Genomic DNA, 55,815 nt, shown 5'->3' with positions numbered 1-55,815 from the left:
AAGGACGGGCGCAACGTGGTGGTGCGCGCCGATGGCCCGACCATTCCGGACAACCCGTCCATGTCCGCCGGCGGCATCCGCTGCAGCGTGCGCGATCTGACCACCTGGATCGCGATGTGGCTGGCGCCCGATGCGGCCCATCCCTGGCTCTCGGCCCAGCAGCGCACCGCGCTGTGGACGCTGCATACGCCGATGCCGATTGGGACGCAGCTGCGCGACTGGGACGGCACCCATCTGTACGGCTATGGCTACGGCTGGCGGCTCTCGGATGTGGACGGTCAGTGGCGCGTGGCGCATACCGGCACGCTGATGGGCATGTATTCCTCGGTGACGCTGCTGCCGGACCGCAAGGTCGGCTTCGTGGTGCTGATCAACGGCGACGGCGAGGCCGCGCGCACCACGCTGACCGAGGCGCTGACCAAGCACTACACCCGCCCCGGCGCGGGGCTGGATGTCGATCACTACGCGGGCCTGCTGGAACAGGCGCGCGCCAAGGCGGTCGCCACCGCCACGCACCCGCAGGTGCCGGACACCTCGGACCGCAAGCCCGCCACGGCGGCGCAGTTCGCGCGCTGGCAGGGCGTGTATCGCGATCCGTGGTTCGGCCAGGTGAGCCTGTGCCCACAGGGCCAGGGCGTCGTGTTCCGCGCCGCGCGCTCGCCGCTGATGCGCGGGCCGGTGCTGGTCTCGCACGGGCGCTGGCTGGTGGACTGGGACGATGCCAGCGTCGATGCCGAGCCGTGGCTGGACTTCGCCCAGGCCGACGGCAAGGCCACGCTGACGCTGAAGTCAATCGACCCGGACGCCGATTTCAGCTACGACTATCAGGACCTGCACTTCCAGCGCGTGGCCGCGTGCCCGGCGCAGCGGGGCGCAGCCGATCCATGAACCAGGGCCCGTCGATGCATTCCACACCGAACCTGCCATTGCGCGCGGCCATGCTGCTGCTGGCCGCGCTGCTGCTGTCGGCCTGCGCCGGCCTGCCGCCGAAGAATCCGCTGGCGCAGTGGGACCCCTCGCCGAATCAGAATGCGCGCGGGCCTATCCTGATCGTCATCCATTTCACCAGCGAGGACTCGGTCGCCGAGAGCCTGAAGACCCTTAAGACCGCCAACAGCGCAGGCCCGGTCAGCGCGCACTATCTGATCGGCGCCGACGGCAAGCGTTACCAGCTGGTCAGCGACGATCGCCGCGCCTGGCACGCCGGCGCGGGCCACTGGGGCACGATCAACGACGTCAACTCCGCCTCGATCGGCATTGAGCTGGACAACGATGGCCACTCGCCCTTCGCCGATGCGCAGATCGATAGTCTGCTGCTGTTGCTGGACGACCTGTGCCGGCGCCACCACATTCCGCGCACGGCGATCATCGGCCACGAGGACATGGCGCCGGGGCGCAAGGTCGATCCGGGTCCGCTGTTCCCGTGGAAGCGGCTGGCGCAGGCGGGCTTCGGCGTGTGGCCGCGCGCCGATGCGCCGCCGGCGCCGGCCGGTTTCGACCCGTGGCTGGCGATGGCCACGCTTGGCTATCCGCTGGACAACCGCGGGGACGCGGTCCAGTCCTTCCGCCATCATTTCCGCGGCCTGGAGGGGCGCACTTTCGATGAGGAAGACCTGCGCATCCTGCATGACCTGACCCTGCCGCCTCCGGCGAAGGACGCGCAGGAGGATGCGCCGTGAGGCGTGTTCTCGCCCTTCTGCTGGTGCTGGCCGCCTCCAACGCGCATGCCGCCGAGCCGGTGCGCACCTCGCCGGCCACCACCGCCGCGCAGGCCGGGCTGGTTGATGTGACCACGCTGGCGCCGGACGTGCGGCGCGACATCCGCTACGCCGGCGCGCACAACTTCACCGGCAAGCCGGTGGATGGCTACGAGGCGCCGAAGTGCCTGCTGCTGGCGCCGGTGGCGCAGGCGCTGGCGCAGGTGCAGGCCGACCTGCGCGCGCAGGGCCTGGGCCTGAAGCTGTTCGACTGCTATCGCCCTATGCGTGCGGTGCAGGCCTTCATGCGCTGGGCCGCCGATCTGCCCGACCAGACGATGAAGGCCGAGTTCTACCCGGCGCTGGACAAGACCCGGATCATCCCCGATGGCTACGTGGCCGAGGTCTCCGGCCACAGCCGCGGCGCGACGGTGGACCTGACCCTGGTGCGCTGCCAGGCCGGTGCCTGCACCGAGCTGGACATGGGCACGCCGTTCGACTTCTTCGATCCGCGCGCGCATACCGATGCGCCGGGCCTGAGCGAGGCGCAGCGCGCCAACCGCACACGTCTGGTCGAGGCGATGGCGCGGCGCGGCTTCGCCAACTATCCCGGCGAGTGGTGGCATTACACCTTCAAGCCGGAGCCCTCGCCCGACGTGCAGTTCGACGTGCCGGTGCGCTGACTTGTCCGAGCAGCTGTCTGTCGGATGTAGAGCGGAGCTTGCTCCGCTGCTCTTCGGCCGGATCAATCGGGGAAGCCCCAGCGGAGCAAGCTCCGCTCTACAGGTGGGGGCCGCCCTTGTGGCCTTTTCGGCCAATGGCGGCGATGGGCTCTTCGGGAAGGCCTCATCGCCGCCATGGTGGCTCCCACGTTACTTCGACCGGCCTGCGCGGCCGCTGGAATCGCTTCATGTCTGAGACCCACACCGCCCTGATCCAGTCCGACATCGTGCTGTTCGGCCTGATCGCCGCCACGCTGGCGTTCGTGTTCTGGACCGCCTCGCTCAAGGGCGTCTGGCAGAAGTTCTACGGCATCGTGCCGCCGCTGCTGCTGTGCTATTTCATCCCTGGCATCTTCAACTCGCTCGGCGTGATCGACGGTGCCGGCAGCCAGCTCTACAACCCGGTCGCCAGCCGCGTGCTGCTGCCGGCCGCGCTGGTGCTGCTGACCCTGACCATCGACCTCAAGGCGGTCATGGGGCTGGGCTGGAAGCTGCTGGCGATGTACTTCGGTTCGTCCTTCAGCATCATGCTCGGCGCGTTCTTCGCCTTCTGGGTGATGCAGCACGCGCATCCGGCGACCACCGCCGGCGACACCTGGGGCGGCATGGCGGCGCTGGCCGGCAGCTGGATCGGCGGCGGCGCCAACATGGTCGCGATGAAGGAGATCTTCCAGGTCGACGAGACCACCTTCGGCCAGTTCGTGGTGCTCGATGTCGGCGTGGGCTATGTGTGGATGGCGGTGCTGATCTTCCTGGCCGGGCGCGCCAAGGCCATCGATGCGCGCTCGGGCGCCGACACCGCGGCCATCGACGCGCTCAAGGCGCGCCTGGCCGACTACAGCGCCCAGCACGCGCGCATCCCCACGCTGACCGACTACATGCTGATCATCGGCCTGGCCTTCGGCGTGGTCGGCCTGGCGCACGCGGTGTCGCCGCCGCTGGCGGGCCTGTTCGCGCCGTATCCATGGGCGCATGCGGCCAGCCTGGATTCGCCGTATGTGTGGGTGGTGCTGCTGGCCACCTTCGCCGGGCTGGCGCTGAGCTTCACCGGCGCGCGCCAGCTCGACGGCGCCGGCGCCTCGAAGATCGGCACGCTGCTGCTGTACGTGTTGATCGCCTGCATCGGCATGCAGATGGACATCGCCGCGCTGCTCGGCCGGCCCTGGCTGTTCGTGCTGGGCGTGCTGTGGATCGCCGTGCACATCGTGCTGCTGTGGCTGCTGGGCCGGCTGCTGAAGGTGCCGTTCTTCTATTTCGCCATCGGCTCGCAGAGCAATATCGGCGGGCCGGCCTCGGCGCCGGTGGTGGCGGCGGTGTTCCATCCGGCGCTGGCCCCGGTCGGCGCGCTGCTGGGCACGCTGGGCTATGCCACCGGCACGGTGCTGGCCTATCTGGTCGGCATCGGCCTGCGCGCGATGGCCGGCGCGGGCTGAGCCTGGGCGACCGCGCGCGTCCACCGTCATTCCGCGAAGGCGGGAATCCTGCGCCTTTGGCCTGGTGCGTGTTCCCGCGCCTGCGTCCTGTTTCCCGGCGGCCTACACGCGAATCGATGGCAGGCCCTAGAATCCCCTCACTCATCCAAGCGGGGCGGTGCGATGGTCGAGGGCTGGGGTTTGTTCGTGCTGGGCCTGGTGCTGCTGGCGCTGGGCGGCGACACGCTGGTCAAGGGCGTGTCGGGCATCGCGCAGCGGGCCGGGCTGTCGCCGTTCACCGCCGGACTGTTGCTGCTGGCCTTCGGCACCTCGCTGCCGGAGCTGTTCGTCAACGGCGCGGCGCTGCTGCGCGGCACGCCGTCGCTGGCGCTAGGCAATGCGGTCGGCAGCAATCTGGTCAATCTGGGCCTGACCCTGCCGCTGGCGGCGCTGTTCGCCAGCGTGCAGGTGCGCCTGCGCCTGCTTACCCCGCTGCTGTGGGTGCTGGTGATCGCCTCGCTGCTGGTGATGGTGTTCGGCCTGGACGGGCGCCTGAACCGGCTCGAGGGCGGCCTGCTGCTGCTCGGCTTCGTCCTGGTCGTGGTGAAGGTGATCGTGCGCGGGCGCGCCGAGGCGCCCGAGGTGCGCGCGCCGGTGGAGGCCTACGCCGCCACCCGCACCGTCACCTGGCTCAACCTGCTGCGGCTGCTGATCGGCGTGGTGCTGCTGGGCTACGGCGCGCGCGATGTGGTGGTCTCGATGGCCACCCTGGCCCCGGCGCTGGGCCTGACCCCGCTGATGGCCGGCCTGCTGCCGGTGGCCATCGGCACGGCGCTGCCGGAGATCGCCGCGGCCATCGCCGCCGCGCGCCGCGGGCAGGGCGACATGGTGCTGGGCCACGTGATCGGCTCCAGCGTGTGCAATCTGCTGCTGGTGGTGGGCGGCATGGCGCTGATCGCGCCGCTGGCGCTGCCGGCCTCGTTCGTGAAGCTGGAACTGCCCGCGGCCATCGTCCTGGCCATCGTGCTGGTGCCGATGCTGCGCGGCGATGCCCGCGTCAGCCGCGGCGAGGCGGCCGTGCTGCTGCTGGCCTTCTGCGCCTGGGTGGCGCTGGAACTGGCCTGGCTGCGCTGATCAGCGCGCTGCGTCTTCGTCCTCGTCCTGCGGCGCCTGGGGCCGGGTGACCTGCGGCGAGATCCGCGTGTCCTTCGGCGGCACCGGCCGGGCATGGGTCATCAGCGACAGCGCCGCCTTGCTCATCAGGTGCGCGCTGATCGGCGCGGTGATGAACAGGAACGCGGTGATCAGCAGTTCGCGCGGCTGCGGGTCCTGGCCCAGCACCAGGTGATAGCCGACCGAGGCGATCAGCACGCAGCCCACGCCCAGCGTGCTGCCCAGCGTGGGCGCATGCACGCGCCGGAAGAAGTCCGACAGCCGCACCAGGCCCAGCGCGCCGATCAGGATGAAGGCCGTGCCGGCGATCAGCACCAGCGCCAGCAGCACGCGGAAGAGGTCGATCATTCGAACACGTCCCGGCGCAGCACGAACTTGCACAGCACCACCGTGCTGCTGAAGCCCAGCATCGCCACCACCAGCGCCGCCTCGAAGTACACCGGGCTGTCCAGGTGCATGCCCAGCAGCATCAGCGCCGCGATGAAGGTCACCGACAGCGTGTCCAGCGCCAGGATGCGGTCGGCCACCGTGGGCCCGCGCAGCAGGCGCCACAGGCACAGCAGCGCGGACACGCCGATGGCCACCAGGCAGGCCACGATGGTGTGCTCGAAGAACAGATGTGCGGTCATGGAAAGATCTCCATCAGCGGCTTTTCGTAGCGGGTCTTGATGTTGTCGATCGCTTCCTGCGCGCTGCGCATGTCCAGCATGTGGACGAGCAGGTAGCGGCGGTCGTCGGTCAGCGCGGCCGAGACCGTGCCGGGGGTCAGGGTGATCATGCTGGTCAGCGCGGCGATGCCGTGCAGGTTCTGGATGTCCAGCGGGATCCAGATGAAGCCCGGATGCAGCCGGCGCTCGGGGCCGAGCACCTGCATGGCGACGATCACGTTGGAGCGCAGGATGTCCCAGGCCACCACGCACAGCATGCGCGGCACCGGCCGCAGCGAGCCGATGCGCGCGTACTCGCGGTCCAGGCGCGCGGCGAAGCGCGGGATCAGCCAGCCCAGCAGCAGGGCCAGCGCGAACTGGGCCGCGCTGTAGCTGTCGGTCATCAGCAGCCAGAACGCGATCACGCACAGGCTCAGCGGCCAGGACGGGGTCAGCCAGCGCAGCAGGCGTGCAGCCATCATGGCGCCCTCAGCACGGACGGCGCCGCGCGCAGCTGGTCGGTATAGCCGGCCGCGTCCAGCAGCTGTTGCCCGGCCGCGTCGGTGTAGCGCATCAGCGGCGCGGCGAAGGCCGTCATCGCCACGCCGAAGGCCAGCAGCAGCACCGTGGCCCAGGTCTCCTGCGGCCGGGCGCGGGCAGGCACGGGCTGTTCGCATTCGGCCTGCTCCACCTGCGCGGGCAGGCGCCAGAACAGGCGCACGCCGGCGCGGCTGAGGCCGATGATCACCAGCAGGCTGGAGAGCAGCACCACGCTCCACACCAGCGGCGTCTGCGCCGTCGGCACCGCCGAGAGCAGCGCGGCCTTGGCCAGAAAGCCAGACAGCGGCGGCAGGCCCGCGGCCGAGACCGCGGCGATCAGGAACAGCGTGCCTGGCACCGCGCGCCCAGGCAGGGCAGCGATGATCGACTTGTCGTCGCCGGCCGTGCCGCGGCGGCGGCGGATCAGGTCGGCGATCAGGAACAGCGCGGCCGCCACGAAGGTGCTGTGCGCCAGGTAGTACAGGCCCGCGCCGATGGTCTGCGCCTGGCCCAGGGCGAAGGCCACGAACAGCGTGGCCGCCGACCAGATCACCAGATAGCCGATCATCAGCCGCAGCCGTGCCGAGCCCAGCACGCCCAGCGCGGCCACCAGCAGCGTGCCGGCGCCCAGCCACAGCAGCGCGGGGCGGGCGAAGCCGGCCAGCAGCCCGGCCTGCGCGCCCAGCAGCAGGGTGCTGACCCGCAGCACCGCGTACAGGCCGACCTTGGTCATCACCGCGAACAGCGCCGCCACCGCCGCCGGCGCGCGCGCATAGGTCTCCGGCAGCCACAGGTACAGCGGCAGCAGCGCGGCCTTGGCGCAGAACACCACCAGCAGCAGGCCGAAGGCGGCCTTGACCAGCCCGGCCTGCGCCGGCGGCACCTGGCCGATGCGCGCGGAGAGCTCGGCCATGTTGAGCGAACCCAGCAGCCCGTAGATCAGCCCCAGCGCGATCAGGAACACCGCCGAGGCGGCGACGTTGAAGGCCACGTAGTGGAACGCGCCGCGCAGGCGCAGCCCGCGCCCGCCGCTGGCCAGCAGGCCGTAGCTGGCGCTCAGCATCACCTCGAAGAATACGAACAGGTTGAACACATCGCCGGTCAGGAAGGCGCCGTTGAGCCCCATCAGCTGCAGCTGGAAGAAGGCATGGAAATGCGGCGCGCGCCGGTCCCAGCCGCCGCAGACGTGCAGCAGGCAGGCGGCGCCCAGCAGCCAGGTCACCGCCAGCATCCAGCCCGACAGCCGGTCTGCCATCAGCGCGATGCCCAGCTGCGCCGGCCAGTCGCCGAGCAGGTAGGCGACCACCTCGCCGTCGCTTACGCGCGCGACCACGGCCGCCACCGCCACGCCCTGCAGTGCCAGCATCCCCCACGCCGCCCAACGCCGCGCCGCCCAGCCGAAGCGCCGGTGTTCGAGGAACAGCGCCAGCGCCGCGCCCAGCAGCGGCAGCACGATCGGCCACAGCAACAGATGGCTCATGCGCCGGGCTCCCGCGGCGGCGCGGCCGGCGGCTCGGGCGCGGCGTCGTGCGCATCGACATGGTCGCTGTGGTTGTCGGCGCGGCTGCGCATGGCCAGCACCAGGCTGACCGCGGTCATGGCGAAGGCGATCACGATCGCGGTCAGCACCAGCGCCTGCGGCAGCGGATCGGTGTAGTGCGCCAGGTCGGCCGGCTGGCCGTCCACCAGCACCGGCGGCTGGCCCGGCCGCAGCCGCCCGCCGGCGAAGATCAGCAGGTTGGTGGCATAGGACAGCAGGGTCAGGCCCAGGATCACATCGAAGGTGCGCGCGCGCAGCATCAGCCAGATGCCGGCGGCGGCGAGGATGCCGATGGCGCTGGCCAGGGCGAGTTCCATCAGGCGCGGCCTCCGGTGCTGGGCGAGCGGCGGTCCGGGTCCAGCGGCTTGCGCTGGGCGCGGCGGCGGCTCGAACCGCGGATGGTGCCCAGCATCGAGAGCATCAGCATCGCCCCGCCGAACACCACCAGATACACGCCGGTGTCGAAGCCCAGCGCACTGGCCAGCGGCACATGCCCGATCAGCGGCAGCTGCAGGTCCAGGTGGCCGCTGGTGAGGAAGGGCACGCCGAACAGCAGCGACGCCAGCCCGCTCAGCACCGCCAGCACCAGGCCGAGCCCGATCAGGCGGATGTAGTCGAAGCCGAAGCGCGACTCGACCGAGGCCGCGCCCTGGATGACGTACTGCATCAGCAGCGGCACGGCCAGCACCAGCCCGGCGATGAAGCCGCCGCCGGGCGCGTTGTGGCCGCGCAGGAACAGGAAGATCGACACGGTCAGGATCAGCGGGAACAGGATCTGGGTCAGGTCGGCCGGCACCGGCAGCTGCACCGGGTCGCCGGCGATCAGGCGCTCGGGCGCCATGCGCGCGCGGCGCAGGCAGGCATGCACCACCAGCGCGGCGATGGCGAACACGGTGATCTCGCCGAAGGTGTCGAAGCCGCGGAAATCCACCAGCGTCACGTTGACCACGTTGCGGCCATAGGCCTCCGGCAGGGCGCGCGTCAGCAGCTCGCCGGCGACGGTGTCCGCGGGCCGGGTCATCATCGCGTAGGCCAGCACCCCCAGGCCCGCGCCGGCCACACAGGCGATCAGAGCATCGCGCCACTTGCGCCAGCGGGAAGCTTCGGGCGGGCTGGTCTCGGGCAGGTAGTTCAGCGCCAGCATCATCAGCACCAGGGTCACCATCTCCACCAGCAGCTGGGTCAGGGCCAGGTCCGGCGCCGACAGCAGCACGAAGGTCAGGCTGATCATCAGCCCCGCCGCGCTCAGCACGATCGCCGCCAGCAGGCGCTGGCGATGCAGGCGCACCGCGCCGAGCGCGGCGGCGATCATCACCACCCACACCAGCGCGCCCAGCAGCGGCAGCGGCTGCACGCCGGCCAGCGAGAGCGCCAGGCCGTCATGCCACAGCGGCACCGCCGCCGCGGCGACGGCCACCAGCACCAGCATCAGCAGGCTGCGCTGCAGGCTGTTGTTAGCCAGGCGCGTGCTGATGCGGTTGCCGGCGACGAACAGCAGCTCCAGGTGCCGCTTGAACAGGTCGCGCCCGATCGCCCGGGTCACCACCGCGTGCAGGTCCAGCAACCGCGCCAGGCCCAGGTACAGCGCCACGCCGCCGACCACGCCGGCCAGGCTCATCGCCAGCGGCCAGTTCAGGCCGTGCCAGACCGCCAGGCTGTAGTCGGGCGTGGCCGGGCCCAGGATGGCGTAGACGCCGGCGTGCAGCAGCCGCGCCACGGTCAGCGCCGGGAAGATGCCCACCGCCACGCACAGCACCACCAGCACCTCGACGGGGATCTTCATCCAGCGCGGCGGCTCGTGCGGAGTGACCTCCAGGTCGCGCGGACCGTCGCCGAAGAAGGTCTCGTAGACGAAGCGCAGGCTGTAGGCCACGCCCAGCACGCCGGCCAGCAGCGCGGCCACGCCGGTGAACACGCGCATCGGCGCCGGCGCCGGGGTCTCCAGCGCCGCGGCGAAGAACATTTCCTTGGACAGAAAGCCGTTGAGCAGCGGGATGCCGGCCATCGACAGCGAGGCCACGATCGCCAGCGTACTGGTGAAGGGCATCAGCCGGCGCAGCCCGCCCAGCCGGCGGATGTCGCGCGTGCCGGTCTCGTGGTCGATGATGCCGGCGGCCATGAACAGCGAGGCCTTGAACACCGCGTGGTTGAGGATGTGGAACACGCCGGCCACCACCGCCAGCGGCGTGGACAGGCCGAACAGCATCGTGATCAGGCCCAGGTGCGAGATGGTCGAATACGCCAGCAGGCCCTTCAGATCGTGCTGGAAGATCGCATACCACGCGCCCAGCAGCAGGGTGACCGCGCCGATGGTGCTGACCGTGTAGAAGAACAGGTCCGTCCCCGCCAGCGCCGGATGCAGGCGCGCCAGCAGGAACACGCCGGCCTTCACCATCGTGGCCGAATGCAGATAGGCCGAGACCGGCGTCGGCGCGGCCATGGCCTGCGGCAGCCAGAAGTGGAACGGGAACTGCGCGCTCTTGGTCAGGATGCCGCCCAGCACCAGGAACAGCGCCCACGGATACAGCGCACTGGCGCGCAGCGTGTCGCCGGCACCCAGCACCGTGTCCAGGTCGAAGCTGCCGACGATGCGGCCGATCAGCAGCACGCCGCCCAGCAGCGCCAGGCCGCCACCGCCGGTCACCACCAGCGCCATGCGCGCGCCTTCGCGCGCGTCCTTGCGATGCGTCCAGAAGCCGATCAGCAGGAACGAGGTCAGGCTGGTCAGTTCCCAGAACACGCACAGCAGCAACAGGTTGCCGGACACCACCACGCCCAGCATCGCGCCCATGAACAGCAGCAGGAAGGCCAGGAAACGCGGCACCGAGTCGCGCTCGCTGAGGTAATAGCGCGCATACATCACCACCAGTGCGCCGATGGCCAGCACCAGCAGCGCGAACATCCAGGCGAAGCCGTCCACGCGCAGCGTGAACTCCAGGCCGATGCGCGGCAGCCAGGCGTGCCGGTCGTGCAGCACCTGCCCATCAAGGATGGCCGGCGTCATCGCCGCCAGCAGCGCCAGGCCGCCCAGCGGCGCCAGCGCGGCCAGCCACGCCAGCGCCGTGCGCGGCAGGCGATGGGCCGCGGCCACGATCGCCGCCATGACGAAGGGCAGGGCGAGCAGGGGAAGGAGGAGGTGGGGCATGCAGGGAATGCAGCCATTCGCGAGCAGGCCATCACGATAACAGCGGCGGCGTGAGCGGGCCGCTGACTGTCGGGTCATCGTGGTCAGCCAGAGCCTGCAGTCAATTCCCGGGCAGGCGGCGTTGGTGTTGCAGGGCCGTCAGGTTTGCGTCGCGTGGCGTAGGCCTGACTGAGCGTCGGAGTTCCGCCCTCGCGAAGGCGGGGACGAGCCGCGCGGGGAGAAGAAGGGGCTTGCAGCGCCAACCCGAAGAGCCGCCCTCGCGGCGCGATCTGCAGGGGATCGACAGGACCTCGCGTCGCCGGAGTGTACGCAGCGACGCGAATGCGCAGTGCTGGCCTATCCTGTGCGGATGACTGCGTCTGTCGCTGCCGCCGTGTCGTCTTCCCCCGCCCGCGTCGCCCTGGTGCTGGGCGGCAGCGGCCAGATCGGCCAGGCGCTGCTGGACCGGCTGGTCGCGCGCGGCTGGTCGGTGCTGGCGGTCTCGCGCCACGGGCAGCCGGCGCGCGAGCGTGTGCAATGGCTGGCCGGCGACCTGGCGACGATGCCCGCACTGCCCGATCGTGTCGATGCGATCTTCAGCGCCGGGCCGCTGGACCACTTCGCGCGCTGGTATGTGGGCAGCGCGCTGATCGCGCCGCGCGTGGTGGCCTTCGGCTCGACCAGCCTGGGCACCAAGCAGGCCTCCGTCGACGCGCACGAGCGCGACCTGGCCGCGCGCCTGCGCGATGCCGAGGCCGCGGTGTTCGCCGCGGCCGCCGCGCGCGGCGCGCAGGCCACCCTGCTGCGGCCCACGCTGGTCTACGGGGCCGGCCGCGATGCCTCGCTGACCCGGATCGCGGCGCTGGCGCGGCAGCTGCGCTGCTTCCCGCTGCCGCGCGGCGCCACCGGCGGCCTGCGCCAGCCGGTGCACGTGGACGATCTGGCCGATGCGGCGCTGGCCGCCTGCGACGCGGCGGCCAGCGCCGGCCAGGCCTACGCGCTGCCCGGCGGCGAGACGCTGACCTATCGCGAGATGGTGGCGCGCACGCTGGCGGCGATGTCGCCGCCGGCGCGGCTGCTGGAACTGCCGCCGCCGCTGTTCGCCCTGGCGGTGCGCACGGCGCAGGCGCTGGGCGTGGCGCGTTCGCTCAACCCCGCCGCGGTGGCGCGCATGCGCCAGGACCTGGTGTTCGACGCCGCGCCCGCGCGGCGGGACTTCGGCTATGCGCCGCGCGGCTTCGCGCCGACCGCGGCGATGCTGGGTCAGTAGCGCCAGCCCATCTTCCGGTAGAACTTGGCCAGCACCCAGATCGGGCCGATCAGCAGGTAGGACAGGTCGGTGAGGAAGCTGGGCTTGCGGCCCTCGATCTTGTGGCCGACGAACTGCGCGATCCACGCCACCACGAACACGCTCGCCGCGCTCCACAGCAGCACCTCAGTGCCCGCGCGCTGGCTGATCAGCCGGCACACGCAGCCCATGGTGAAGAACACCACGAACATCCCGTAGCCGATCGACCGCGAGAGCCGGTTGTAATACATCCACGCGCAGAACATCGCCAGGCCCGCCCACACCCCGCCGCGGAACCAGGTGGCCTGCACCGGGATGCACCACAGCAGCGCGACCACCGACCACAGGATCGCCGGCACCGCGACGACGTGGATCGCCTGGTTGGTGAGGTTGCGGTGGTCTTGCGAGTAGTTCGCGAACCACCGATCGATCGGGCGTTGCGCGTCGACGTGCTGCATCGGGTCCCTCCCAGGAAGACCGACAGCATAGCCCGCCGCCCGCCGCCGCACCCAGCGGGCGGCATGCTGCGCCGCGAAATCGACGCGAACGCAAACAGAAGCGCCGCGCCTCCTCACGAAAGCGCGACGCTTTGGCCCCTCCCCTTGCGCAGCAGGGGGAGGCCGGGAGGGGGGTGCCTCAGCTACGCGCGGCCCCATCCGAAGGCCGCCTCACAAACCCCCTCCCACACCCTCAATCCATCACCGCTGCATCGCCACCACCGGCGCCGGCTCGACGACCGGAGCCGCCCGCTGCTGCGCCAGCAACTGCTGACTGCTGTGCTCGAAGCTCGGCGGCTGCGCCAGATCGACCGTGGCGCGGAAGCCCGGCGTGGTGCCGACCACGAACGCCTTGCCGTCCTGCACCGCCACCCCGCCGACCTTCTCCGGCGTATCGATACCGTGCTGCTTGGCCTGCACGGTGATATGCGCGGCCAGCTCGTTCGAATAAGGCGCCGGCACCTGGGCACGGATGGCCGTATACAGCCGATGGTCCGGATGCGACGCCTGGTCCAGCCCGGGTGTCGCGATCGCCGGTCGTGCCGCCAACGCCCGGCGCGTGTCCGGCCCGACCTCGCCATCCACCGCGATCCCATGCGTGCGCTGCAGCCGCTCCACCGCCGCCTGCGTATGCGTGCCGAACTTGCCGTCTTCGGCCAAGCGCCGCCCGTGCTCGTCCCGCACGCCCAACGTGTTGAGCTGCTGCTGCAGGGCGCGCACGTTCGGGCCGTGATCTCCACGCTGGAGCAGCGGCGCGTGATCGTCGTGTCGCGTGCTCTGCTGGTTCTGCTTGGTCGGCTCGGTCGGATGCGAAGATGCGGCCACACCGTGCGTGGGTGCCGCGACCCGAAACTCAGGCTTGGCGCGCAAAGCGCCGACGATATGGGTGCTGCCTCCGTCCCAGTAACCGCCGGGGCGAATCGTCACCTCTGCCGGTCCGGTGCTGCCCTGCGAACCAACGAACTGGATCTGCCCCTTGGCGTCGTAACCCTTGAAGACAGCGATGTGCTGGCCGCCACTCGCCGAGAACATCAGCAAGTCGCCCGGCTTCAGGTCGCCGCCTGGCTTGCGCGCGTCCGCGGCGGAGATCACGTCGAAGTGTTCCCGCGCGTATTCCGTCGTCTTGTTACCGTTGAAGAGGGTGGCGGTGGTGAAATTGGCGGCGTTCTGGCCCTGCACGCCGTAGCCGGCTTCCTTGAGGCTGCGCCAGACGAAGGAAGAGCAATCCACGCCCAGTTTTCCGTCGCCATCGCCGTCGCGTTCCAGCCTGCTCGGATCGCGGCCGGGACGCGGATGGTCGGAGCGGCCGTATTCGTAGCGCCGACCCTCGTTGAAGAAGTGCCGCTGCGCGGCCTCGAGGATCGCGGCGTTGCCGGCATCGCTGCGAGTCTCGACCCGTGCCGAGGGTGCGGTGGTGGCCGCCTGAGTGTCGTGGTGAGGGGGATTAGGCGTGCCCGTCGGCTGACGAATGACCTGTACTTCGCCGGCGCGCCAGCCTTCGAATCGGCGGATGCCATCGGCCAGCGCCTCGCGCTCGGCGGTATTCATCTGGCCGACCGTCTTGCCTTCCAGGTGCAGGCCATGGCGGCGCGCCTCGTCGAAAATCGTGGCGGCCTGCTCTCTTGTAGTGCGTGGTGCCGCTGTAGTCGGGGCGCGAGTAGCTGGGCAACAGCTCTTCCACCGTATGGTTGACGTGGCTCCTGGTCAGCAGCTGGATCTTGGCTGCACGGCCGGCTTCGTAACTCTCGAAGACGGCATTGCCCCACTGATCCAGATCCACCACGCCCCGGTAGCGCCCCTGCGCGGCTTCCAATGCCTGCGCGCGCGTTCGCGGGTTTTTGACCGTGGTATCGGCGCTTCCCGAGAACTCGAACTTTAGGTTGCCGGGATTATTGTTGCGCCACGAGACGGTGCCACCGTGACGCTCGACGATGCTGCCGTCGTCCAGTTCTAGGGTGCGGGTGGTGCCCTGGCTGCTGACCAGGCGGGTGATCTTGTGATCGGGCATGGCTGGCGTTCCTTGTCAGTGCTTCGCGCGAGTGGTCAAAGTCCGTTGGAGAACACGTCCAACGCATCGGCCGAAACCCAGCCGCGTGCGCAGTCGCCCTGCCATTGGCCGGACGCTGCGGCACAGGCCGCGCCGGTGCGCGGCTGGGCCTGCAGTTGCACGGGCCGTTGCCCGTACTGCTGGCAGATCGGTTTTCCGCGACAGGCGGCGACGTCATCCGGTGCGATGGCGACGACGTAGTAGTAGGCCGGTTGCTGGCCACTGCGCGCGGTCGCCTGGACGCAAACGAACTGATCGCGGGCCAGGGTCGCGTTGTCCTGGACCTTGCTGCCTGTGACGGGCAGCGTGTCCAGTAGCGTCGCCTTGTCGGTCGAGACGCCAGCGAAGAAGCCATCGTCGCCGCAGCTGGGCGACAGGTCGATGTCATAGAAATCGCCGGCCTGCACATTGCCGATGATGCAGTCGCGTCCACTAGTGGCATCGCCGCATTGCGCGCCGAGGGCTTTCGCCAGCGCCGGCAGGCTGTTCGATGAGCCAGCGGGCGTGGGTGCGGCGGCCTTGTCCGGCGCCGGTGGAGTAGAGGCCACCGCAGCATCGGTGGGAGCGGCGGTGTTCCGGGTGTGGGCGTCGGGGGCCTGCGCCGTGCAGGCAGCCACCGTCAGGCCGAGGGCCAGGGCCAGCAGGGCGCGGGCGGATGGACGTTCCGGCATGGATCCTCCTGATCGCAAACAAGGCGCCCCCGGGCGGGGCGCGTCATCGGGCCGGAGGATACCCGGCGTCTGCGGCCAGGTTTGTGAAGCGCACCCCGCGTTGCGCGCGGGGTGCTTGGCGCCGTTCAGTCCAGGCGGATGTCGGCCAGCTTGAGCAGGGCCTCGGCGTAGCGGGCGCGGGTGCGCTCGATCACTTCCGGCGGCAGCGCCGGGCCCGGCGCGGTCTTGCCCCAGTCCAGCGTCTCCAGGTAGTCGCGCACGATCTGCTTGTCGTAGCTGGGCGGGCTGAGGCCGACCTGGTACTCGTCGGCCGGCCAGTAGCGCGAGGAATCCGGCGTCAGCATCTCGTCCATGATGTACAGGCGGCCGTCGGCATCGGTGCCGAACTCGAACTTGGTGTCTGCCAGCAGGATGCCGCGCGAGGCGGCGTACTCGGCCGCGAAGCTGTAGATGCGCAGGGTCGCATCGCGCACGCGCTCGGCCAGGTCGCCGCCGACGGTCTTGACCATGGCGTCGAAGTCGATGTTCTCGTCGTGGTCGCCGACCGCGGCCTTGGTCGAGGGGGTGAAGATCGGCTCGCGCAGCTTCTGCGCTTGCTGCAGGCCGTCGGGCAACTCGATGCCGCTGATCTTGCCGGTGCGCTGGTAGTCCTTCCAGCCGCTGCCGATCAAATAGCCGCGGGCGATGGCCTCCACCGGCACCGGCTTGAGCTTGCGCGTGACCACCGCGCGACGGGCGTACAGCGCCGGGTCCACGCCCTCGGGCAGGACGTCGGCGACCTCGATGCCGGTCAGGTGGTTGGGCATCAGGTGGGCGGTCTTGTCGAACCAGAAATTGGAGATCTGGCACAGCATCTCGCCCTTGCCGGGGATCGGGTCGGGCAGGACCACGTCGAAGGCGGAGAGGCGGTCGGTGGCGACGATCAGCAGATAGTCGCCGGGCGCGGCGTTGGCCGGCAGGCGTTCGCGTGGGATGTCGAAGACGTCGCGGACCTTGCCGCGATGGCGCAGGGTCAGACCGGGCAGATCGGCTTGCAACAGCGTGGTGGGCACACAGCACTCCTGGCGTGAGGCGAAAGGCGCTCGAAACCCCGCTCGCTGCGTGTGCCGGCGCGCCGGTTAAGGCGGCGGCGGGCCGCGTAGTGTACGCGCCTGCGCGCAAAGCGACAGGTGCCAAGGGCCCATCATCGATCCCCGGGCAGGCCGCGTTGGCGCCGCCCTGCGGCGCCCACCCGAAGGGCCGCCCTTGCGCGCACCCGGAGACTGCGTCATCGCTCGGTCGTGGACGGACGTCCACTCCCTCCCGCTTGCTTGCCCCGGGCACGCGCAAGGACGGCGCGACCCACCCGGGATCGATGACGGGCCTTGGGCCGCCTACCGTAAAATGTCGCTTCCCTCCCCACCGCAGGCCCGACCTCCCGATGAATCGCTGGTACGGAAAACTGCTGGGCGGCATCGCCGGCGCGCTGCTGTTCCGCCCCAATCCGGTGTTCGGCGCGCTGGTGGGACTGCTGCTGGGCCATGCCTTCGACCGGGACTGGTTCCAGCTGTCGCGGGACAACCCGTACCGCGCCTTCGACCTGACCCGCGACGCCAGCGATGCGGAAGTCGACCAGGCCTATCGCCGCCTGATCTCCCAGTACCACCCCGACCGCCTGGCCGGCGCCGCGCCCGAGCTGCGCGCCCGCGCCGAGGCCCGCGCACGCGAGCTCAACGCCGCCTACGACCGCATCAAGACGCTGCGCCGCAAGCGCGCCGCCTGACCTCCTTCCTCTTCCGGCAGACCGCCATGTCCAACTGCATCATTTCCCCGTCCATCCTGTCGGCCGACTTCGCCCGGCTTGGCGCCGAGGTCGACGCCGTGCTCGCCGCCGGCGCCGACTGGATCCATTTCGACGTGATGGACAACCACTACGTGCCCAACCTGACCATCGGCCCGATGGTGTGCGAGGCGCTGCGCAAGTACGGGGTGACCGCGCCGATCGACGTGCACCTGATGGTCGAGCCGGTGGACCGCGTCGTGCCGGACTTCGCCAAGGCCGGCGCCAGCCACATCAGCTTCCACCCCGAGGCCAGCCGCCACGTGCACCGCACGATCCAGCTGATCAAGTCGCACGGCTGCACCGCCGGCGTGGTGCTCAACCCGGCCACCTCGCTGGACGTGCTGGACTGGGTGCTGGACGAGGTGGACCTGGTGCTGCTGATGTCGGTCAACCCGGGCTTCGGCGGGCAGGCCTTCATTCCCTCGGCGCTGGACAAGCTGCGCGCGGTGCGCGAGCGCATCGACGCCAGCGGCCGCAGGATCCATCTGGAGATCGACGGCGGGGTGAAGGTGGACAACATCGGCCAGATCGCCGCCGCCGGCGCCGATACCTTCGTCGCCGGCTCGGCGATCTTCAACGCCCCGGACTATGCGCAGGTGATCTCGCAGATGCGCGCGGCCGTGGCGGGGGCGAAGTGAGCCTGTCCATCCGCAGCGCCACGCGCGAGGACATCCCGCTGATCCTGGAGCTGATCCGCGCGCTGGCCGAGTACGAGCGCGAGCCGCACGCGGTCCAGGCCACCGAGGCCGACCTGGGGCGCACGCTGTTCGACGAGGGCGCCACCGCCTATTGCGTGCTCTGCGAGCAGGACGGCGTGGCGCTGGGCTTTGCGGTGTACTTCTTCAACTACTCCACCTGGAAGGGGCGCAACGGCCTCTATCTGGAGGACCTGTTCGTGCGGCCGCAGGCGCGCGGCCAGGGCGCCGGTCTGGCCCTGCTGCGCCACCTGGCGCGGCTGGCGGTGGAGAAGGACTGCGGGCGCTTCGAGTGGTCGGTGCTGGACTGGAACCAGCCGGCGATCGACTTCTACCGCGCCGTCGGCGCGCGGCCGATGGACGAATGGACCATCTATCGCCTGGATGGCCAGGCGCTGACCGACTTCGCACAGGGCTAAAGGGGCGCACATGTTCAATCTGCTCAAGGCCACGATGCTGGCGATCGCCGCGCTGCCGCTGGCCGCGGTGGCGGCGCCCGCGTCGGTGGACCTGCTGGTCGGCTCCTATACCGACAGCGGCTCGCCGGGGCTGTATGCCTATCGCTTCGATACCGCCAGCGGCCGGCTGGACGCGCAGCCCTGGCAGACGCTGCGCGTGGACAACCCGTCCTGGCTGGTGCTCTCGCCCGACCAGACGCGCGTGTACGCCGTCAGCGAGAACGGCCCGGGCGCGCGCGACACGGTCGGCCGCGCCGGGATGCTGACGCTGGACGCGCAGCATCGGCTGAACCTGCAGGGCCAGGTCTCCACGCTCGGCGACCATCCCACCCACGCCAGCCTGACGCCGGACGGACGCTATCTGCTGGTGGCCAATTACTCGGTCGACACGCACCCGGGCGGGTCGCTGGCGGTCCTGCCGATCGATGCGCAGGGCCGGCTGCAGCCGGTCACGCAGCTGCTGACCTACCAGGCCAGCCACGTGGACCCCGAGCGCCAGCGTTCGTCGCATGTGCACTGGGTCGGCTTCTCGCCCGACGGCGCGACCGCCTATGCCTCCGACCTGGGCGGCGATCGCGTCTACGCCTACCGCTATGCGCCGCAGGCCAACGCCGAACGGCCGCTGCAGCCCGCGCCCACCCCGTTCCTGGCGCTGCCGCCGGGCAGCGGGCCGCGGCACCTGACCTTCGACGCCAGCGGCCGGCACGCCTACCTGACCCTGGAGATGGCCGGGCAGGTGGCGGTGCTGGACGTCGACGCGCAGGGTGCGCTGCGGCTGCGCGAGGTGGTGAACCTGTTCGCGCCCGGCTTCAGCGGCGGCAATGGTGGCGGCGCGCTGCACCTGTCGGCGGACGGACGCTTCCTGTACGCGATCAATCGCGGTGGCGACGACCACCTGGCCGTGTTCGCGGTCGGCGCCGATGGCGGGCTGACGCTGATCCAGCGCCGCGCCACCGAGGGCCGGCAGGCACGCGAGTTCGCCATCGATCCGTCCGGGCGCTTCCTGCTGATCGCCGTGCAGGGCGCCAACCGGATCGTGGTGCTGGCGCGCGACCCGCACACCGGCAAGCTCGGCAAGACGCTGCAGACCGTGGAGGTGGCGGCGCCGTCGGACCTGAAGTTCCTGCGGCCTTGAGTCGAGCGCCGGGCGGGCTTGGGGTGGGCTTTGCTTGGTAGGAGTCGCCATGGCGGCTCCCACGAAAGCAAAAAAAGAACCGCGTCGAGTCGCCCCGGCGCGGTTCCCGCGAAGACTGGAGGCTGATCCTGCCTCCCTCCGTCGTCCCTGCTATGGCCTTCCACGCTACGTGCCGTATCTGACGGGAACATGACAGCCGGGCGCCGCGGCGACTGCTAGCCTGCGCCACCCCACGTCCGTTGCCCTCCCCATGTCCCAGCCGCGCTGGTGTCTGATCCTCAACGGCAAGGCCGCCGGCAACGATGCGGTGCGCGCCGCGGTGACGCAGGCGCGCGAGCGCGGCACGCGGCTGGACGTGCGCGTGACCTGGGAGAGCGGCGACGCCGAGCGCTACGTCACCGAGGCCATCGCCGACGGCGTGGACACGGTGATCGCCGGCGGCGGCGACGGCACGCTCAGCGAGGTCGCCACCACCCTGGCCCATCGCGACGAGGGCGCCGACGCGCTGCCCGCGCTGGCCCTGCTGCCGCTGGGCACGGCCAACGACTTCGCCACCGCCGCCGAGCTGCCGCTCGAGCCGCAGGCCGCGCTGACGCTGGCCGCCGAGGCCCCGGCGCGGCCCATCGACCTGCTGCGCGTCACCGCAGACCACGGCCCGCACTGGTGCGCCAACATGGCCACCGGCGGCTTCGGCACCCAGGTCACGGTGGAGACCGACGAGGCGATGAAGCGCGTGCTCGGCGGCCTGGCCTATGTGGTCACCGGCCTGTCGCGACTGGGCCGGGTCGAGCCGATGCGGGCGCGCTTCCGCGGGCCCGACTTCGCCTGGGAGGGCAGCTTCATCGCGCTGGGGCTGGGCAACGGCCGCCAGGCCGGCGGCGGCCAGGCGCTGTGCCCGGACGCGCTGGTCGACGACGGCCTGCTGGAGCTGACCATCGTCCCCGAGCTGACCGGCGCCTTCGCCGCCACGCTGGGCACGCTGATCACCGGCGGCAAGCGCGCCGCGCTGGAGCAGGCCGCCGTGCGCGCGCGTCTGCCGTGGGTCGAGATCGATGTGGCCGAGCCGATCACGCTCAACCTGGACGGCGAGCCGGAGACCTCGCGCCACTTCCGCGTGGATTGCGTGCCCGGCCGCCTGCGCATGCACCTGCCCGACGGCTGCCCGCTGCTGGCCTGAGTCGGCCCCATCGCCGCCGTGTTGCACGCTCCACGGCTTGACGAGGATCCGGCGGCCAAGTGCGCGCGCGCAGCCCGCGTGCCGCTTTGTCGAATGGTCCGAAGTCCTGATCTCGATACGATGGCGATCGAAAGCAGCACCGACCCGGCTCGCGCGGCATCCGCGGCGCCCGCCCTTGCAACGAGGTCCGCCATGTCCGCCCAGGTGATCCTGCCCCGTGTCATGTATGTTGGCGCCGGCGCCAGCCAGAAGGCGAGTGAAGTACTGGCCCAACTGGGCTGCTCGCGCCCATTGATCGTCACCGACCAGACGATGGTCGAACTGGGCTACGTACAGGGCGTACAGGCCGCGCTGGCCGCGGCCGGCATCGTCTCGGAGGTGTTCGACCAGACCGTGCCCGAGCCGACCGACGCCTCCATCGTCGCCGGCGTCGAGCGCGTCCGGCGCGGCAGCTACGATGCGATCATCGCCCTGGGCGGCGGCAGCCCGATCGACAGCGCCAAGGCCATCGCCATCCTCGGCAAGCACGGCGGGGTGATCCACGATTACAGATTCCCGCGCCAGGTCGATGCGCCGGGCCTGCCGATCATCGCCATCCCGACCACCGCCGGCACCGGCTCGGAATGCACGCGCTTTACGATCATCACCGACGAGGCCAACGACGAGAAGCTGCTGTGCGTGGGCCTGGGCTTTATGCCCATCGCCGCGCTGGTGGATTACGGCCTCACCGTCAGCGTGCCGGCGCGCACCACCGCCGACACCGGCATCCACGCGATGACCCATGCGATGGAGGCCTACGTCAGCCGCAAGGCCAGCGCCTACAGCGACAGCCAGGCCATCGCCGCGATGCGCCTGATCGGCCCGAACCTGCGCACGGTCTTCCACGACGGCGGCCACCGGCCGGCGCGCGAGGCGATGATGCTCGGCGCGACCCTGGCCGGCATCGCCTTCTCCAATGCCTCGGTGGCGCTGGTGCACGGCATGAGCCGGCCCATCGGCGCGTTCTTCCATGTCCCGCACGGGCTGTCCAACGCGATGCTGCTGCCCAGCGTGACCGCTTGGTCGATCCCGTCGGCGCCGGCACGCTATGCCGACTGCGCGCGCTTCCTTGGCGCGGCCGGCCCGCACGACAGCGACGCGGTGGCCAATGCCAGGCTGATCGATTTCCTCTATGCCATCAACGCCGAACTGCGCGTGCCGACGCTTCAGGAATTCGGCGCCCAGCGCGCGCGCTTCTTCGATCTGCTACCCACCATGGCCGAGCAGGCGCTGGCCTCCGGCTCGCCCGGCAACAACCCGCGCGTGCCCAGCGCCGAGGAGATCGTCGGCCTCTACAAGACCTTGTGGGCCCCGCCAACGCACGAGGCGCGGCGCGCGTGAAGCCCGCCCCGCAGGCGCACGTCCGCCCCCCGCCGACACCGCCATGACCGGCCATCGCATCCCCGTGGCGCGCCGCTAGAATGCGGCTATGAGTCGCTATATCGCCCTGCTTCGCGCCGTCAACGTCGGGGGCACCGGCAAGCTGCCGATGGCCGAACTGCGGTCGATGTGCGAAGCCATCGGTTGCACCGAGGTGCGCACCTACATCGCCAGCGGCAACGTGGTGTTCGCCAGCAGGCTCGCCAAGGCGATGGTGAAGCACAAGCTCGAAGCCGCGCTCGAAGCGTACGCCGGCAAGCCGGTCGGCGTCGCGATCCGCACAGGCGCCGAGATGGCCGCGATGCGCGCGGCGAATCCTTTCGCCTCGGCCGCGCCGAACCGCACGGTCGCGATCTTCCTCGACGGGCCGCCGCCGGCCGACACGCTCGAACGGGTCAGCGGCCTGCGCAACGAGGACATCGCGCTGGGCGCCAACGAGATCTACATCCATTACCGCGATGGCATGGCCGATTCGAAACTGAAGATCGCCGCGGCGAAGGCCGGCACCGCGCGCAACATGAATACCGTGGCAACCCTCGCCGAATGGGCGGCCGGGTAGCGCCTCGCCCGTTCCCGTCCTGAGCGGCGAAGCCTCGCGCGCTTCGGCGAGAGCTTGCGGATCGTCAGGGATGTCTTCGGCTTGGCGCTGCCCGCGCCTGTCCCAGGCGTCAGCGGCTGGAAGACGCCCGTTGCCGCTTCGGCTCGAACGTGCGAGCCGAGGTGCGTGCTTCATGCCGACAGTGCACTGACAGGCCTCAGCTCCAGCTGTGATGACCGTCGCCTGCGTTGGCGCTGGATGGCGCCTGGGGCTAAGGCGGGCTGGGCGATACAATCGCGCGTCCTCTCACCGATGTTCCGTCCATGTCGCAGCGTGACTGGGTGGCTGCCGCCATCCACAAGATCGAGGCCGACTTCAACCGCTCGGCCGACACCCATCTGATCCCGCTGGAGCTGCCTGGCTACCCTGGCATCGACCTGTACCTGAAGGACGAGTCCAGCCATCCCACCGGCAGCCTCAAACACCGGCTGGCGCGCTCGCTGTTCCTGTACGCGCTGGCCAACGGCTGGCTGCGCGAGGGCGCGCCGGTGATCGAGGCCTCCAGCGGTTCGACCGCGGTGTCCGAGGCCTACTTCGCGCGCCTGCTGGGCCTGCCCTTCATCGCGGTGATGCCGGCCAGCACCTCGCCGGAGAAGATCGCCGCGATCACCTTCTACGGCGGCCAGTGCCATCTGGTCGAGCAGGCCGGGGCGATCAATGCCGAGTCCGAGCGCCTGGCGCGCGAGCACGGCGGTCACTTCATGGACCAGTTCACCTACGCCGAGCGGGCGACCGACTGGCGGGCGAACAACAACATCGCCGAGTCGATCTTCAAGCAGATGGCGGCCGAGCCGCATCCGATCCCGGAATGGATCGTGTGCAGCCCCGGCACCGGCGGCACCGGCGCCACGCTGGGCCGCTACGTGCGCTACCGCCGGCATGCCACGCGCATCCTGTGCGTGGATCCGGAGCACTCGGTGTTCTTCGACTACTACCGCGATGCGCTGGGCGGGGCGGGCGATCCGGCGCGCCTGCACCACTGCGGTTCGCGCATCGAAGGCATCGGCCGGCCGCGGGTGGAGCCGAGCTTCGTGCCGGCCTGCATCGATGCGATGGTCAAGGTGCCCGATGCCCTGAGCCTGGCGGCGATGCGCTGGGCCAGCGCGACCCTGGGCAGGCGCGTGGGTGGCTCCACCGGCACCAACCTGGTCGGCGTGCTGCACGCCGCGCACGCGATGTGCCGGGCCGGTCGCCGCGGCTCCATCGTCACCATCCTGTGCGATGCCGGCGACCGCTACGCGCACAGCTATTACGACCCGGCCTGGTACGCGCGCTGCGGCATCGACACCGCCGACAGCGATGCGGCCATTGCCGCGGCGGTGGCCGGCGGCGCGCTGCCGGCACTGGCGACGGCAGCGGGCTGAGCGGGCGGATCGACGGCGGCAGGGCCGGACGACAGTCGGCCCGGGCCCAGGCAAGTCCTTGCAATAAAACGGGTTTCGGCAGCGCTGGCTGATATTTTGGCCAGCTGCTGCGGCGCCGCATGCAGGCCGGGCGCGGAATGATTACTCTGTAATTACAGAGTAATTCCTGGTGACGCGATGGCGGACTGGAACACCTTGAGCACCGACCGGAGCCAGCGCCTGCAGGCCGCGGCCAAGCTGGCCAGGGGCCGCCTGGTGCGCAGCCAGGACGTGGTGCCCCTGCTGGAGGCCGTGCTGCGGCCCGGCGACCGGGTCTGCCTGGAAGGCAACAACCAGAAGCAGGCCGACTTCCTGGCCGAGTGCCTGACCCGGGTCGATCCGGTGCGCGTGCACGACCTGCACATGGTGCAGTCGGTGCTGTCGCTGCCCTCGCACCTGGACGTGTTCGAGAAGGGCATCGCCAGGAAGCTGGACTTCTCCTTCTCCGGTCCGCAGTCGGTGCGGCTGGCGCGGCTGCTGGGCGAGGGCCGGCTTGAACTCGGCGCCATCCACACCTACCTGGAACTGTTCGGCCGTTACTTCATCGACCTGACCCCGCGCGTGGCGCTGATCGCCGCGCATGCGGCCGATCGCCACGGCAATCTCTACACCGGGCCGAATACCGAGGACACTCCCGCGATCGTGGAGGCCACCGCCTTCGGTGGCGGCATCGTCATCGCCCAGGTCAACCAGATCCTGGACACGCTGCCGCGCGTGGACATCCCGGCCGACTGGGTGAACTTCGTCACCCACGCGCCCAAGCCGAACTACATCGAGCCGCTGTTCACCCGCGACCCGGCCCAGATCAGCGAGGTGCAGGTGCTGATGGCGATGATGGCCATCAAGGGCATCTACGCCGAGTACGGCGTCAACCGCCTCAACCATGGCATCGGCTTCGACACCGCGGCGATCGAACTGCTGCTGCCGACCTACGCCGAATCGCTGGGGCTGAAGGGCAGGATCTGCCAGCACTGGGCGCTCAATCCGCATCCGGCGCTGATCCCGGCGATCGAGTCGGGCTTCGTCAAGTCGGTGCACTCCTTCGGCTCGGAGCTGGGCATGGAGGATTACATCGCCGCGCGCCCGGACGTGTTCTTCGTCGGCGCGGACGGCTCGATGCGCTCCAATCGCGCGTTCTCGCAGACCGCCGGGCTGTATGCCTGCGACATGTTCATCGGCTCGACCCTGCAGATCGACCTGGCCGGCAACAGCTCGACCGCCACGCGCGACCGCATCGCCGGGTTCGGCGGCGCGCCCAACATGGGCTCGGACGCGCGCGGCCGGCGCCACGCCAGCCCGGCCTGGCTCAAGGCCGGGCGCGAAGCCGCCAGGCCCGGCGAGATGCCGCGCGGGCGCAAGCTGGTGGTGCAGATGGTGGAGACCTTCCGCGAGCACATGGCCCCGGCGTTCGTCGACAGGCTCGATGCCTGGGAGCTGGCCGAGCGCGCCGGACTGGACCTGCCGCCGGTGATGATCTACGGCGACGACGTCAGCCATGTGCTGACCGAGGAGGGCATCGCCAACCTGCTGCTGTGCCGCACGCCTGAGGAGCGCGAACAGGCGATCCGCGGCGTGGCCGGCTACACCGCGGTCGGCCTGGGCCGCGACCGGCGCATGGTCGAGAACCTGCGCGACCGCGGCGTGATCAGACGTCCCGACGACCTGGGCATCCGCTCGCGCGATGCCACGCGCGACCTGCTGGCCGCGCGCACGGTCAAGGACCTGGTGCGCTGGTCCGGCGGCCTGTACGACCCGCCCAAGCGCTTCCGCAACTGGTAAGGGGCACGCCATGGAAACCCTGCGCTACCGCTACGACGGACGCATCGCGCCCACCGGCACACGCGACCACGTGCTGGTCGGCGTGGTCGCCTCGGGCAACCTTGAAGTCATGATCGAGCCGGCCGCGCTGGAGGGTGCGATGGAGATCGAGATCGTCACCGCCGCGCGCGGTTTCGGCGAGATCTGGCAGGCCGTGCTGGACGACTTCGCCGCGCGGCATCCGCTCAAGGATGTGCGCATCTGGATCAACGATGTCGGCGCGACGCCGGCGGTGGTCAGCCTGCGCCTCGACCAGGCGGTGGAAACGCTGCAGGAGCCGGCCGCATGAGCACCGCGCGCAGCTTCTACGAGGCCGACGCGCGCGAGCGCATCGCCGGCTTGCTCGAGCCGGGCAGTTTCGTCGAGTTCCTCGGCCCGCGCCGGCGCATCACCAGCCCGCACCTGGCGCAGCTGGATCAGCCGGGCGAGTTCGACGACGGCATCGTCGTGGGCGAGGGGATGCTGCAGGGGCGCCGGGTGCTGATCGCCGCGCAGCAGGGCCAGTTCATGGGCGGCGGCGTGGGCGAGGTGCACGGCGCCAAGCTGGTCGGGCTGCTGGAGCGCGCGCAGCGGGTCGGGCCCGAGGCGGTGCTGCTGCTGCTCGACACCGGCGGCGTGCGCCTGCACGAGGCCAACGCCGGGCTGATCGCGATCTCGGAGATCATGCGCGCCACCTTGGCCACGCGCGCCGCCGGCGTGCCGGTGCTGGCGCTGATCGGCAGCGGCAACGGCGCCTTCGGCGGCATGGGCATCGTCGCGCGCTGCTGCAGCGCCGTGCTGATGTCCGAGGAGGGGCGGCTGTCGCTGTCGGGTCCGGAGGTGATCGAGACGGTGCGCGGCGTCGAGGAATTCGATGCGCGCGACCGCGCCCTGGTGTGGCGGGTCACCGGCGGCAAGCATCGCGTGCTGCTGGGCGAGGCGGCGCAGCTGGTCGCCGATCGCATCGACGCGTTCGCGCAGGCCGCGCTGGAGGTGTTGGATCGACTGCGCCCGGCCGAGGATGACGCGCAGCTGCTGCAGGCCCTGGAGGGCGAGCACGCGCGCCTGGCGCGGCGCATCGAGGCGTTCGGCGACTGCCGCGATGGGCTGCAGGTCTGGGAGGCGCTGGGCGTCGCGCAGCCGCAGGCCTTGCCGCTGCTGGACACCGCCGCCTTCCTGGAGGCCACGCGCGGCCGGAGGATGCCATGGTACTGAGCGAACTGTTGGACCGGCTGTTCCCGCTGGGACACCGCATCGATCAGCGCGACGACGTGCTGACCGGCACCGCGAGCACCGCGCTCGGCGAGGTCACCGTCATCGGCACCGCCAACCGGCTCGAGGTCGGCGTCGACCATGCACTGGCCCTGGCCGCCACCGTCATCGCCAGCACCAAGGCGCACCCGCAGCGACCGATCGTGATGCTGGTCGACACCGCCGGCCAACGGCTGTCGCGCCGCGATGAACTGCTGGGCATCAACGGCTACTTCGCCCACCTGGCCAAAGCGTTGGACCTGGCGCGCCGCCGCGGCGCGGCGCTGGTGTCGCTGGTCTATGGCGAGTCGGTGAGCGGCGGCTTCCTGTCTTTCGGCCTGATGGCCGATGCGGTCTACGCCCTGCCCGAGGCGCAGGTGCGGGTGATGGACCTGCGCGCGATGGCGCGCGTGACCAAGCAGCCGCTGGAGAAGCTGCAGGCGCTGTCGCAGAGCTCGCCGGTGTTCGCGCCGGGCGTGGAGAACTACGTGGCGATGGGCGCGGTGCGCGCGATCTGGCGCGGCGATCTGGCCCAGGCCCTGATCGATGCGCTCGAGGCGCCGCGCGAGGGCGACACCCGGCGCGCGCTGGGCGCGCAACGGGGCGGGCGGACGCTGGCGGCGGACGTGTCGGCGATGGTGGCCGCCGGCGATGCCTGAGCCGCTGCGCCGCCACACGCTGGTCTGGCTGCCGCCGCAGGCCGCGCACGCGGTCGTGCCGGCGCAGGCCACGCGCGCGCGTGCCTGGTTCGAACAAGGCCATCCGGCCATCGTGGCGCGACGCCCGGCGGCGACGCCGGCCGATCCACTGCACCTGGGCGTGCCGCTGCCGCCGGCCGAAGGCAAGCAGCGGCTGGCCGTGCGCGCCGCGGTCGCGGACGTCCTGCGCATCGCACCGCCGCCGACCCTGGAGCAGAGCATCGCCCGCGCGCCGGCGGCATGGCGACCGGCGCTGGCGGCGCTGGTGCATCGGGCGCACGCGCTAGACCTGGTGCCGCGCGTATTTGGCGCCTTCTGCTGGCAGACGCTGACCGGCCTGGCGTACGTGCACGAGACGTCTGATCTGGACCTGCTCTGGGAGATCGAGTCCGCCGCGCAGGCCGACGCCATCATTCGCCTGTTGGACGAGTGGGAGCGGCACCAGCGGCGTCGTGCCGATGGCGAGCTGCGCCTGCCCGACGGGCGCGCGGTGAGCTGGCGCGAATACGCCGGCAGCGCACTGCGGCTGCTGGTCAAGACCGAGGACGACGCGCGCCTGGTCGCACGCGCGGACCTGTTCGCGGCGCAGCAGGTGGCCGCTTGAGCGCGCACGAGCCGCAGCCTGCCTGCGTGCCGCGTCCGCAGGACCGCGCCGAGGCGTCGCGCCTGGGCCGGCTCGCCAGCGCCAGCCTGCATGCCGAACTGGCGCTGGCACCCAAGCCTGGCCTGGTGACCCCAAGCGATGCCGGCAGCCACGCCGACATGGATGCACGCACCTTCTGGCGCAGCCTGGCCGCGCTGCGCGCCTACTTCGAGGCGATCGCGCAGGCGGGGCTGGCGCAGGCGCCGTTCGATGCGCTGCGCCGCCTTGGCCTGCAGGCCGAGGACGCGATGCTGCGCGCCACCGACGGCATCAATACCCATCGCGGTGCGATCTTCAGCCTGGGGCTGCTGACCGCGGCTGCGGCGCGGCTGCGGCGCATCGAGCGCGGACCCGTTGCCGCCGAGGCGGTCTGCCACGCGGTCAGCGACTGGCGTGCCGCACTCGAGACCGCACCACTCGACCCCGACAGCCCCGGCCAGCGCATGCGGCGCGCCCACCACGTCGCCGGGGTGCGCGAACAGGCCGCCGAGGGCTTCCCGCTGCTGCGCGAGGCCGCGCTGCCGGCGCTGCGGGACGCGCAGCAGGCCGGGCACGCGCCCGCGGCCGCGCATGCGCATGTGCTAATGACGCTGGTGGCGCAGGTCGACGACCTGAACCTGCTTCACCGCGGCGGCGCCGAAGGGCTGCGCTTCGCGCAACATCAGGCGCATGCCTTCCTCGCCCGCGGCAGCGTGTGGCAGCCCGACTGGGAAGCGCAGCTGGGGACGGTGGGCGAGGCCTTCGTCGCGCGCCGCCTGAGCCCCGGCGGCAGCGCCGATCTGCTCGCCTGCACCCTATTCCTCGACCGGCAGGCGCGCGCATGAGCCTGGCGCTGCTGTGTCCGGGGCAGGGCGGTCAGCATCCGGCGATGTTCGCGCGGGTACAGGGCGATGCGGCCGCCGAACCCATCCTCCGCTACGCAGCCGACGTCCTGCAGGAAGCGCCCGAGGCGCTGGCCGCCGGGCAGGCGCGCTTCGACAACGCGATCGCCCAGCCGCTGGTGTGCGCGGCCACGCTGGCGACCTGGGCGGCGCTGCGCGCGCGCCTGCCGTCGCCGGGCCTGGTGCTCGGCTACAGCGTGGGTGAGCTGGCCGCCCATGGCGTGGCCGGCAGCGTGACGCCGCAGGTTTGCCTGAGCCTGTCGCGGGCGCGTGCGGCCTGTATGGACGCGGCCAGTCCCGCCGACGGCGGACTGCTGGCGGTGATCGGCCTGTCGCGCCGGCGCATCGAGCGCCTGTGCGAGGCCTGCGCGGTCGCCGTGGCGATCGTCAACGGTGAGGACCACTTCGTGCTGGGCGGTCGTGAGGCCGGCCTGCAGGCCGCCCAGCGCGAGGCGGAAGCCCTCGGCGCGCGCACGCTGCGCTTGCCTGTGCATGTTCCCGCGCACACGCCGTGGCTGGCGCAGGCGGCCGATGCGTTCGCAAGAACGCTGCAGGACGCCGCCGTGCGGGCACCCGCTCTGGACGTGCTGGCCGGCATCGACGGCCATCGCATCGCCTCGCGCGAGGACGTCGTCCTCAGCCTTTCGCGCCAGCTCGCCCAGCCGGTGGAGTGGCACGGGGTGATGGCGCAGGCGATCGAGCGCGGCGCGCGCGTGCTGCTGGAGATCGGTCCGGGCAGCGCCCTGGCACGGATGGCGCGCCAGGCGCATCCGGACTGCGAGGCGCGCGCGGTGGAGGAGTTCCAGACGCTGGAGGGCGTCGTGGACTGGGTCGTCAGCGCCCTGGAGCGCCAGGCGATGCACTGAAGCAGGACCCTTGGGTGGCGGGCCGCCATTCGACGCAATCGCGATATCACGTGTCTTAGGGAGGGCGCATGAGTCCGCAAATCATCACGATCATCGGCTTGGTGATCATGTTCGTCGTGGCCACGGCGCTGCCCATCAACATGGGCGCGGTGGCCTTCGCCCTGGCCTTCATCGTCGGGGGGATCTGGCTGGGCATGGATGCCAAGGCGGTGCTGGGCGGTTTCCCCGGCGACCTGTTCCTGACCCTGGTCGGGATCACCTACCTGTTCGCCATCGCGCAGAAGAACGGCACCATCGACCTGCTGATCCACTGGGCGGTCAAGGCGGTGCGCGGCAAGCTGGTGGCGATCCCGTGGGTGATGTTCCTGGTCACCGCGCTGCTGACCGCCTTCGGCGCGCTGGGGCCGGCGGCGGTGGCGATCATCGGCCCGGTCGCGCTGCGCTTCGCCAAGCAGTACCGGATCAATCCGCTGCTGATGGGTCTGCTGGTCATCCACGGCGCCCAGGCCGGCGGCTTCTCGCCGATCAGCGTCTATGGCGGCATCACCAACAAGGTGGTGGAGAAGGCCGGCCTGCCGGTCAGCGAGATGTCGGTGTTCCTGACCAGCCTGGGCTTCAACCTGGCCATGGCGATCATCTGCTTCTTCGCGTTCGGCGGCCTGGCCTTGCTCAAGCGCCACGAGCCTGCGCGGGCCGAGTCCGAAGCCGTGCCGGTCAACGAGGCCTCGCCGCGCAGCTTCGCCATCGAGGGCCATGGCGCGCTGGTGACCCCGGGCGGGGGCACCTTGTCGATCAATCCGGTCGCGCTGGAGGCCGTGTCGATCAAGCGCGACCATGTGTTCACCCTGATCGGCCTGGTCGGCCTGGGCGTGGCCTCGCTGATCTACAGCCTCAACGTCGGCCTGGTGTCGATGACCGTGGCGGTGCTGCTGGCGCTGCTCTCGCCCAACGCGCAGAAGGGCGCGGTGGAGAGCATCAGCTGGTCCACCGTGCTGCTGATCGCCGGCGTGGTCACCTACATCGAGGTGCTGCAGAAGGCGGGCGCGGTCGACTTCATCGGCAACGGCGTGTCGCATATCGGCATTCCGCTGCTGGGCGCGCTGCTGGTGTGCTACGTCGGCGGCATCGTGTCGGCGTTCGCCTCCTCGGCGGCGGTGCTGGGCGCGACCATTCCGCTGGCGGTGCCGTTCCTGCTGCAGGGGCATCTGGCCCCGGCCGGCGTGATCTGCGCGCTGGCCGTGTCCTCGACCATCGTCGACGTCAGTCCGTTCTCGACCAATGGCGCGCTGGTGGTGGCCTCGGCCGCGCCGGACGAGCGCGAGAAGCTGTTCCGCCGCTTCCTGGTCTACAGCGGCCTGGTGGTCGCGCTGGGCCCGCTGGCCGCGTGGCTGGTGTTCGTGGTGCCGGGCTGGCTGTAATGGCGCCACCCGGTAGAGCGGAGCTTGCTCCGCTGGTGCCTTCCCCGCGAACCGAACGAAGAGCGGCGGAGCAAGCTCCGCTGGGGCCTTTCGCGCGAATTGAACGAAGGGCAGCGGAGCAAGCTCCGCTCTACAAGGGGGGCGCGACGCGATCGGGAGAGGGCGTTGCTCGGAACAAAAGAAAGCGGGGTGCCGATCGCTCCGCGCTCACGCCTCACTCCTCTTCACTCACTCCCCGCTCTTGCGTCCGCGCGGCAGTGGCGCCGGCACGTTGAGCTTGCCGCCCGAGGCGACGTACTTGGCCAGGGCTTCGCCCTGACTGAGCAGGTGGCGGTGCATGGTGCGCTCGGCCTCGGCGGCATCGCCGTTGCGGAAGCACGCCATCAGCTCGCGGTGTTCGCTCAGCGACATCGCCATGCGCCCCGGCGTGAGCAGCTGGCGGCCGCGATGCATCTTGAGGATGCGGTGCAGGTCGTGGGTGACGCGGATCAGCCACGGGTTGCCGGCGTGTTCCTGCACCGCTTCGTGGATGAGGTAGTTGTTGCGGTAGAACTCGGCCATGTCGCCGCGCTCGGCGGCCGCCTCCATCGCCGCGTGCAGCGATTCCAGCCGCGCCAGGCCGTCGGCGTCGATCTTGCGCACCGCCTCGTAGGCGCAGCGGCCCTCCAGCATCGCCATGATCGGGAACAGCTCGTTGAGGTCTTCCAGCGTCAGCCGGGTCACCCGCGCGCCGCGGCCGGGTTCGATCTGCACCAGGCCTTCGGCGGCCAGCAGCTTGAGGCTCTCGCGCAGCGGGGTGCGGCTGATGCCCAGCTCCTGGGCCAGGGCGGGCTCGTCGATCCAGTCGCCCGGCGGCAGGACGTAGTCGTAGATCTTCTGTCGCAGCGTATCGGCCACTTCCTCGTACATGGGCACGCGCCGGCGGGAGCTGGACTTGTCGGGCGTCAGGGTCATGGACGGGTGCGGCGCTTGGCACGATGTGTCAGATCCGCATCTTAATCCCTGCGCAGCGGCGGCCGCGAACCGCAGCGGGCACCGCTGCGCGCGCCGTATCATGGTGCGCTAGCGCTTGCCCTGCGGCCGGCGCGCCCCCAGATCGACCGCCTGCCCCATTTCCAGAGTGCCCCCCCGCCATGAATCCGCTGCTCGATTTCTCCGGTCTGCCCAAGTTCGATGCCATCAAGCCCGAGCACGTCGGCCCGGCCATCGACACGCTGCTGGCCCAGGCCGAGGCCGCGGTGAAGCAGGCCGAGACGGTCAGTCCGGTGACGTGGGAGAGCTTCGTGGTGCCGCTGGACGATGCGACCGAGCGGCTGTGGCGCGCCTGGGGCCAGGTCAACCATCTGCAGGGCGTGCTGAACTCGCCGGCGCTGCGCAAGGCCTACAACGACAACCTGCCCAAGATCACGCGCTTCGGCAGCGCGCTGGGGCAGAACCTGGCGCTGTTCTCGCAGTACCGCGCACTCGCGGAAGGCGCGGACCTGACCACCCTGGACGCCGCGCGCGCCAAGACCCTGGACAACGCGCTGCGCGACTTCCGCCTCGGCGGCGCCGAACTGCCGGACGAGGCCAAGGCGCGCTTCGCCGCGGTGCGCGAGGAGCTGGCCAGCCTGTCGGCCAAGTTCTCCGAGAACGTGCTCGACGCCACCGACGAGTGGGAGTTCTGGATCAAGGACAAGCAGCACCTGGCCGGGCTGCCGGCCGATGTGATCGCCGCCTGCCGCGCCGCGGCCAAGGCCGACGACGAACCGGGCTGGAAGTTCACCCTGCAGATGCCGTGCTATCTGCCGGTGCAGACCTATGCCGACGACCGCGCGCTGCGCGAAACGCTGTACCGCGCCTATGCGGTGCGCGCCTCGGAGGCCGGCGAGGAGAAGCTGGACAACTCGCCGCTGATCGACCGCATCCTGGCCCTGCGCGCCGAGCTGGCGCGGCTGCTGGGTTTCGCCTCCTACGCGGAGTATTCGCTGGCGACCAAGATGGCGGGCAGCCCGGCCGAGGTGCTGAGCTTCCTGCGCGACCTGGGCGCCCGCGCGCTGCCGTACGCCAGGCAGGACCGCGCCGAACTGGAGGCCTTCGCCCGGGATGAGCTAGGCCTGGAGACGGTCGAGCCCTGGGACCTGGCCTATGTCAGCGAGAAGCTCAAGCAGGCCCGCTACAGCTTCTCGGCCCAGGAAGTGAAGCAGTACTTCACCGAGGACGCGGTGCTGGCCGGGCTGTTCGGCGTGATCAAGGCGCTGTACGGCGTGGACGTGCTGCCCGACACCGCGCCGGTGTGGCATCCGGACGTGCGCTTCTATCGCCTGCAGGACGCCGATGGCGCGCTGGTCGGCCAGTTCTACCTGGACCTCTACGCGCGCGAGGGCAAGCGCGGCGGCGCGTGGATGGACGATTGCCGCAACCGTCGTCATCGCGCTGACGGCGAGCAGACGCCGCTGGTCTATCTGGTGTGCAACTTCGGCAAGGGCGTGGACGGCGGGCCGGCCACCTTCACCCACAGCGACGTGATCACCCTGTTCCACGAGATGGGCCACGGCCTGCACCAGCTGCTGACCGAGGTCGGCGAGCTGTCGGTGGCCGGCATCAACGGCGTGGAGTGGGACGCGGTGGAGCTGCCGAGCCAGTTCATGGAGAACTTCTGCTGGGAATGGTCGCGCGTACAGGGCATGACCCGCCACGCGGAGACGGGCGAGCCGCTGCCGCGCGCGCTGTTCGACAAGATGGTGGCCGCGCGCAATTTCCAGAGCGGCATGCAGACCGTGCGCCAGCTCGAGTTCGCCCTGTTCGACATGGAGCTGCACAGCGCCTTCGATCCCTCCAGGGAAGGGGTGATGGACCTGCTCGAGCGCATCCGCGACGAGGTGGCGGTCAACCGCGCGCCGAAGTGGGGCCGTTTCCCGCACGCCTTCAGCCACATCTTCGCCGGTGGCTATGGCGCGGGCTACTACAGCTACAAGTGGGCCGAGGTGCTCAGCGCCGATGCCTACGCGGCCTTCGAGGAAGCGCCCGATCAGCTGGCCGCCACCGGCGCGCGCTTCCGCGCCGAGATCCTCTCGCGCGGCGGCAGCCGCAGCGCGCTGGAGAACTTCACCGCCTTCCGCGGCCGCGAACCGCGCATCGACGCGCTGCTGCGGCATAGCGGGATGGCGGCTTGAGGGCAGGGCGGTCCCACGCTTGATGGGGGAGCAACCGTCTCTCAGTTCAAGCCGCGGCCTTCTCGTAGAGCGGAGCTTGTGGCGATCCCCTCTTGGGGACTTCGCTGCGCTTCGTTCGGTGCGTGGGGACGGCCCCAGCGGAGCGAGCTCCGCTCTACAGGTGGGAGCCGCCCTTGTGGCCTTTTCGGCCAATGGCGGCGATGGGGCTTCGCAGCGAAATCGAGCGACCTGTTCTCGCCGATAGCCCCACTACCGTCGTTCCCGGGAAAGCGGGAACCCAGGGACTTTCGCACGGTGCATCAAAGGCACTGGATTCCCGCGTTCGCGGGAATGACGGCTTCGGAACTTCTTTAGAAAGCGCGCGCGCCCCAGACAGTGCGCCACAAGCTGAAGCAGGTCCCTACCCCCCTCAGTCGCTAGCCGCGACCTCGAACTCCCCTTCGCTGCACGAAAGGGAGGGTGCGGATCCCTCCGTGGGAGCCGCCATGGCGGCGATGGGGCTTCTGCGGCAAGGCCTACAACGCGCAAAACGCCGCCCCGCGGCTTGCCTCATCCGCATGCGCGTATCCTGTCGATCCCCACGTTGCATCGATCCGCCCGTGTCCGCGTCTTCGTCTTCCGTACCGCATTACCAGACCGCTGGCGCGCGTCGCGCCGACCTGATCGTCCACGTCGCCGGGCTGGCGCTGGCCATCGGCGGCGGCGCGGCCATGCTCTGGCGCGCGGCAGCCAACGAGGCCCTGCTGCTGGCCACCTGCGTCTACGCGCTGGGGCTGCTGGTGATGTTCGCCTGCTCGGCGGCGTACAACTTCGCCGCGCCCGCGCGGCAGCCGGTGCTGCGCAAGCTCGATCACGCCGGCATCTTCGTGATGATCGCCGGCTCCTACACGCCGCTGCTGGTGCTGGCGCTGTCCGGCACCTGGCGCTGGTCGATGATCGGCGTGGTCTGGGGCGTGGCGCTGTTCGGGGTGTTCGCCAAGCTGTGCCTGCCCGGGCTGGGCAAAGGCTTCTGGGTGGCGATCTATCTGCTGCTGGGCTGGGTCGGCATGGTCGCGATCAAGCCGATGGTGGCCGGGCTGCCGACGGCGGTGCTGTGGCTGATCGCCGCCGGTGGTCTGATCTACACCATCGGCGTGGGCTTCTACGTGCGCAAGTCGATGGTCTACAACCGCGCGCTGTGGCACGCCCATGTGCTGGGCGGTGCGCTGGCGCACTGGGCGGCGATCTGGCTGTGCCTGCGGCCGCTGCCGGCGGCCTGAGGGCGCATTTTCAGCGGTTGCGGCGCGAGAGCAGGGCTTCCATCACGACCTTGCCGTCGGCGTTGCGCGCGCTGAGCAGGCCGCCGTGGGCGCGCACGAACTGGTCGGCGATGTACAGGCCCAAGCCCAGGCCGCTGCTGGCGCTGAAGCGGCCCTTGAACGGCTCGAACAGCCGCGGCAGCAGCTCGTCGGAAATCGCGCCGACATTGCTCACCATCAGCCGCACGTGCGCGTTCTCGCTGCCGTCCAGACTCACCTCGACCGGCTCGCCGCCGCCGTGCTCGAGCGCATTGCCCAGCAGGTTGGAGAGGATCTGGGCGTAGCGGTCGGCGTCGACGTCGGCCACCAGATCGCCGGTGCAGGTCAGGCGCAGCACACTGCCGGGCTTGGCCTGGCGGAATTCCTCCACCGCGCCGGCGGTCAGCGGCTGCAGGTCCTGGGCGACGAAGCTCATGCGCAGGCCGCGGGTGCGGATGCGCGAGAAGTCCAGCAGCTGCTCGACCATGCGCGCCATGCGCCGTCCGCTGCTTTCCAGAAAGCCCAGCGTGCGCTGCGCCGAGGCGTCCGGCGGCAACTCCACGCCCAGCTTCTCCGCGCACAGCAGCACCACCGACAGCGGCGTGCGCAGGTCGTGGGTGAGCACGGCGGTCATGGTCTCGTTGAGCTCCAGCGCGCGTTCCAGCTCGGCGTTGCGGCGCGCCAGCAGGCGGCGCTGCTCGTAGAGCTCGACGAAGATCTGCACCTTGCCCAGGATCACGTGCGTCTCGATCGGCTTGTGCAGGAAGTCCACCGCGCCGGCCTCGTAGCCCTTGAACGCGCGCAGCGGATCGTTGGGCGAGGCGGTGAGGAAGATGATCGGCACCTGCCGGGTGCGCTGCGAGCCGCGCATCAGCTCGGCCAGGGCGAAGCCGTCCATTTCCGGCATGTGCACGTCCAGCAGCGCCAGGGCGACCTCGTGGGTCAGCAGCAGCTCCAGCGCCTGCGCGCCGGAGGCGGCGCACAGGATGTTGAGGTCGGCGCGGCGCAGCAGCGCTTCCATCGCGATCAGGTTCTCCTGGACGTCGTCGACGATCAGCAGGTTGATCGGCTCGCCGGTCGGCGCGTCCTGGGGCGTGAGATTGAGATTCATCGAGAAAGGGCCGAGAGGTGGTGGCAGAGTTCTGCCAGGGAAAGAACGGCGTCCGCACCGGCGCGGGCCAGGGCCGAGGCGGGCATCAGTGGTGAGGACGCATCGGCCGGGGTCTGGATCCAGGCGGTGCCGCCGGCGCGGCGCACCGCGGCCACGCCCTCGCTGCCGTCGCTGCTGGCGCCGGTGAGCAGGATCGCCAGCAGGCGCGGGCCGAAGACCTCGGCGGCGGTCTCGAACAGCGGGTCGATCGCCGGCCGCGAGAACAGCACCGGCTCGTCCAGTGACAGCGCCACATGGCCGGCGTCCTCGACCAGCAGGTGATAGTCCGGCGGGGCGATCAGCACCTGGCCGGCGCGCAGCGGCTGCTTGTCCTGCGCCTCGTCCACCTCCAGCGCGCAGTGCGCGCCGACGATCTGCGCCACCTTGCTGGGCCGGTCGCGCGGCAGGTGCAGCACGATCAGCACCGGCTGGGTCAGCGTGGCCGGCAGGCTGGCCAGCAGCGTCTGCAGCGCCATCACGCCGCCGGCCGAGGCGCCGATGACGATGGCATCCAGGTCGTGGCCGCTGGGCAGCTTCATGCGGCCTTCCGGTACAGGCGCTGCTCGCGGCTGACCACCTCGAACGCGCCGGCATGCGGCCCGAACTGCAGCGACTCCTTGCTGCCAAGGCCAAGGAAGCCGCGATGCACCAGCGCCTCCTGGAACAGCCCGATCGCGCGGTCCTGCAAGGCGCGGTTGAAGTAGATCAGCACGTTGCGGCACGACACCAGGTGCACTTCGGAGAACACCGTGTCGGTGGCCAGGCTATGGTCGGCGAAGACCACGTTGCGGCGCAGGCTGCGGTCGAACACCGCCCCGTTGTAGGCGGTGGTGTAGTAGTCGGCCAGCGAGCCGCTGCCGCCGGCGTCCAGATAGTTGCGGCTGAACAACGCCAGCCGCTCGATCGGGAAGATGCCGGCCTCGGCCTGGGCCAGCGCCTCGGTGTTGATGTCGGTGGCGTAGAGGATCGTACGCTCCAGCAGGCCTTCCTCGCGCAGCAGGATCGCCAGCGACCAGACCTCCTCGCCGGTGCTGCAGCCGGCCACCCACAGCTTGATCGAGGGATAGGTGCGCAGCACCGGCAGCACCTGCGCGCGCAGCGCGGCGAAGTAGGCCGGGTCGCGGAACATCTCCGAGACCTGCACGGTGAAGTACTGCAGCGACTGGGCGAACAGCGCCGGGTCGTGCAGCAGCCGGTGCTGCAGCTGCGCCACGGTGTCGCAGTCCAGCCGCGCCATCGCATGGCGCACGCGCCGGCGCAGCGAGGACATGGCGTACTGGCGGAAGTCGTAGTGGTAGCGCCGGTAGATCGCCTCCAGCAGCAGCGACAGCTCCAGATCGAACAGCTCGGCCTCGTTCACTGCCGCGAGCACCACACCCGGCACAGCGAGACCAGCTTGTCCACATCGATGGGCTTGGCGATGTAGTCGTTGGCGCCGGCCTCCAGGCAGCGCTCGCGATCGTCGGCCATGGCCTTGGCGGTCAGGGCGATGATCGGCAGGTGCTGGTGGCGGCGCTGCTTGCGGATGTGCCGCATCGCGGTCAGCCCGTCCATCTCCGGCATCATGATGTCCATCAGCACCAGGTCCACCTCCTTGTCCTGCTCCAGGCGCTCGACCGCCTCGCGGCCGTTGCGCGCGATCTCCAGCTTCACCCCGAGCGGCTCGAGCACGCTGGACAGGGCGAAGATGTTGCGCACGTCGTCCTCGGCCAGCAGGATCGTACGCCCGTCCAGCACCGCATCGCGCTTGCGCGCCTCGCGCAGCAGGCGCTGCTGGTCGCTGGGCAGCGAGGCCTCGACGCTGTGCAGGAACAGGGTCACCTCGTCCAGCAGCCGCTCCGGCGAGCGCGCGCCCTTGATGATGATGCTCTTGGAGTAGCGGCGCAGGCGCTGCTCCTCCTCGCGGGTCAGCGCGCGGCCGGTGTAGACGATCACCGGCGGGAACGCGCCGGATTCGCGCTCGCCCATGCGCTCGAGCAGGTCGTAGCCGCTGCCGTCGGGCAGCGCCAGGTCGGTGACCATGCAGTCGAAGGTCACCGCGGCCAGCTGTTCCATCGCCTCGGCGATGCTGCCCACCGCGGTGATGTCCAGGCCCTCGTGGGCGAGCAGGCGGCGCAGGTTCTCGCGCAGGTTGCGGTCGTCCTCGACGATCAGCAGGCGGCGCATGTTGCGCTCGCTGGTCTGCTCCAGCTGGCGGATCGCCGCCACCAGCCGCTCGCGCGTGGCCGGCTTGAGCAGGAAGCCCACCGCGCCCAGTTCCAGCGAGACCTGCGCGCGCTCCTGCGCGGACATCACGTGCACCGGAATGTGGCGCGTGGCCGGGTCGCGCTTGAGCTGTTCGAGCACGCTCAGGCCGGAGATGTCGGGCAGGCCGACGTCCAGCAGCACGCCGCTGGGCTGGACCTGCGGCGCCAGGGCGATGGCCTCCTGCGCCGAGCCGGCCACCACGCAGTCGAAGTCCATGTCGTGGGCCAGCTCGACCAGCGCCTGGGCGAAGGCGGCGTCGTCCTCCACCGCCAGGATCGCGCGGCCGGGGCGGGTGCGGCGGTCGCGGTCGTCGAACGCGCTCGGTGCCGGCGCTGGCGTGGCGCTCGCGGCCGGGGCGGGCGCCGGCGCAGCGGGCGCGGGCGTCGCGGCCGCGCGCACGGCAGGCTCGGGCGCGCGCGGCGTCACCGGCGTGTCGGGCGTCTGCGGCGCGCCCTCCACCGGCAGCTCCAGGATGAAGGTGCTGCCGCGGCCGGGCTCGCTGTCCACGGTGATGGTGCCGCCCATGCGCTGGGCCAGATCGCGCGAGATCGACAGCCCCAGGCCGGTGCCGCCGAAGCGGCGCTGGGTGCTGCCATCGGCCTGGCGGAACGCCTCGAAGATCACCCCGGTCTGCGCCTTGGCGATGCCGATGCCGGTGTCGCTGACCACGAAGCGCACCCGGCCCACGCCATGCCCCTGCACGACCAGGGCGACGTGGCCGTGCTCGGTGAACTTGACCGCGTTGGCCAGCAGGTTCTTGAGCACCTGCTGCAGGCGCTGGGCGTCGATGGTCAGCCGCTCCGGCGCGCCGGGCTCGGCGCGGATGTCCAGCCCCAGCGCCTTCTGCGCGGCCAGCGGCTCGAAGGTCTCGCGCAGGCGCACCAGCAGCGGCGCCACGGCGATGTTGTCCTCGGACAGCTCGACCTGGCCGGCCTCGATCTTGGACAGGTCCAGGATGTCGTTGATCAGCGCCAGCAGGTCGTTGTTGGACGAGTGGATGGCCTGGGCGTACTTGATCTGCTCGGCGCTGAGCGTGCCCTCGCGGTTGTCGGCCAGCAGCTTGGCCAGAATCAGCGAGCTGTTCAGCGGGGTGCGCAGCTCGTGGGACATGTTGGCCAGGAACTCTGACTTGTACTGCGAGGCGGCCTCCAGCTCCTTGCCGCTGCGCACCAGCTCGTCCTGCGCGGCCAGCAGCGAGCGGCGCTGCTCCTCCAGCTCGTGGGTGCGCTCTTCCAGGTGCACGTTGATCTGTTCCAGCTCGGCCTGCTGCTGCTCCAGGTTGGCCTGGGACTGCTGCAGGCTGCGGCTCTGCTCCTCCAGCTCCTCGTTGGCCACGCGCAGCTCTTCCTGCTGGGCCTGCAGCTCCTCGCTCTGGCGCTGGGTCTGCTCCAGCAGCTCGACCAGATCGGCGCGCAGCTGCGCGGTGCGCAGGGCCACGCCGATGATGTCCATGCAGCGCTCCAGCAGGGCCAGGGCGCGGCCGTCGCTGTGGGCCACGCCGCTGCGGCCCAGTTCGATCGCGCCGACCACGCGGCCATCGGCGGTGACCGGCGCCAGCATCAGCTCGCCCGGCGCGCTGCGGCCCAGGCCGGTCTGGATCTGCACGTGCGAAGCATCGACGGCGCGCAGCTGGCGGACCTGCTTCAGGCGCACCGCTTCGCCCAGCTGGCCCTCGCTGGCGGGAATCTCGCTGGCCATGCCGGCCGGCAGCGCGATGCCGCCGCTCAGCACCAGGCGCTCGCCGAGCAGGCGGTACAGCGCGCCGACGTGCGCACCGGTGGCCTGGCACAGCGCGCCCAGCGCGTGCTGGGCCAGCTCCTGCGGCGACAGGTCGCCCTGCACGGCCGCGGCCACCGCGGTCTGGCGCTCCTGCAGCCACAGCGCGCGCTGGGCGGACATGCGCGCGCGGATGCCCTGCATGGTGATCATGCCCATGCCCAGGAAGCACAGGCTGCCGAAGGTGCGATTGACAGCCGAGAACGAGGAGTTGGTGCTGGCCGGGGCCACCTGGAAGCCGATCGCCACCAGCACGCAGGCCAGCACCGCCACCAGCAGCGGCACGCGCGGGCGCGACTGGAAGTTGGTGATCGCCACGGCGAAGAAATGGACCAGCCAGACCGCATAGCCCAGCGGCGTCACCAGCTCCAGGCCCAGGGTGAGGATCAGCAGGCCGGCCGCGGCGGCCCAGATCCAGGCGTCCCGCGAGGTATTGGAGATTTGCATGGTGCGCGTACGGCTGGAAAAAAGACCCCCGATGGTAGCCGAGATCACGCGCAGATCACGTGCAGCGCCTGCGCCGCCGCGCGGTCTCCACGCGGCCTTCACATGGCGACTTCGAAGAATGCCTGTGCCCGCCTCGTCGCCTCGCTGCGCGTTGCGGCGGGCGACGCTGTGTCATCCTGCCGGGTCGTGCCGTCCCGCTTCTCTCGCTCCCTTCCCGGTGTTATTCCCATGTCCAAGCCGCTGCGCATTCTCTTTGTCGAAGATCAGGCCGACCTGCGCGAGCTGATGTCCGACGTGTTCGTGCAGATGGGCATGGAGGTGGTCACGCTCGCCGATGCCGCCGCGGCGCTGGAGCTGCTGGCCGAAGGGCCGCAGGTCGACGTGCTGTTCACCGACGTCTACATGCCCGGCCAGATGAGCGGCGCCGAGCTGAGCATGCGCGTGGCCCAGCGCTGGCCGCAGGTGCGCATCGTGCTGGCCTCCGGCCATGCCCGCCACCAGCTGCCCGAGCTGCCGCCGGGCGTGCAGTTCATCCAGAAGCCCTACAGCCTGCAGCAGGCCGCGCGCCTGATCCGCGGCGAAGCGCCCAGCATCCAGGCCGCCTGAGCCGGCGCCCGCGCCGGGCGTAGGACCTTCGGCAGGGGAGGGCGGACCGCCGGGGGCGGTAGGATCACCGGTCCGTGCGTGGCCGGGCTGGTGCCCGGCGCGCTTCACCTGATTGCCTGGGGATCCGCATGCTCCTGAAATCCACCGCCCCGCGCCTGCTCGGTGCCTTGGCCCTGGCCGCGTGCGCGGCCGGCGCCTGGGCGCAGACGCCGACCGTGTCGGCCGCCGACTACGCCCGCGCCGGCACGCTGATGTTCGCCCAGCCACTGGTCGACCACGCCGTCACCCGCGTGACCTGGCTGGACGACACGCACTTCGTCTACACCGACCACGACGCCAGCGGCGACCGCCTGCTGCAGACCGACACGGCCACCGGGACCACCGCGCCGCTGTTCGACGCCAAGGCGCTGGCCGCCTCGCTCAACACGCTGCTGGAGACCAAGGACAAGCCGATCAAGGCCGACAAGCTGGGCATCCGCGGCATCGCCCTGACCGCCGACGGCCGCTACCGCTTCGCCATGCGCGGCACCGAGGTGGTCTGCGACGCCAGCGCCAAGTGCGCCAAGGTCTACGCCAAGCAGGGCGCCGAGCCCGGCGCGCTGTCGCCGGACAAGAAGTCCGAGGCCTTCATCCGCGACTGGAACCTGTGGGTGCGCGACCTGGCCACCGGCAAGGAGACCCAGCTGACCACCGACGGCGTCAAGGACTACGGCTACGCCACCGACAACGCCGGCTGGAAGCACACCGACAGCGCCATCGTCGAGTGGTCGCCGGATTCGCGCAAGATCGCCACCTTCCAGCAGGATCAGCGCAAGACCAGCGACATGTACCTGGTCAGCACCAAGGTCGGCGCGCCCAAGCTGGAGGCGTGGAAGTACCCGCTGCCCGGCGACAAGCACGTGACCATGATCGAGCGGGTGATCATCGATGTGCCCACCCGCCAGGTCACGCGCCTGAAGATGGAGCCGGACCAGCACCGCTCCACGCTGTGCGACGACATCAGCTGCGGCCCGGACGGCGGCTGGGACGATGTGAAGTGGGCGCCGGACAGCAAGACCGTGGCCTTCGTGTCGACCTCGCGCTTCCACAAGGACGCCTGGTTCCGCATCGCCGATGCGGCCACCGGCGCGGTGCGCACCGTGTTCTCCGAACACGTCAAGACCCAGTACGAGAGCGGCAACGGCACGGCCAACTGGGCCTATCTGCCGGCCAGCAACGAGGCGGTGTGGTTCTCCGAGCGCTCCGACTGGGGCCAGCTGTATCTGTACGACCTGACCACCGGCAAGCTCAAGCACGCCATCACCACCGGTGAGGGCAACGTCACCGAGATGCTCAAGGTCGATCCGGCCACGCGCACGGTGTGGTTCCGCGGCGTCGGCCGCACCGCCGGCCTGAATCCGTATTACCAGCAGTTCTGGAAGGTCAGCCTGGACGGCGGCGCGCCGACCCTGCTCACGCCCGAGGCGTCCGACCACACCGTGGCGCTGTCGCCCGACGGCAAGCTGTTCGTCGATGCGTACTCGACCACCACCGTGCCGCCGGTGACCGTGCTGCGCAGCGCGGCCGACGGCAAGGACGTGGCGCCGATCGCCAAGGCCGACATCACCCGCCTGAAGGCCGCCGGCTGGGTGCCGCCGGAGCCGTTCACGGTCAAGGCGCGCGACGGCAAGACCGACCTGTACGGGATCCTGTTCAAGCCGTCCAACTTCGATCCGTCCAAGAAGTACCCGATCGTCAACTACATCTATCCCGGTCCGCAGACCGGCTCGGTGCGCGGGCGCAGCTTCCTGGCCGCGCACGGCGACAACCAGTCGCTGGCCGAACTGGGCTTCATCGTGGTGGCCATCGACGGCATGGGCACGCCGTGGCGCTCCAAGTCCTTCCACGACACCTGGTACGCCGACATGGCCGACAACACGCTGCCCGACCAGGTGGCCGGCATGAAGGAACTGGCCGCGCGCTATCCGTGGATCGACCTGTCGCGTGCCGGCATCTGGGGCCATTCGGGCGGCGGCAACGCCTCCACCGCGGGGATCCTGCGCTACCCGGACCTGTTCAAGGTGGCCTGGTCGGAGAGCGGTAACCACGACAACCGCGGCTACGAGGACGACTGGGCCGAGCGCTACCAGGGCGAGCTGATCGTCGGCAAGGACGGCAAGAGCAACTACGATGCCCAGGCCAACCAGTCGCTGGCTGGCAACCTCAAGGGCCATCTGATGCTGGTGCACGGGACGCTGGACGACAACGTGCCGCCGTACCTGACCCTACTGGTGGCCGACGCGCTGATGAAGGCCAACAAGGACTTCGACATGCTGATGATCCCCAACGCCCGCCACGGCTATGGGGCGATGACGGCCTACGTCGCGCGCCGTCGCTGGGATTACTTCGTGCGCTACCTGGCCGGCGGCACGCCGCCGGCGCAGTACGACCTGCAGATGCCGAAGGACTGATCGCGCGCGGTCGATCTTCGCGCTGCCGATCGTGTTCGAGAGAGGCCGGGTCCTGCGAAGGATCCGGCCCTTCTCTTTTTCAGATCGTCATTCCCTTGAAAGCGGGAATCCAGGGACGTCGCGCTTCGCGCTTGCTGGTGCCTTCCGATTGCCCCGTAAGTCGCGGCGAGAGGCAGGCCCCCAAAGAAACGCCGGTGCAAAACCGGCGCCTCTCTTCATCTTTTTCGTCGAATGGATCAGGTCTTCGACTCGAGCGGAAGCAGGCTCACAGGCCGGGTTTGCCCGATCAGGATCTCCTGCCCATTCTGGTCCTTGATATGCAGGCGGGTGCGCTGCGCTTCGGCGGTACTCGGCTGCCCTTCACATCGCTCCATGCACATCTCCAGCTTGGTCTCGCACTGATCTTCGGGATTGCCACTGGACAGACACTGCCTGTACGCCATGTTGCACACGGCGACACACGACGCCTGCGCCTTTCCGGGGGTGAGTGAGAGGGCGGTGCCAACCGCCAGCGCGGCTCCAACGATGATTGCTTTCATCCGTCAATCTCCTTTTGGTGGGAATCATTCCCGCTGCAGTTCTAGCACTGCCGAGCTGCCGCTGGCGCAACCGTCATCACGGTCTCGTCGCGATACGAATGCTCACCCGACTTGGCCACCATGAGCGAACAGTTCCGGACGTCCGCAATGTAAATCGCGACTCCCGTGCGAGCGAACGATTGATCGCGACGCAACATCCGATCCCGCCCGCACATCGTCCCGCCCGACGACAGCCAAACAGATCAAGCGCTGCGTCATGTCAACGTTTCCGGTGGCTTGCCCCACCGGCCGCGCGCGATACTGCGCATCCCATGCGCAAGATCCTCCACATCGACATGGATGCCTTCTACGCATCGGTCGAACAGCGCGACGACCCGTCCCTGCGCGGTAAGCCCGTGGTGGTGGCCTGGCGCGGCGCGCGCTCGGTGGTGTGCGCGGCCAGCTACGAGGCGCGCGTGTTCGGCGTGCGCTCGGCCATGCCGGCGGTGCGCGCCGAGCGGCTGTGTCCGGACGCGGTCTTCGTGCCGCCGGACTTCACCCGCTATAAGGCCGTCTCGCGGCAGGTGCGCGAGATCTTCCTGGCCCATACCGACCTGGTCGAGCCGCTGTCGCTGGACGAGGCCTACCTGGACGTGACCGACCCCAAGATCGCCTCGCCCAGCGCCACGGCCACCGCGCAGGCGATCCGCGCGCAGATCTTCGAGACCACGCAGCTGACCGCCTCGGCGGGCATCGCGCCCAACAAGTTCCTGGCCAAGATCGCCTCGGACTGGAACAAGCCCAACGGCCAGTACGTGATCAAGCCGGCGCAGGTCGAGGCGTTCCTGACGCCGCTGCCGGTCGGGCGCATCCCCGGCGTGGGCAAGGTCGCCGAGCAGAAGCTGGCCGAGCTGGGCATCACCACGGTCGGCGAGCTGCGCGCGTGCTCGCTGGAGGAGCTCAGCCTGCGCTTCGGTCGCTTCGGCGCGGCGCTGCACCGGCGCGCGCGCGGCATCGACGAGCGCCCGGTGGAGCCGGACCAGCCCGTGCAGTCGATCTCGGCCGAGGACACCTTCGCCGTGGACGTGCCGCTGGAGGAGCTGGACGAACCGATCGTGCGCATGGCGGCCAAGGCGTGGGCGGCCACGCGCAAGACCCCGCGCATCGGCCATACCGTGGTGCTCAAGCTCAAGACCGCGCAGTTCCGCATCCTCACCCGCAGTTTTACGCCCGAGGCGCCGCCGACCTCGCTGGAAGCCTTCACCCGCATCGCGCTGGCCCTGCGCGAACGCGTGGACCTGCCCGCCGACACGCGCTATCGCCTGGTCGGCGTGGGCCTGTCGGGCTTTCGCGAGCGCGAGGAGGTGGCGGTGCAGGGCGCGCTGTTTGACCATGGTCTGGCGCCTGCGGGCGATGACAAACCGGCCATGTGATTGTTTAACGCGCGGCGCGCGCACTAGCATCGGCGTCCATGTCGTTGCGCATCGTCCCTCGCTGCCTGTCCTGGCTGCGCCTGCCGGCGCTGGCCGTGCTGCTGCTGGCGGTGCTGGCCAATCCGGTACTGGCGGCGGTGGGCGACCTGCATGAGGCCACGCGCGGCAGCGCCGCGCACCTGCATCAGGCCGATGGGCACGCGCTGGCCGCCGACACGGACGATGCCGACGATGCGGGCGATCTGCTGCATGCGCTGATGCATGCGGCGCATTGCTGCGGCCACCTGACCGCGATCCCCTCGCAGTTCGCGCTGCTGCCGATGGCGGCGGTGCGTGCGGCCCCGCAGGCGCGTGCGGACCTGCCCGCGCGTTCGCACACCCCGAGCCTGGCGCTGCGTCCGCCGATCGCGGCCTGACGATCCCTTGCCCGCGGCGCCCGTGAAGGCTGCGCCGCGGGGATTCGTCATCGCCCTTTCGGAGATTCCCCATGTGGTTGCGACTGGCGGCATTGGCCGCCTTCGCGGCCGTGCCCTGCGCGTTGGCGCAGGACCGGCCGCCGGCTCCCCTGAGCCTGGACGAGGCGCTGCGGCGCGTGTCCGACACCCATCCCCAGCTGCGCCTGATCGACGGCGAGCGACCGGTTCTGGAGGCGCGCCGTGACGCCGCCGCGTTGGCGCCGGCGACCAGCCTCGGCGTGGAACTGGAGAACGCGCTGGGCAGCGGGCAGACCCGCGCCTTCGACAGCGCCGAGCTGACCGTCTCGCTGTCCGGCGTGCTCGAACGCGGCGGCAAGCTCGACGCGCGCCGCGCGCTGGCCCAGGCCAACCTGGACGCGCTGGCGCCGCGGCGCGAGGCCGCCCGCCTGGACGTGCTGGCCCAGGTCGCCCAGCGCTACCAGGCCATCGCCCTGGCCCAGCGCGCGCTGGCCATCGCGCAGCTGGACATCGACCAGCGCCGGCGCGCCGTGCAGGCGGCGCAGGCGCGGCTGCAGGCCGGCGCCTCGCCCGAGTCGGTGCTGCTGACCGCACAGGCGCAGCTGGCCCAGGCCGAACTGGACCGCGACCGCGCGCTGGCGGCCGGCCAGGCCGCGCGCCGCCAGCTGGCCACGCTGTGGGGCCAGCGCGAGGCCGACTTCGACGCGGTCAGCGGCGATCTGGAGGCCCTGCCGCGGCTTGAGTCCTTCGACGCCCTGAGCCGTCTGCTCGAACGCACGCCGGAGCTGGCCATCGTCGCCGGCCAGGCGCGCGTGAACGAGGCGCAGCTGCGCCTGGCCACCAGTGCGCGCAGTGCCGATGTGCAATGGCAGCTGGGCGTGCGCCGCCTGCAGGATGCGGGCGACACCGCGCTGGTGGCGGGCTTCAGCCTGCCGCTGGGCGGCGCGCGGCGCGCCGAGCCGGAGATCCGCGCGGCCCAGGCCGAGCTGGCGATCAGCACGCTGCAGCGCGACGCGGTGCTGCTGCAGCTGCATGCGACGCTGGCCGAGGCGCACGGTCGCTACCTGACCGCGCAACTGGAGACACAGCGCCTGGCGCGCGACGTGCTGCCGCGCCTGCAGCAGGCCGAACGCGCCGCCGAACGCGCCTGGCGCGCCGGCGCCATCAGCTACCTGGAATGGGCGCAGCTGCAGGCCCAGCGCGTGGAGGCGCTGCGGCGCCAGCTCGATGCCGCCGCGCAGGCCCAGACCGCCCTCATCGAACTGCAGCGCCTGACCGGGCAACCGGTGGTGGCGCCCCACGCTGCGCAGGAGATCAGCCCATGAACACGCATTCCCACCTCCCGCGCTGTCTGCTGCTGTTCGGCACGCTGCTGCTGGCCGCCTGCGGCAAGGACGCGACGCCGGCCGTCGCGACGGACGATCACGCGCAAACCGCCACCCGCGACGAGCACGCCGATACGCCGCAAGGTGCGCGGGAGGACGCCGAGGCCGACAGCACGGTGATCCCCGCGGACATCGCGCGCGAAGCCGGCATCCGCGTCGCCCCGGCCGGGCCGGGCACCATCGCCGACGCGCACGAGGTGCAGGGCGTGCTGACGCCGGTCGATGGCCGCATCGCCCAGGCGACCGCGCGCTTCCCCGGCCCGGTGCGCAGCCTGCGCGCCAACGTCGGCGATCGCGTGCGCGCCGGGCAGGCGCTGGCCAGCATCGAAAGCAATCTCAGCCTGACCTCCTACACCGTCAGTGCGCCGATCGGTGGCGTGATCACCGCACGCGGCGCGCAGCTGGGCGGGGTGGTGGGCGAGGGCGCCGCGCTGTTCGAGATCGCCGACCTGTCCACGCTGTGGGTGGACCTGCATGTCTTCGGCAGCGACACCCAGCACATCACCGCCGGCGTACCGGTCACCGTGACCCGGATGACCGATGGCGTCAGCACCCGCACCACGCTCGAACGCGTGCTGCCCGGCACGGCCACGGCCAGCCAGAGCACCGTGGCGCGCGCGCTGCTGCGCAACGACGACGGCCTGTGGCGCCCGGGCGCGGCGGTGAAGGCGCGCATCGTGGTGGCCACCACGCCGGCGGCGCTGGTGGTGCCGCTGGCCGCGCTGCAGACGCTGGAGGGGCGACAGGTGGTGTTCGTGCGCGAGGGCCAGGACCGCTACGTCGCCCGCGCGGTCGAACTGGGCCAGCGCGACGCGACCCAGGCGGCCGTGCTCTCCGGGCTGAAGCCGGGCGAGCAGGTCGTGGTCGAGCAGAGCTATGTGGTCAAGGCCGATCTCGGCAAGGCGGGGGCCGGCCATGCGCATTGAGGCTGCCTTGAACGCCGCGCCTAACGCCCGGCCGTCCCCTTCGTTGCCGCGCTCGCGGCAATCCAGCGCCTTCGCGCTCGACGGGACGACATCGCCACATCACGGGCGTCCCGCATGCGCGCAGATCACGCCGATGCAGGCGATGGCGTCTGTCGCACGAGGCATGACCAACACGGTCCCGGGAGGACGCCCCCATGCTTGAGTCCATCCTGCGCCTCAGCATCGCCCACCGCTGGCTGGTCCTGGCGCTGACCGGCGTGCTCATCGCCGTCGGCGCCTGGAGTTTCACCAAGCTTCCCATCGACGCCACGCCGGACATCACCAACGTCCAGGTGCAGATCAACACCGCCGCGCCCGGCTACGCACCGCAGGAGGCCGAGCAGCGCATCACCTTCCCGGTGGAGACGGCCATGGCAGGACTGCCCGGGCTGGAGCGCACGCGCTCGCTGTCGCGCTATGGGCTTTCGCAGGTGACCGTGTCCTTCGTCGATGGCACCGACCTGTACTTCGCCCGCCAGCAGGTCGCCGAACGCCTGCAGCAGGTGCGCGCGCAGCTGCCCGAGGGCCTGGACCCGCAGCTGGGGCCCATCGCCACCGGCCTGGGCGAGATCTTCGCCTACACCGTCGACGCCGCGCCCGACGCGCGCAAGCCCGATGGCAGCCGCTACACCGCCACCGATCTGCGCACGCTGCAGGACTGGGTGATCCGCCCGCAGCTGCGGACGGTGCCCGGCGTGACCGAGGTCAACACCATCGGTGGCCACGCGCGGCAGATCCACGTCACGCCCGATCCGGCGCAGCTGCGCGCGCTCGGCCTGACGCTGGAAGACGTCGTGCAGGCGCTGCGCGTCAACAACCGCAATGTCGGCGCCGGCTACATCGAGCGCAACGGCCAGCAGCTGCTGGTGCGCATCCCCGGCCAGGTCGAGGGCATCGACCAACTGGGCGACATCGTGCTGGCGCGGCGCGAGGGCGTGCCGATCCACGTCCACGATGTCGCCCGGGTCGCCGAGGGGCCGGAGCTGCGCAGCGGCGCCGCCACCCAGGACGGGCACGAGGTAGTACTGGGCACGGTGATGATGCTGGTCGGCGCCAACAGCCGCAGCGTGGCGCGCGCGGCGGCCGAGAAGCTCGAGGTCGCCCAGCGCAGCCTGCCGCCCGGCGTTACCGCCACGCCCACCTACGACCGCACCGCGCTGGTCGAGCGCACCATCGCCACGGTCGCCAGGAACCTGGTGGAGGGCGCGCTGTTGGTGATCTTGGTGCTGTTCGCGCTGCTGGGCAATCTGCGCGCGGCGCTGATCACCGCCGCGGTGATCCCGCTGGCGATGCTGTTCACCCTGACCGGCATGGCCCGCGGCGGCGTGTCGGCCAACCTGATGAGCCTGGGCGCGCTGGACTTCGGCCTGATCGTCGATGGCGCGGTGATCATCATCGAGCACTGCCTGCACCGCTTCGGCCTGCGCCAGCGCGAACTGGGCCGCGTGCTCACCGACGAGGAGCGCTTCGAGGAAACCGCGCGCGCCAGCGCCGAGGTGATCCGGCCCAGCCTGTTCGGCCTGGGCATCATCACCGCGGTCTACCTGCCGATCTTCGCGCTCACCGGCGTGGAGGGAAAAATGTTCCACCCCATGGCCATCACCGTGGTGCTGGCGCTGAGCGGGGCGATGCTGCTCTCGCTCACCTTCGTGCCGGCCGCCATCGCGCTGTGGCTGGGCGGTCGCGTGCGCACCGGCGAGAACCGGGTGATGGGCTGGCTGCGGCGAAGCTACGTGCCGCTGCTGGACGCCAGCCTGCGCCATGGGCGCGTGGTCGCCTTCGCCGCGCTCGCGCTGGTGGCGCTGTGCGGTGCGCTGGCCACGCGCCTGGGCAGCGAGTTCGTTCCGCAGCTGGACGAAGGCGATATCGCCATGCACGCCATGCGCATTCCCGGCACCTCCCTGAGCCAGTCGGTGGACATGCAGCAGCGGGTGGAGAAGCGGGTGCTGGCCTTCCCCGAGGTGGCGCGCGTGTTCTCCAGGATCGGCACGCCGGAGGTGGCCTCCGACCCGATGCCGCCCTCGGTGGCCGATACCTTCATCATGCTCAAGGACCGCGCGCGGTGGCCCGATCCGCGCAAGTCCAAGGACGCGCTGATCGGCCAGATCCAAGCCGCGGTGCAGGCGCTGCCGGGCAACAACTACGAGTTCACCCAGCCGATCCAGATGCGCATGAACGAGCTGCTTTCCGGCGTGCGCGCCGACGTGGCCGTCGCGCTGTACGGCGACGACCTGGACACGCTGCGCCAGGTCGGCGCGCGCATCGAGGCCGTGGCCCGCGGCGTGCCGGGCGCGGCCGACGTGCGCCTGGAGGAGACCGAAGGCCTGCCGCTGCTCTCCGTGCTGCCCGATCGCGCCGCGCTGGCCGGCTACGGGCTCAACGCCGGCGACGTGCAGGACACGGTGGCCACGGCGATCGGCGGCGAAGTGGCCGGCCAGCTGTTCGAAGGCGATCGCCGCTTCGACATCGTCGTGCGCCTGCCCGAGGCGCTGCGCGGCGACCCGGCCGCGCTGGCCGACCTGCCGATCTCGCTGGCACCGGCGCTGGCTGGCGACGACGCCGACGAGGCCGGCCGCGTCGGCGGCTGGAACACGCCACGCACGGGCGCCGTGCCGCGCACGGTGCCGCTGCGCGAGCTGGCGCGCCTGGAGATCAGCGAAGGCCCCAGCCAGATCAACCGCCAGGACGGCAAGCGCCGCATCGTCGTCACCGCCAACGTGCGCCAGGGCGACCTGGGCAGCTTCGTGCAGCGTCTGCGCGAGGCGGTCGATGCGCGGGTCGAGCTGCCGACCGGCTACTGGATCAGCTACGGCGGCAGCTTCGAGCAGTTGGCATCGGCCAGCCGACGACTGGCGATCGTGGTGCCGGCGACGCTGGCGCTGATCTTCGCGCTGCTGTTCTGGGCCTTCGGCAATGGGCGCGATGCGGCGGTGGTGTTCACCGGCGTGCCGCTGGCGCTCACCGGCGGCGTGCTGGCGCTGGCAATGCGCGGACTGCCGCTGTCGATCTCGGCGGGCATCGGCTTCATCGCGCTGTCCGGCGTGGCCGTGCTCAACGGGCTGGTGCTGGTGAGCTTCGTGCGCGATCTGCGCGTGCGCGGCGTGGCGCTGGCCCAGGCCGTGCGCGAGGGCGCGCTCGGCCGCCTGCGCCCGGTGCTGATGACGGCGCTGGTGGCCTGCCTGGGCTTCGTGCCGATGGCGTTCAACACCGGCGCCGGCAGCGAGGTGCAGCGGCCGCTGGCCACGGTGGTGATCGGCGGCATCGTGTCCTCGACGCTGCTGACCCTGCTGGTGCTGCCGCTGCTGTATCGCTGGGCGCATCGGCGCGAGGCGGTGTAAGGCGGCGTTCGGGCTTTGCCCGACGTGTGGCTCACGGCCGCCGTCGCCGCCCGCAGGCGGCGGCGGGCGGTTGCCGGGGCCTTGTAGCGCCGACGCCGCGGCCTGGCTTGAACGCCGCGCTACGCGTCGGCGGCTAACATGCCGCTCCCCTTCGTCGCGTGGAGCGCACCGTGTCCTTCCCCTACCCGCTGGTGATCTTCGACCTGGACGGCACGCTGGTGGACAGCGCGCCGGACATCGCCGAGGCGGTCAACCGCACGCTCACCGACTGGAAGCTGCGGACCTTCGACCTGGCGCAGATCACCAACTGGATCGGCGAGGGCTCGCGCCAGCTGATCACCTACGCCATGCGCGCAGCCGGCAGCGATGCCGACATCGACGCGGTGATGCCCGGCTTCCTCAAGCACTACGGGGATACCGCGCTGGATGGCCAGCTGTATCCGGGCGTGGCCGACACGCTGGAGGCGCTGCACGGGCAGGGCGTGCGGCTGGCGGTGTGCACCAACAAGCCCGAGCAGTTCGTGCGCCCGCTGCTGGAGGCGCGCGGCGTGCTGCGTCTGTTCGACGGTATCGTCGGCGGCGACACGCTGGCCCAGCGCAAACCGGCGCCCGAGCCGCTGTGGCACCTGGCCACGCAGTTCGGCGTGGATCCCGGCAAGAGCCTGATGGTGGGCGATTCGGAAAGCGACGCGCTGGCCGCGCACAACGCGGGCGTGCCGCTGGTGCTGCTGCGCTACGGTTATCGCAAGCAGTACGACCTCGACGCCGCCGGCGCGGTCGCGGTGCTCGACACCTTCCCCGAACTGCTCGCGCTGCGCTGAGGGTTCAGCGCCGGCGCGGGCGCTGCGTTTTCCCGGCAGGCGTGCAATAGGCCGCATGCAGCGCCTGCATCACGCCCAGCGCCGGGCTGTCGAGCAGGCGGTAGAAGATGGTCTGGGCCTCGCGTCGGGTGTCCACCAGCTCGGCCTGGCGCAGTACTGCCAGGTGCTGGCTCAGCGCCGACATCGACAGGGCGCTCTTGGCCTGCAGTTCGCCCACCGAAGCCTCGCCCTCCACCAGCCGGCACAGCACGCGCAGCCGCGCCGGATGCGCCAGCGCCTTCAGCAGCGCGCTCGCGGCCTGGGCGTGGCTGGCCATCGCGGCGGCATCCAGCGCAGGCGAGGGCAGGCGGGCGGGCATGGGCTTGACCTTTCGTTTTCGATGCGTCTAATTTAGACAAATCTAAAATATGACGCAACGGGAGTTTCGGATGTCACCGGCATCTTCCTCGCCGCAGGTCCAGCCCTTCCACGATCCGGCCACCGGCACGCTCACCTATGTCGTGCGCGATCCGCACAGTCCGGCGGCGGTGGTGATCGATCCGCTGCTGGATTACGACGCCAACGCCGCGCGCACCTCCACCGCCTCCTCGGACGCGCTGCTGGCCTGGGTACGCGAACAGGGGCTGGACGTGCTGTGGATCCTGGAGACCCACGCCCACGCCGACCATCTCAGCGCGGCCGGCTATCTGCGCGATGCGCTCGGCGCGGGGATCGCCATCGGTCGCGGCATCGTCGGCATCCAGGCGCGCTTCAAGGCGCTGTTCGGCCTGGGCGATGAATTCGTGGCCGATGGACGCCAGTTCGACCGTCTGCTCGACGACGGCGACGTGCTGCAGGTGGGCGCGCTGACCGTGCGCGTGCTCGCCACGCCGGGCCACACGGAGGACAGCCTGAGTTATGTGATCGGCGATGCGGCCTTCATCGGCGACACGCTGTTCGCGCCGGCCTCGGGCACGGCGCGCACCGATTTCCCCGGCGGCGATGCGGCGCAGCTGTACGCCTCGATCCAGCGCCTGCTGGCGCTGCCGGAGGACACGCGCCTGTTCCTGTGCCACGACTATCCGGCGCAGGGCGCCGTGCCGAAGGTCGAGGTCAGTGTCGCCGAGCAGCGTGCGCACAACCTGCATGTCGGCCAGGGCGCGAGCGAGGCCGACTTCGTCGCCCGCCGTCGCGCGCGCGATGCGGTCCTGCCGGTGCCGCGCCTGCTGCTGCCGGCCCTGCAGGTGAACATCCGCGGCGGTCGTCTGCCGCCTGCCGAGGCGGACGGGGTGGCCTATCTGCGCCTGCCGCTCAATCGGCTGGGCGTGCAATGAGCCTGGAGTGGAGCGGCGCACTGGCCGGCGGCGTGCTGATCGGCCTGTCGGCCAGCGCGCTGCTGTGGCTGACCGGGCGCATCGCCGGCGTCAGCGGCATCGCCGGACGCGCGCTGCTGGCGCCCGGCGAGGGCCTGGCCTGGCGGCTGGCCCTCCTGGCGGGGCTGATCTGCGTGGGCGGTCTGGCGCTGCACGCGCTGCCATCCACACAGCCCACGCGCGCCGGCTTTCCGCCGTGGCTGCTCATCGTGGCCGGTCTGCTGGTCGGGGTCGGCACACGCATGGGCAATGGGTGCACCAGTGGTCACGGCGTCTGCGGGCTGGCGCTGCATTCGCGTCGCTCGCTGGCCGCCGTTGCGATGTTCATGGCGGTGGCGATGGCGGTGACCTTCCTGGTGCGGCATGTATGGAGGGGGCCATGAACCGGCAGGTCTGGGCCGCGGCGGCCTGTGGCGCGCTGTTCGGCGTCGGCCTGGTGGTCTCGGGCATGACCGATCCGCAGCGCGTGCTGGGCTTCCTGGATGTCGCCGGGCACTGGGATCCGCGTCTGCTGTTCGTCCTGGGCGGCGCGGTGCTGACCAGCGGCGCGCTGTTTCCGCTGATCCGGCGACGTCAGGCACCGGTGTGTGCGCCGTCGTTCTCGCTGCCGGCCGCACGCGCGATCGATCGTCCGCTGTTGCTGGGCGCCGCGCTGTTCGGCGCCGGCTGGGGCCTGGCCGGCTACTGCCCCGGCCCCGCGCTGGTCGGCCTCGGTGCCGGCATCGGCGAAGCGCTGTGGTTCGTGCCGGCCATGCTGGCGGGCATGGCGCTGCACCGGCTGCTGGCGGGGGCATAAAAAAAGCCGGCGCAACGCGCCGGCTCTTCTCTGCAAACCTTCCTGG

The 55,815-nt window shown here is 70.8% G+C and carries 52 protein-coding genes and 1 pseudogene (1 of these 53 only partly in view); 35 read left to right on the top strand and 18 right to left on the bottom strand.

Translation table 11 applies throughout. The features are described 5' to 3' along the window. The 5 genes from QE438_RS11770 to QE438_RS11750 form a co-directional block, all read left to right on the top strand. Positions 1–888, top strand: the 3' portion of a protein-coding gene (locus tag QE438_RS11770) for a serine hydrolase (RefSeq protein WP_306995454.1). Its footprint begins 708 nt before the window's first position; the window shows 888 of its 1,596 coding nt (coding positions 709–1,596); its start codon lies off the left edge, out of view; the stop codon is at positions 886–888. 14 nt (positions 889–902) lie between these two features. Beyond that, a complete protein-coding gene (locus QE438_RS11765) occupies positions 903–1,679 on the top strand; it encodes an N-acetylmuramoyl-L-alanine amidase (RefSeq protein ID WP_131659607.1) in 777 nt (258 codons plus the stop codon). Then, positions 1,676–2,380: a M15 family metallopeptidase gene (locus QE438_RS11760; RefSeq protein ID WP_306995457.1), complete on the top strand. Its 705-nt coding sequence runs from the start codon at positions 1,676–1,678 to the stop codon at positions 2,378–2,380. Before QE438_RS11765 ends, QE438_RS11760 begins: the two co-directional genes overlap by 4 nt. A gap of 227 nt (positions 2,381–2,607) precedes the next feature. Beyond that, positions 2,608–3,852 carry a DUF819 family protein gene (locus QE438_RS11755; RefSeq protein WP_306995459.1) on the top strand — a complete coding sequence of 415 codons (1,245 nt, stop codon included), beginning with the start codon at positions 2,608–2,610 and terminating at the stop codon, positions 3,850–3,852. A gap of 162 nt (positions 3,853–4,014) precedes the next feature. Next, positions 4,015–4,965, top strand: coding sequence for a sodium:calcium antiporter (locus tag QE438_RS11750; RefSeq protein WP_306995461.1), 951 nt, complete (start codon positions 4,015–4,017; stop codon positions 4,963–4,965). 99 nt (positions 4,966–5,064) lie between these two features. Here QE438_RS11750 and QE438_RS11745 read toward each other — a convergent pair. From QE438_RS11745 to QE438_RS11720, 6 genes and pseudogenes are all read right to left on the bottom strand, one after another. After that, positions 5,065–5,352: pseudogene (locus tag QE438_RS11745) on the bottom strand (Na+/H+ antiporter subunit G); the annotation flags it as partial. After that, positions 5,349–5,633: a K+/H+ antiporter subunit F gene (locus QE438_RS11740; protein WP_130516400.1), complete on the bottom strand. Its 285-nt coding sequence runs from the start codon at positions 5,631–5,633 to the stop codon at positions 5,349–5,351. The gene QE438_RS11740 and the pseudogene QE438_RS11745, both read right to left, overlap by 4 nt. After that, entirely contained in the window at positions 5,630–6,130 is a 501-nt protein-coding gene (locus tag QE438_RS11735) for a Na+/H+ antiporter subunit E (protein WP_306996341.1), read from the bottom strand. Before QE438_RS11735 ends, QE438_RS11740 begins: the two co-directional genes overlap by 4 nt. Further along, positions 6,130–7,671: a monovalent cation/H+ antiporter subunit D gene (locus tag QE438_RS11730; RefSeq protein WP_306995463.1), complete on the bottom strand. Its 1,542-nt coding sequence runs from the start codon at positions 7,669–7,671 to the stop codon at positions 6,130–6,132. Before QE438_RS11730 ends, QE438_RS11735 begins: the two co-directional genes overlap by 1 nt. After that, positions 7,668–8,048: a Na+/H+ antiporter subunit C gene (locus QE438_RS11725; RefSeq protein ID WP_130525040.1), complete on the bottom strand. Its 381-nt coding sequence runs from the start codon at positions 8,046–8,048 to the stop codon at positions 7,668–7,670. Before QE438_RS11725 ends, QE438_RS11730 begins: the two co-directional genes overlap by 4 nt. Further along, positions 8,048–10,876 carry a monovalent cation/H+ antiporter subunit A gene (locus tag QE438_RS11720; protein WP_306995465.1) on the bottom strand — a complete coding sequence of 943 codons (2,829 nt, stop codon included), beginning with the start codon at positions 10,874–10,876 and terminating at the stop codon, positions 8,048–8,050. The genes QE438_RS11725 and QE438_RS11720 overlap by 1 nt, the downstream gene beginning before the upstream one ends. 349 nt (positions 10,877–11,225) lie before the next feature. Here QE438_RS11720 and QE438_RS11715 point away from each other — a divergent pair, with 349 nt between their 5' ends. Then, the gene (locus QE438_RS11715) at positions 11,226–12,125 is read left to right on the top strand and encodes an SDR family oxidoreductase (protein WP_306995467.1); all 900 of its coding nucleotides are present in this window, start codon (positions 11,226–11,228) and stop codon (positions 12,123–12,125) included. Here the strand turns inward: QE438_RS11715 and QE438_RS11710 are convergent. The 5 genes from QE438_RS11710 to QE438_RS11690 all read right to left on the bottom strand — a co-directional run bounded on the left by QE438_RS11710 (position 12,119) and on the right by QE438_RS11690 (position 16,410). Beyond that, entirely contained in the window at positions 12,119–12,601 is a 483-nt protein-coding gene (locus QE438_RS11710; protein WP_131659614.1) for an Mpo1-like protein, read from the bottom strand. The two genes, QE438_RS11715 and QE438_RS11710, sit on opposite strands and share 7 nt — an antisense overlap. A 240-nt stretch (positions 12,602–12,841) precedes the next feature. Continuing rightward, positions 12,842–14,188 (bottom strand): peptidoglycan-binding protein, encoded by a 1,347-nt coding sequence (locus tag QE438_RS11705; protein WP_309734262.1) that lies wholly within the window; start codon positions 14,186–14,188, stop codon positions 12,842–12,844. Further along, a complete protein-coding gene (locus QE438_RS11700; RefSeq protein WP_309734259.1) occupies positions 14,085–14,648 on the bottom strand; it encodes a hypothetical protein in 564 nt (187 codons plus the stop codon). Before QE438_RS11700 ends, QE438_RS11705 begins: the two co-directional genes overlap by 104 nt. Positions 14,649–14,683: 35 nt before the next feature. Further along, a complete protein-coding gene (locus QE438_RS11695) occupies positions 14,684–15,358 on the bottom strand; it encodes a hypothetical protein (RefSeq protein WP_306995473.1) in 675 nt (224 codons plus the stop codon). Between the two features lie 125 nt (positions 15,359–15,483). After that, on the bottom strand, positions 15,484–16,410 hold the full coding sequence (locus tag QE438_RS11690; RefSeq protein WP_306995475.1) for a phosphoribosylaminoimidazolesuccinocarboxamide synthase: 927 nt from the start codon (positions 16,408–16,410) through the stop codon (positions 15,484–15,486). A 368-nt stretch (positions 16,411–16,778) separates the two neighbouring features. Between QE438_RS11690 and QE438_RS11685 the strand changes: the two genes are divergently transcribed. The 16 genes from QE438_RS11685 to QE438_RS11610 all read left to right on the top strand — a co-directional run bounded on the left by QE438_RS11685 (position 16,779) and on the right by QE438_RS11610 (position 31,619). Next, positions 16,779–17,120: a J domain-containing protein gene (locus tag QE438_RS11685; RefSeq protein ID WP_130516420.1), complete on the top strand. Its 342-nt coding sequence runs from the start codon at positions 16,779–16,781 to the stop codon at positions 17,118–17,120. Positions 17,121–17,146: 26 nt separating this feature from the next. After that, on the top strand, positions 17,147–17,818 hold the full coding sequence (gene rpe / locus QE438_RS11680) for a ribulose-phosphate 3-epimerase (protein WP_130525034.1): 672 nt from the start codon (positions 17,147–17,149) through the stop codon (positions 17,816–17,818). Beyond that, a complete protein-coding gene (locus QE438_RS11675) occupies positions 17,815–18,294 on the top strand; it encodes a GNAT family N-acetyltransferase (RefSeq protein ID WP_131659617.1) in 480 nt (159 codons plus the stop codon). The genes rpe and QE438_RS11675 overlap by 4 nt, the downstream gene beginning before the upstream one ends. A 10-nt stretch (positions 18,295–18,304) precedes the next feature. Further along, a complete protein-coding gene (locus QE438_RS11670) occupies positions 18,305–19,468 on the top strand; it encodes a lactonase family protein (RefSeq protein ID WP_306995479.1) in 1,164 nt (387 codons plus the stop codon). A gap of 250 nt (positions 19,469–19,718) precedes the next feature. Then, positions 19,719–20,645: a lipid kinase YegS gene (gene yegS, locus QE438_RS11665; protein ID WP_306995481.1), complete on the top strand. Its 927-nt coding sequence runs from the start codon at positions 19,719–19,721 to the stop codon at positions 20,643–20,645. 192 nt (positions 20,646–20,837) lie between these two features. After that, a complete protein-coding gene (locus tag QE438_RS11660) occupies positions 20,838–22,025 on the top strand; it encodes an iron-containing alcohol dehydrogenase (RefSeq protein ID WP_306995483.1) in 1,188 nt (395 codons plus the stop codon). 88 nt (positions 22,026–22,113) lie between these two features. Then, a complete protein-coding gene (locus tag QE438_RS11655; protein ID WP_306995484.1) occupies positions 22,114–22,623 on the top strand; it encodes a DUF1697 domain-containing protein in 510 nt (169 codons plus the stop codon). A 302-nt stretch (positions 22,624–22,925) separates the two neighbouring features. Continuing rightward, positions 22,926–24,026 (top strand): PLP-dependent cysteine synthase family protein, encoded by a 1,101-nt coding sequence (locus QE438_RS11650; protein ID WP_130516434.1) that lies wholly within the window; start codon positions 22,926–22,928, stop codon positions 24,024–24,026. 177 nt (positions 24,027–24,203) lie between these two features. Beyond that, on the top strand, positions 24,204–25,844 hold the full coding sequence (gene mdcA, locus QE438_RS11645; RefSeq protein WP_306995486.1) for a malonate decarboxylase subunit alpha: 1,641 nt from the start codon (positions 24,204–24,206) through the stop codon (positions 25,842–25,844). A gap of 10 nt (positions 25,845–25,854) precedes the next feature. Then, complete coding sequence (gene mdcC, locus QE438_RS11640; protein ID WP_130528168.1) at positions 25,855–26,172, top strand: malonate decarboxylase acyl carrier protein; 318 nt, start codon at positions 25,855–25,857, stop codon at positions 26,170–26,172. Then, entirely contained in the window at positions 26,169–27,077 is a 909-nt protein-coding gene (locus QE438_RS11635) for a biotin-independent malonate decarboxylase subunit beta (protein ID WP_306995489.1), read from the top strand. The genes mdcC and QE438_RS11635 overlap by 4 nt, the downstream gene beginning before the upstream one ends. Then, a complete protein-coding gene (mdcE, locus tag QE438_RS11630; protein WP_306995491.1) occupies positions 27,068–27,772 on the top strand; it encodes a biotin-independent malonate decarboxylase subunit gamma in 705 nt (234 codons plus the stop codon). The genes QE438_RS11635 and mdcE overlap by 10 nt, the downstream gene beginning before the upstream one ends. Then, complete coding sequence (gene mdcG / locus QE438_RS11625; protein ID WP_306995493.1) at positions 27,765–28,415, top strand: malonate decarboxylase holo-[acyl-carrier-protein] synthase; 651 nt, start codon at positions 27,765–27,767, stop codon at positions 28,413–28,415. Before mdcE ends, mdcG begins: the two co-directional genes overlap by 8 nt. Then, positions 28,412–29,278 (top strand): triphosphoribosyl-dephospho-CoA synthase MdcB, encoded by an 867-nt coding sequence (mdcB, locus tag QE438_RS11620; protein ID WP_306995495.1) that lies wholly within the window; start codon positions 28,412–28,414, stop codon positions 29,276–29,278. The genes mdcG and mdcB overlap by 4 nt, the downstream gene beginning before the upstream one ends. After that, positions 29,275–30,201: a malonate decarboxylase subunit epsilon gene (gene mdcH, locus QE438_RS11615; protein WP_306995497.1), complete on the top strand. Its 927-nt coding sequence runs from the start codon at positions 29,275–29,277 to the stop codon at positions 30,199–30,201. The genes mdcB and mdcH overlap by 4 nt, the downstream gene beginning before the upstream one ends. A gap of 68 nt (positions 30,202–30,269) precedes the next feature. Beyond that, positions 30,270–31,619, top strand: a complete 1,350-nt coding sequence (locus QE438_RS11610; protein ID WP_306995499.1) for an SLC13 family permease — start codon at positions 30,270–30,272, stop codon at positions 31,617–31,619. Positions 31,620–31,847: 228 nt separating this feature from the next. Here QE438_RS11610 and QE438_RS11605 read toward each other — a convergent pair whose 3' ends face one another. Beyond that, entirely contained in the window at positions 31,848–32,573 is a 726-nt protein-coding gene (locus QE438_RS11605; protein ID WP_130516451.1) for a GntR family transcriptional regulator, read from the bottom strand. A 179-nt stretch (positions 32,574–32,752) separates the two neighbouring features. Here QE438_RS11605 and QE438_RS11600 point away from each other — a divergent pair, with 179 nt between their 5' ends. After that, positions 32,753–34,774: a M3 family metallopeptidase gene (locus tag QE438_RS11600; RefSeq protein WP_309734223.1), complete on the top strand. Its 2,022-nt coding sequence runs from the start codon at positions 32,753–32,755 to the stop codon at positions 34,772–34,774. A gap of 557 nt (positions 34,775–35,331) precedes the next feature. After that, entirely contained in the window at positions 35,332–36,033 is a 702-nt protein-coding gene (locus tag QE438_RS11595; RefSeq protein ID WP_130516455.1) for a hemolysin III family protein, read from the top strand. Positions 36,034–36,043: 10 nt separating this feature from the next. Here the strand turns inward: QE438_RS11595 and QE438_RS11590 are convergent, their stop codons facing one another. Genes QE438_RS11590 through QE438_RS11575 form a run of 4 tightly spaced genes read right to left on the bottom strand, consistent with a single transcriptional unit; the run spans position 36,044 to position 41,671 of the window. Further along, positions 36,044–37,162 carry a hybrid sensor histidine kinase/response regulator gene (locus QE438_RS11590; RefSeq protein WP_306995501.1) on the bottom strand — a complete coding sequence of 373 codons (1,119 nt, stop codon included), beginning with the start codon at positions 37,160–37,162 and terminating at the stop codon, positions 36,044–36,046. Then, positions 37,159–37,740 (bottom strand): chemotaxis protein CheB, encoded by a 582-nt coding sequence (locus QE438_RS11585; protein WP_306995503.1) that lies wholly within the window; start codon positions 37,738–37,740, stop codon positions 37,159–37,161. Before QE438_RS11585 ends, QE438_RS11590 begins: the two co-directional genes overlap by 4 nt. Beyond that, a complete protein-coding gene (locus tag QE438_RS11580; protein WP_205954370.1) occupies positions 37,737–38,585 on the bottom strand; it encodes a CheR family methyltransferase in 849 nt (282 codons plus the stop codon). The genes QE438_RS11585 and QE438_RS11580 overlap by 4 nt, the downstream gene beginning before the upstream one ends. Next, positions 38,558–41,671: a response regulator gene (locus QE438_RS11575; protein WP_306995506.1), complete on the bottom strand. Its 3,114-nt coding sequence runs from the start codon at positions 41,669–41,671 to the stop codon at positions 38,558–38,560. The genes QE438_RS11580 and QE438_RS11575 overlap by 28 nt, the downstream gene beginning before the upstream one ends. Positions 41,672–41,899: 228 nt before the next feature. Between QE438_RS11575 and QE438_RS11570 the strand changes: the two genes are divergently transcribed. After that, positions 41,900–42,277: a response regulator gene (locus QE438_RS11570; protein WP_130516465.1), complete on the top strand. Its 378-nt coding sequence runs from the start codon at positions 41,900–41,902 to the stop codon at positions 42,275–42,277. Positions 42,278–42,405: 128 nt separating this feature from the next. Then, complete coding sequence (locus QE438_RS11565; protein ID WP_306995508.1) at positions 42,406–44,727, top strand: S9 family peptidase; 2,322 nt, start codon at positions 42,406–42,408, stop codon at positions 44,725–44,727. A 236-nt stretch (positions 44,728–44,963) separates the two neighbouring features. Here the strand turns inward: QE438_RS11565 and QE438_RS11560 are convergent, their stop codons facing one another. Then, positions 44,964–45,266: a hypothetical protein gene (locus tag QE438_RS11560; protein ID WP_306995510.1), complete on the bottom strand. Its 303-nt coding sequence runs from the start codon at positions 45,264–45,266 to the stop codon at positions 44,964–44,966. Positions 45,267–45,577: 311 nt separating this feature from the next. On the opposite strand from QE438_RS11560, the gene dinB reads away from it, so the two are divergent. The 6 genes from dinB (at position 45,578) to gph (ending at position 53,621) form a co-directional block, all read left to right on the top strand. Continuing rightward, positions 45,578–46,678 carry a DNA polymerase IV gene (dinB, locus tag QE438_RS11555; RefSeq protein ID WP_306995511.1) on the top strand — a complete coding sequence of 367 codons (1,101 nt, stop codon included), beginning with the start codon at positions 45,578–45,580 and terminating at the stop codon, positions 46,676–46,678. A 38-nt stretch (positions 46,679–46,716) separates the two neighbouring features. After that, positions 46,717–47,094, top strand: coding sequence for a hypothetical protein (locus QE438_RS11550; protein ID WP_306995513.1), 378 nt, complete (start codon positions 46,717–46,719; stop codon positions 47,092–47,094). A 71-nt stretch (positions 47,095–47,165) separates the two neighbouring features. Continuing rightward, complete coding sequence (locus QE438_RS11545; RefSeq protein WP_306995515.1) at positions 47,166–48,437, top strand: TolC family protein; 1,272 nt, start codon at positions 47,166–47,168, stop codon at positions 48,435–48,437. Beyond that, positions 48,434–49,423, top strand: a complete 990-nt coding sequence (locus QE438_RS11540; RefSeq protein WP_306995518.1) for an efflux RND transporter periplasmic adaptor subunit — start codon at positions 48,434–48,436, stop codon at positions 49,421–49,423. Before QE438_RS11545 ends, QE438_RS11540 begins: the two co-directional genes overlap by 4 nt. Before the next feature lie 194 nt (positions 49,424–49,617). Next, the gene (locus QE438_RS11535) at positions 49,618–52,800 is read left to right on the top strand and encodes a CusA/CzcA family heavy metal efflux RND transporter (protein WP_306995520.1); all 3,183 of its coding nucleotides are present in this window, start codon (positions 49,618–49,620) and stop codon (positions 52,798–52,800) included. Between the two features lie 170 nt (positions 52,801–52,970). Then, positions 52,971–53,621, top strand: coding sequence for a phosphoglycolate phosphatase (gene gph / locus QE438_RS11530; RefSeq protein ID WP_306995522.1), 651 nt, complete (start codon positions 52,971–52,973; stop codon positions 53,619–53,621). Between the two features lie 4 nt (positions 53,622–53,625). On the opposite strand, the gene QE438_RS11525 is transcribed toward gph, so the two are convergent. Further along, positions 53,626–53,979, bottom strand: a complete 354-nt coding sequence (locus QE438_RS11525; protein ID WP_306995524.1) for a metalloregulator ArsR/SmtB family transcription factor — start codon at positions 53,977–53,979, stop codon at positions 53,626–53,628. Positions 53,980–54,049: 70 nt separating this feature from the next. On the opposite strand from QE438_RS11525, the gene QE438_RS11520 reads away from it, so the two are divergent. From QE438_RS11520 to QE438_RS11510, 3 genes are read left to right on the top strand one after another with little or no spacing between them, the layout of a single operon-like run. Next, positions 54,050–54,934 carry an MBL fold metallo-hydrolase gene (locus QE438_RS11520; protein ID WP_306995526.1) on the top strand — a complete coding sequence of 295 codons (885 nt, stop codon included), beginning with the start codon at positions 54,050–54,052 and terminating at the stop codon, positions 54,932–54,934. After that, the gene (locus QE438_RS11515; protein WP_306995528.1) at positions 54,931–55,356 is read left to right on the top strand and encodes a YeeE/YedE family protein; all 426 of its coding nucleotides are present in this window, start codon (positions 54,931–54,933) and stop codon (positions 55,354–55,356) included. The genes QE438_RS11520 and QE438_RS11515 overlap by 4 nt, the downstream gene beginning before the upstream one ends. Further along, complete coding sequence (locus tag QE438_RS11510) at positions 55,353–55,769, top strand: DUF6691 family protein (protein WP_306995530.1); 417 nt, start codon at positions 55,353–55,355, stop codon at positions 55,767–55,769. The genes QE438_RS11515 and QE438_RS11510 overlap by 4 nt, the downstream gene beginning before the upstream one ends. The last annotated feature ends 46 nt before the right edge of the window (positions 55,770–55,815 follow it).

Origin of the sequence: Pseudoxanthomonas sp. SORGH_AS_0997 (genome assembly GCF_031453535.1) — a bacterium.
Classification (GTDB): Bacteria; Pseudomonadota; Gammaproteobacteria; order Xanthomonadales; family Xanthomonadaceae; genus Pseudoxanthomonas_A; species Pseudoxanthomonas_A winnipegensis.
The sequence above is the reverse complement of the archived record's forward strand: the minus strand, read 5'-3'. Positions and strand labels throughout refer to the sequence as shown.

What these genes read in the sequence shown, in the direction of transcription:
- QE438_RS11585 (WP_306995503.1), bottom strand. Translation starts at nt 37,740, where the DNA reads ATGAAGCTGCCCAGCGGCCACGACCTGGATGCCATCGTCATCGGCGCC.
- mdcC (WP_130528168.1), top strand. Translation starts at nt 25,855, where the DNA reads ATGGAAACCCTGCGCTACCGCTACGACGGACGCATCGCGCCCACCGGC.
- QE438_RS11545 (WP_306995515.1), top strand. Translation starts at nt 47,166, where the DNA reads ATGTGGTTGCGACTGGCGGCATTGGCCGCCTTCGCGGCCGTGCCCTGC.
- mdcE (WP_306995491.1), top strand. Translation starts at nt 27,068, where the DNA reads ATGGTACTGAGCGAACTGTTGGACCGGCTGTTCCCGCTGGGACACCGC.
- QE438_RS11525 (WP_306995524.1), bottom strand. Translation starts at nt 53,979, where the DNA reads ATGCCCGCCCGCCTGCCCTCGCCTGCGCTGGATGCCGCCGCGATGGCC.
- QE438_RS11635 (WP_306995489.1), top strand. Translation starts at nt 26,169, where the DNA reads ATGAGCACCGCGCGCAGCTTCTACGAGGCCGACGCGCGCGAGCGCATC.
- QE438_RS11565 (WP_306995508.1), top strand. Translation starts at nt 42,406, where the DNA reads ATGCTCCTGAAATCCACCGCCCCGCGCCTGCTCGGTGCCTTGGCCCTG.
- QE438_RS11710 (WP_131659614.1), bottom strand. Translation starts at nt 12,601, where the DNA reads ATGCAGCACGTCGACGCGCAACGCCCGATCGATCGGTGGTTCGCGAAC.
- QE438_RS11700 (WP_309734259.1), bottom strand. Translation starts at nt 14,648, where the DNA reads ATGCCCGATCACAAGATCACCCGCCTGGTCAGCAGCCAGGGCACCACC.
- mdcH (WP_306995497.1), top strand. Translation starts at nt 29,275, where the DNA reads ATGAGCCTGGCGCTGCTGTGTCCGGGGCAGGGCGGTCAGCATCCGGCG.
- QE438_RS11695 (WP_306995473.1), bottom strand. Translation starts at nt 15,358, where the DNA reads ATGCCGGAACGTCCATCCGCCCGCGCCCTGCTGGCCCTGGCCCTCGGC.
- QE438_RS11520 (WP_306995526.1), top strand. Translation starts at nt 54,050, where the DNA reads ATGTCACCGGCATCTTCCTCGCCGCAGGTCCAGCCCTTCCACGATCCG.
- QE438_RS11610 (WP_306995499.1), top strand. Translation starts at nt 30,270, where the DNA reads ATGAGTCCGCAAATCATCACGATCATCGGCTTGGTGATCATGTTCGTC.
- QE438_RS11705 (WP_309734262.1), bottom strand. Translation starts at nt 14,188, where the DNA reads ATGAATACCGCCGAGCGCGAGGCGCTGGCCGATGGCATCCGCCGATTC.
- QE438_RS11560 (WP_306995510.1), bottom strand. Translation starts at nt 45,266, where the DNA reads ATGAAAGCAATCATCGTTGGAGCCGCGCTGGCGGTTGGCACCGCCCTC.
- QE438_RS11670 (WP_306995479.1), top strand. Translation starts at nt 18,305, where the DNA reads ATGTTCAATCTGCTCAAGGCCACGATGCTGGCGATCGCCGCGCTGCCG.
- QE438_RS11575 (WP_306995506.1), bottom strand. Translation starts at nt 41,671, where the DNA reads ATGCAAATCTCCAATACCTCGCGGGACGCCTGGATCTGGGCCGCCGCG.
- QE438_RS11660 (WP_306995483.1), top strand. Translation starts at nt 20,838, where the DNA reads ATGTCCGCCCAGGTGATCCTGCCCCGTGTCATGTATGTTGGCGCCGGC.
- QE438_RS11715 (WP_306995467.1), top strand. Translation starts at nt 11,226, where the DNA reads ATGACTGCGTCTGTCGCTGCCGCCGTGTCGTCTTCCCCCGCCCGCGTC.
- QE438_RS11540 (WP_306995518.1), top strand. Translation starts at nt 48,434, where the DNA reads ATGAACACGCATTCCCACCTCCCGCGCTGTCTGCTGCTGTTCGGCACG.
- dinB (WP_306995511.1), top strand. Translation starts at nt 45,578, where the DNA reads ATGCGCAAGATCCTCCACATCGACATGGATGCCTTCTACGCATCGGTC.
- QE438_RS11655 (WP_306995484.1), top strand. Translation starts at nt 22,114, where the DNA reads ATGAGTCGCTATATCGCCCTGCTTCGCGCCGTCAACGTCGGGGGCACC.
- QE438_RS11730 (WP_306995463.1), bottom strand. Translation starts at nt 7,671, where the DNA reads ATGAGCCATCTGTTGCTGTGGCCGATCGTGCTGCCGCTGCTGGGCGCG.
- yegS (WP_306995481.1), top strand. Translation starts at nt 19,719, where the DNA reads ATGTCCCAGCCGCGCTGGTGTCTGATCCTCAACGGCAAGGCCGCCGGC.
- QE438_RS11765 (WP_131659607.1), top strand. Translation starts at nt 903, where the DNA reads ATGCATTCCACACCGAACCTGCCATTGCGCGCGGCCATGCTGCTGCTG.
- QE438_RS11755 (WP_306995459.1), top strand. Translation starts at nt 2,608, where the DNA reads ATGTCTGAGACCCACACCGCCCTGATCCAGTCCGACATCGTGCTGTTC.
- QE438_RS11535 (WP_306995520.1), top strand. Translation starts at nt 49,618, where the DNA reads ATGCTTGAGTCCATCCTGCGCCTCAGCATCGCCCACCGCTGGCTGGTC.
- QE438_RS11650 (WP_130516434.1), top strand. Translation starts at nt 22,926, where the DNA reads ATGTCGCAGCGTGACTGGGTGGCTGCCGCCATCCACAAGATCGAGGCC.
- QE438_RS11510 (WP_306995530.1), top strand. Translation starts at nt 55,353, where the DNA reads ATGAACCGGCAGGTCTGGGCCGCGGCGGCCTGTGGCGCGCTGTTCGGC.
- QE438_RS11550 (WP_306995513.1), top strand. Translation starts at nt 46,717, where the DNA reads ATGTCGTTGCGCATCGTCCCTCGCTGCCTGTCCTGGCTGCGCCTGCCG.
- QE438_RS11605 (WP_130516451.1), bottom strand. Translation starts at nt 32,573, where the DNA reads ATGACCCTGACGCCCGACAAGTCCAGCTCCCGCCGGCGCGTGCCCATG.
- QE438_RS11685 (WP_130516420.1), top strand. Translation starts at nt 16,779, where the DNA reads ATGAATCGCTGGTACGGAAAACTGCTGGGCGGCATCGCCGGCGCGCTG.
- rpe (WP_130525034.1), top strand. Translation starts at nt 17,147, where the DNA reads ATGTCCAACTGCATCATTTCCCCGTCCATCCTGTCGGCCGACTTCGCC.
- QE438_RS11750 (WP_306995461.1), top strand. Translation starts at nt 4,015, where the DNA reads ATGGTCGAGGGCTGGGGTTTGTTCGTGCTGGGCCTGGTGCTGCTGGCG.
- QE438_RS11595 (WP_130516455.1), top strand. Translation starts at nt 35,332, where the DNA reads ATGCGCGTATCCTGTCGATCCCCACGTTGCATCGATCCGCCCGTGTCC.
- mdcA (WP_306995486.1), top strand. Translation starts at nt 24,204, where the DNA reads ATGGCGGACTGGAACACCTTGAGCACCGACCGGAGCCAGCGCCTGCAG.
- QE438_RS11590 (WP_306995501.1), bottom strand. Translation starts at nt 37,162, where the DNA reads ATGAATCTCAATCTCACGCCCCAGGACGCGCCGACCGGCGAGCCGATC.
- QE438_RS11600 (WP_309734223.1), top strand. Translation starts at nt 32,753, where the DNA reads ATGAATCCGCTGCTCGATTTCTCCGGTCTGCCCAAGTTCGATGCCATC.
- mdcG (WP_306995493.1), top strand. Translation starts at nt 27,765, where the DNA reads ATGCCTGAGCCGCTGCGCCGCCACACGCTGGTCTGGCTGCCGCCGCAG.
- QE438_RS11740 (WP_130516400.1), bottom strand. Translation starts at nt 5,633, where the DNA reads ATGACCGCACATCTGTTCTTCGAGCACACCATCGTGGCCTGCCTGGTG.
- QE438_RS11570 (WP_130516465.1), top strand. Translation starts at nt 41,900, where the DNA reads ATGTCCAAGCCGCTGCGCATTCTCTTTGTCGAAGATCAGGCCGACCTG.
- QE438_RS11725 (WP_130525040.1), bottom strand. Translation starts at nt 8,048, where the DNA reads ATGGAACTCGCCCTGGCCAGCGCCATCGGCATCCTCGCCGCCGCCGGC.
- QE438_RS11720 (WP_306995465.1), bottom strand. Translation starts at nt 10,876, where the DNA reads ATGCCCCACCTCCTCCTTCCCCTGCTCGCCCTGCCCTTCGTCATGGCG.
- QE438_RS11515 (WP_306995528.1), top strand. Translation starts at nt 54,931, where the DNA reads ATGAGCCTGGAGTGGAGCGGCGCACTGGCCGGCGGCGTGCTGATCGGC.
- QE438_RS11735 (WP_306996341.1), bottom strand. Translation starts at nt 6,130, where the DNA reads ATGGCTGCACGCCTGCTGCGCTGGCTGACCCCGTCCTGGCCGCTGAGC.